At 29.9% G+C, this 57671-nt stretch carries 57 protein-coding genes (2 of these 57 only partly in view); 22 read left to right on the forward strand and 35 right to left on the reverse strand.

Features of this window, described 5'->3' with window-relative positions; all coding sequences use genetic code 11:
• The 4 genes in view from ACSIGC_RS09650 to ACSIGC_RS09665 are tightly spaced (at most 18 nt apart) and all read right to left on the reverse strand, a layout consistent with a single transcriptional unit that may run on beyond the window.
• Positions 1-490, reverse strand: the 5' portion of a protein-coding gene (locus tag ACSIGC_RS09650; RefSeq protein WP_442264617.1) for a hypothetical protein. It extends 20 nt beyond the left edge of the window; the window shows 490 of its 510 coding nt (coding positions 1-490); the start codon lies at positions 488-490; its stop codon lies beyond the left edge, outside the window.
• Between the two features lie 8 nt (positions 491-498).
• Positions 499-2280 carry an OmpA family protein gene (locus tag ACSIGC_RS09655; RefSeq protein ID WP_442264618.1) on the reverse strand — a complete coding sequence of 594 codons (1782 nt, stop codon included), beginning with the start codon at positions 2278-2280 and terminating at the stop codon, positions 499-501.
• Positions 2281-2298: 18 nt separating this feature from the next.
• Positions 2299-2841 carry a hypothetical protein gene (locus ACSIGC_RS09660; RefSeq protein WP_442264619.1) on the reverse strand — a complete coding sequence of 181 codons (543 nt, stop codon included), beginning with the start codon at positions 2839-2841 and terminating at the stop codon, positions 2299-2301.
• 2 nt (positions 2842-2843) lie between these two features.
• Positions 2844-3899 (reverse strand): hypothetical protein, encoded by a 1056-nt coding sequence (locus ACSIGC_RS09665; RefSeq protein ID WP_442264620.1) that lies wholly within the window; start codon positions 3897-3899, stop codon positions 2844-2846.
• Positions 3900-4059: 160 nt separating this feature from the next.
• Between ACSIGC_RS09665 and ACSIGC_RS09670 the strand changes: the two genes are divergently transcribed.
• The 6 genes from ACSIGC_RS09670 (at position 4060) to ACSIGC_RS09695 (ending at position 10547) form a co-directional block, all read left to right on the forward strand.
• A complete protein-coding gene (locus ACSIGC_RS09670) occupies positions 4060-5187 on the forward strand; it encodes an aminotransferase class I/II-fold pyridoxal phosphate-dependent enzyme (protein WP_442264621.1) in 1128 nt (375 codons plus the stop codon).
• A 9-nt stretch (positions 5188-5196) separates the two neighbouring features.
• On the forward strand, positions 5197-5577 hold the full coding sequence (locus ACSIGC_RS09675; RefSeq protein WP_095068966.1) for a DUF2007 domain-containing protein: 381 nt from the start codon (positions 5197-5199) through the stop codon (positions 5575-5577).
• A complete protein-coding gene (gene bioD, locus ACSIGC_RS09680; protein ID WP_442264622.1) occupies positions 5574-6182 on the forward strand; it encodes a dethiobiotin synthase in 609 nt (202 codons plus the stop codon). Before ACSIGC_RS09675 ends, bioD begins: the two co-directional genes overlap by 4 nt.
• Positions 6183-6339: 157 nt before the next feature.
• Positions 6340-6618 (forward strand): GIY-YIG nuclease family protein, encoded by a 279-nt coding sequence (locus ACSIGC_RS09685; protein WP_442264623.1) that lies wholly within the window; start codon positions 6340-6342, stop codon positions 6616-6618.
• A 161-nt stretch (positions 6619-6779) separates the two neighbouring features.
• Positions 6780-8048: an adenosylmethionine--8-amino-7-oxononanoate transaminase gene (gene bioA, locus ACSIGC_RS09690; RefSeq protein ID WP_442264624.1), complete on the forward strand. Its 1269-nt coding sequence runs from the start codon at positions 6780-6782 to the stop codon at positions 8046-8048.
• A 90-nt stretch (positions 8049-8138) separates the two neighbouring features.
• On the forward strand, positions 8139-10547 hold the full coding sequence (locus ACSIGC_RS09695; RefSeq protein WP_442264625.1) for a coiled-coil domain-containing protein: 2409 nt from the start codon (positions 8139-8141) through the stop codon (positions 10545-10547).
• Between the two features lie 14 nt (positions 10548-10561).
• On the opposite strand, the gene ACSIGC_RS09700 is transcribed toward ACSIGC_RS09695, so the two are convergent.
• Positions 10562-11008: a cytochrome c oxidase assembly factor Coa1 family protein gene (locus ACSIGC_RS09700; RefSeq protein WP_442264626.1), complete on the reverse strand. Its 447-nt coding sequence runs from the start codon at positions 11006-11008 to the stop codon at positions 10562-10564.
• A gap of 146 nt (positions 11009-11154) precedes the next feature.
• Between ACSIGC_RS09700 and ACSIGC_RS09705 the strand changes: the two genes are divergently transcribed.
• The 3 genes from ACSIGC_RS09705 (at position 11155) to ACSIGC_RS09715 (ending at position 14424) form a co-directional block, all read left to right on the forward strand.
• The gene (locus ACSIGC_RS09705; RefSeq protein ID WP_442264627.1) at positions 11155-12306 is read left to right on the forward strand and encodes a beta-ketoacyl synthase N-terminal-like domain-containing protein; all 1152 of its coding nucleotides are present in this window, start codon (positions 11155-11157) and stop codon (positions 12304-12306) included.
• Positions 12307-12360: 54 nt separating this feature from the next.
• Entirely contained in the window at positions 12361-13458 is a 1098-nt protein-coding gene (gene bioB / locus ACSIGC_RS09710; RefSeq protein ID WP_442264628.1) for a biotin synthase BioB, read from the forward strand.
• Between the two features lie 96 nt (positions 13459-13554).
• Complete coding sequence (locus ACSIGC_RS09715) at positions 13555-14424, forward strand: cupin-like domain-containing protein (RefSeq protein ID WP_442264629.1); 870 nt, start codon at positions 13555-13557, stop codon at positions 14422-14424.
• 288 nt (positions 14425-14712) lie between these two features.
• On the opposite strand, the gene rseP is transcribed toward ACSIGC_RS09715, so the two are convergent.
• On the reverse strand, positions 14713-16071 hold the full coding sequence (gene rseP / locus ACSIGC_RS09720) for an RIP metalloprotease RseP (RefSeq protein ID WP_442264630.1): 1359 nt from the start codon (positions 16069-16071) through the stop codon (positions 14713-14715).
• A gap of 157 nt (positions 16072-16228) precedes the next feature.
• Between rseP and ACSIGC_RS09725 the strand changes: the two genes are divergently transcribed.
• Positions 16229-16903: an SCO family protein gene (locus ACSIGC_RS09725; RefSeq protein WP_442264631.1), complete on the forward strand. Its 675-nt coding sequence runs from the start codon at positions 16229-16231 to the stop codon at positions 16901-16903.
• Between the two features lie 2 nt (positions 16904-16905).
• On the opposite strand, the gene ACSIGC_RS09730 is transcribed toward ACSIGC_RS09725, so the two are convergent.
• The 8 genes from ACSIGC_RS09730 to ACSIGC_RS09765 form a co-directional block, all read right to left on the reverse strand.
• On the reverse strand, positions 16906-17253 hold the full coding sequence (locus ACSIGC_RS09730; RefSeq protein ID WP_442264632.1) for an SdpI family protein: 348 nt from the start codon (positions 17251-17253) through the stop codon (positions 16906-16908).
• 4 nt (positions 17254-17257) lie between these two features.
• Positions 17258-18127 (reverse strand): acyl-CoA thioesterase, encoded by an 870-nt coding sequence (locus ACSIGC_RS09735; RefSeq protein WP_442264633.1) that lies wholly within the window; start codon positions 18125-18127, stop codon positions 17258-17260.
• A 31-nt stretch (positions 18128-18158) separates the two neighbouring features.
• A complete protein-coding gene (locus tag ACSIGC_RS09740) occupies positions 18159-19358 on the reverse strand; it encodes a GNAT family N-acetyltransferase (protein WP_442264634.1) in 1200 nt (399 codons plus the stop codon).
• 146 nt (positions 19359-19504) lie between these two features.
• The gene (locus ACSIGC_RS09745; RefSeq protein ID WP_442264635.1) at positions 19505-19759 is read right to left on the reverse strand and encodes a SemiSWEET family sugar transporter; all 255 of its coding nucleotides are present in this window, start codon (positions 19757-19759) and stop codon (positions 19505-19507) included.
• Positions 19760-19847: 88 nt separating this feature from the next.
• On the reverse strand, positions 19848-20381 hold the full coding sequence (locus ACSIGC_RS09750) for a YceI family protein (protein ID WP_442264636.1): 534 nt from the start codon (positions 20379-20381) through the stop codon (positions 19848-19850).
• Between the two features lie 171 nt (positions 20382-20552).
• Positions 20553-23375 carry a leucine--tRNA ligase gene (gene leuS / locus ACSIGC_RS09755; RefSeq protein WP_442264637.1) on the reverse strand — a complete coding sequence of 941 codons (2823 nt, stop codon included), beginning with the start codon at positions 23373-23375 and terminating at the stop codon, positions 20553-20555.
• Between the two features lie 174 nt (positions 23376-23549).
• Complete coding sequence (locus ACSIGC_RS09760; RefSeq protein WP_442264638.1) at positions 23550-23969, reverse strand: hypothetical protein; 420 nt, start codon at positions 23967-23969, stop codon at positions 23550-23552.
• A 119-nt stretch (positions 23970-24088) separates the two neighbouring features.
• The gene (locus ACSIGC_RS09765) at positions 24089-25249 is read right to left on the reverse strand and encodes a LytR/AlgR family response regulator transcription factor (protein WP_442264639.1); all 1161 of its coding nucleotides are present in this window, start codon (positions 25247-25249) and stop codon (positions 24089-24091) included.
• Between the two features lie 127 nt (positions 25250-25376).
• Between ACSIGC_RS09765 and ACSIGC_RS09770 the strand changes: the two genes are divergently transcribed.
• From ACSIGC_RS09770 to ACSIGC_RS09780, 3 genes are read left to right on the forward strand one after another with little or no spacing between them, the layout of a single operon-like run.
• Positions 25377-25802 (forward strand): OB-fold protein, encoded by a 426-nt coding sequence (locus ACSIGC_RS09770; RefSeq protein ID WP_442264640.1) that lies wholly within the window; start codon positions 25377-25379, stop codon positions 25800-25802.
• Entirely contained in the window at positions 25795-26340 is a 546-nt protein-coding gene (locus ACSIGC_RS09775) for a YceI family protein (RefSeq protein WP_442264641.1), read from the forward strand. Before ACSIGC_RS09770 ends, ACSIGC_RS09775 begins: the two co-directional genes overlap by 8 nt.
• Positions 26327-27244 (forward strand): DUF5777 family beta-barrel protein, encoded by a 918-nt coding sequence (locus tag ACSIGC_RS09780; protein WP_442264642.1) that lies wholly within the window; start codon positions 26327-26329, stop codon positions 27242-27244. The genes ACSIGC_RS09775 and ACSIGC_RS09780 overlap by 14 nt, the downstream gene beginning before the upstream one ends.
• Before the next feature lie 91 nt (positions 27245-27335).
• Here ACSIGC_RS09780 and ACSIGC_RS09785 read toward each other — a convergent pair whose 3' ends face one another.
• The 9 genes from ACSIGC_RS09785 to tyrS all read right to left on the reverse strand — a co-directional run bounded on the left by ACSIGC_RS09785 (position 27336) and on the right by tyrS (position 37303).
• A complete protein-coding gene (locus tag ACSIGC_RS09785; RefSeq protein ID WP_442264643.1) occupies positions 27336-27878 on the reverse strand; it encodes a porin family protein in 543 nt (180 codons plus the stop codon).
• A 113-nt stretch (positions 27879-27991) separates the two neighbouring features.
• Positions 27992-28534 carry a DUF2911 domain-containing protein gene (locus ACSIGC_RS09790; RefSeq protein ID WP_442264644.1) on the reverse strand — a complete coding sequence of 181 codons (543 nt, stop codon included), beginning with the start codon at positions 28532-28534 and terminating at the stop codon, positions 27992-27994.
• An 85-nt stretch (positions 28535-28619) separates the two neighbouring features.
• Positions 28620-29861, reverse strand: a complete 1242-nt coding sequence (locus ACSIGC_RS09795; RefSeq protein WP_442264645.1) for a PepSY-associated TM helix domain-containing protein — start codon at positions 29859-29861, stop codon at positions 28620-28622.
• A gap of 2 nt (positions 29862-29863) precedes the next feature.
• A complete protein-coding gene (locus tag ACSIGC_RS09800; RefSeq protein WP_442264646.1) occupies positions 29864-32221 on the reverse strand; it encodes a TonB-dependent receptor in 2358 nt (785 codons plus the stop codon).
• A gap of 30 nt (positions 32222-32251) precedes the next feature.
• Positions 32252-33283, reverse strand: a complete 1032-nt coding sequence (locus tag ACSIGC_RS09805) for a transporter (RefSeq protein WP_442264647.1) — start codon at positions 33281-33283, stop codon at positions 32252-32254.
• A gap of 193 nt (positions 33284-33476) precedes the next feature.
• Positions 33477-33845 (reverse strand): hypothetical protein, encoded by a 369-nt coding sequence (locus ACSIGC_RS09810; RefSeq protein ID WP_442264648.1) that lies wholly within the window; start codon positions 33843-33845, stop codon positions 33477-33479.
• Positions 33846-33915: 70 nt separating this feature from the next.
• Positions 33916-35148, reverse strand: a complete 1233-nt coding sequence (locus tag ACSIGC_RS09815; protein ID WP_442264649.1) for an aspartyl protease family protein — start codon at positions 35146-35148, stop codon at positions 33916-33918.
• A 21-nt stretch (positions 35149-35169) separates the two neighbouring features.
• Positions 35170-35688, reverse strand: coding sequence for a hypothetical protein (locus ACSIGC_RS09820; protein ID WP_442264650.1), 519 nt, complete (start codon positions 35686-35688; stop codon positions 35170-35172).
• Positions 35689-35998: 310 nt separating this feature from the next.
• Positions 35999-37303 (reverse strand): tyrosine--tRNA ligase, encoded by a 1305-nt coding sequence (tyrS, locus tag ACSIGC_RS09825; protein ID WP_442264651.1) that lies wholly within the window; start codon positions 37301-37303, stop codon positions 35999-36001.
• A 189-nt stretch (positions 37304-37492) separates the two neighbouring features.
• Between tyrS and ACSIGC_RS09830 the strand changes: the two genes are divergently transcribed.
• Positions 37493-38104, forward strand: a complete 612-nt coding sequence (locus ACSIGC_RS09830) for a hypothetical protein (protein ID WP_442264652.1) — start codon at positions 37493-37495, stop codon at positions 38102-38104.
• Positions 38105-38172: 68 nt separating this feature from the next.
• A complete protein-coding gene (locus ACSIGC_RS09835) occupies positions 38173-39177 on the forward strand; it encodes an NAD-dependent epimerase/dehydratase family protein (protein ID WP_442264653.1) in 1005 nt (334 codons plus the stop codon).
• A 20-nt stretch (positions 39178-39197) separates the two neighbouring features.
• Here the strand turns inward: ACSIGC_RS09835 and ACSIGC_RS09840 are convergent, their stop codons facing one another.
• From ACSIGC_RS09840 to ACSIGC_RS09850, 3 genes are read right to left on the reverse strand one after another with little or no spacing between them, the layout of a single operon-like run.
• Positions 39198-39650, reverse strand: a complete 453-nt coding sequence (locus ACSIGC_RS09840; protein WP_442264654.1) for a DUF4296 domain-containing protein — start codon at positions 39648-39650, stop codon at positions 39198-39200.
• Positions 39651-40991: a dihydroorotase gene (locus tag ACSIGC_RS09845; RefSeq protein ID WP_442264655.1), complete on the reverse strand. Its 1341-nt coding sequence runs from the start codon at positions 40989-40991 to the stop codon at positions 39651-39653.
• 1 nt (position 40992) lies between these two features.
• Complete coding sequence (locus tag ACSIGC_RS09850; RefSeq protein WP_442264656.1) at positions 40993-41712, reverse strand: polyprenol monophosphomannose synthase; 720 nt, start codon at positions 41710-41712, stop codon at positions 40993-40995.
• 82 nt (positions 41713-41794) lie between these two features.
• On the opposite strand from ACSIGC_RS09850, the gene ACSIGC_RS09855 reads away from it, so the two are divergent.
• From ACSIGC_RS09855 to ACSIGC_RS09870, 4 genes are all read left to right on the forward strand, one after another.
• On the forward strand, positions 41795-42430 hold the full coding sequence (locus ACSIGC_RS09855; protein WP_442264657.1) for a DUF4271 domain-containing protein: 636 nt from the start codon (positions 41795-41797) through the stop codon (positions 42428-42430).
• 10 nt (positions 42431-42440) lie between these two features.
• Positions 42441-43187 (forward strand): uroporphyrinogen-III synthase, encoded by a 747-nt coding sequence (locus ACSIGC_RS09860; RefSeq protein ID WP_442264658.1) that lies wholly within the window; start codon positions 42441-42443, stop codon positions 43185-43187.
• Between the two features lie 90 nt (positions 43188-43277).
• On the forward strand, positions 43278-44651 hold the full coding sequence (locus tag ACSIGC_RS09865) for a DUF1800 domain-containing protein (RefSeq protein WP_442264659.1): 1374 nt from the start codon (positions 43278-43280) through the stop codon (positions 44649-44651).
• A gap of 12 nt (positions 44652-44663) precedes the next feature.
• Positions 44664-45860, forward strand: coding sequence for a DUF1501 domain-containing protein (locus ACSIGC_RS09870; protein WP_442264660.1), 1197 nt, complete (start codon positions 44664-44666; stop codon positions 45858-45860).
• A 16-nt stretch (positions 45861-45876) separates the two neighbouring features.
• On the opposite strand, the gene ACSIGC_RS09875 is transcribed toward ACSIGC_RS09870, so the two are convergent.
• The 8 genes from ACSIGC_RS09875 to panC form a co-directional block, all read right to left on the reverse strand.
• Complete coding sequence (locus ACSIGC_RS09875; RefSeq protein ID WP_442264661.1) at positions 45877-46497, reverse strand: hypothetical protein; 621 nt, start codon at positions 46495-46497, stop codon at positions 45877-45879.
• Between the two features lie 2 nt (positions 46498-46499).
• On the reverse strand, positions 46500-47636 hold the full coding sequence (locus ACSIGC_RS09880) for a hypothetical protein (RefSeq protein WP_442264662.1): 1137 nt from the start codon (positions 47634-47636) through the stop codon (positions 46500-46502).
• Positions 47617-48135: a CHASE3 domain-containing protein gene (locus ACSIGC_RS09885; RefSeq protein WP_442264663.1), complete on the reverse strand. Its 519-nt coding sequence runs from the start codon at positions 48133-48135 to the stop codon at positions 47617-47619. Before ACSIGC_RS09885 ends, ACSIGC_RS09880 begins: the two co-directional genes overlap by 20 nt.
• A complete protein-coding gene (locus ACSIGC_RS09890) occupies positions 48119-48664 on the reverse strand; it encodes an RNA polymerase sigma factor (RefSeq protein ID WP_442264664.1) in 546 nt (181 codons plus the stop codon). Before ACSIGC_RS09890 ends, ACSIGC_RS09885 begins: the two co-directional genes overlap by 17 nt.
• Positions 48665-48733: 69 nt before the next feature.
• A complete protein-coding gene (radA, locus tag ACSIGC_RS09895) occupies positions 48734-50095 on the reverse strand; it encodes a DNA repair protein RadA (RefSeq protein ID WP_095068911.1) in 1362 nt (453 codons plus the stop codon).
• A gap of 93 nt (positions 50096-50188) precedes the next feature.
• Positions 50189-51139: a lysylphosphatidylglycerol synthase transmembrane domain-containing protein gene (locus ACSIGC_RS09900; RefSeq protein WP_442264665.1), complete on the reverse strand. Its 951-nt coding sequence runs from the start codon at positions 51137-51139 to the stop codon at positions 50189-50191.
• A gap of 1 nt (position 51140) precedes the next feature.
• Positions 51141-51491 (reverse strand): aspartate 1-decarboxylase, encoded by a 351-nt coding sequence (panD, locus tag ACSIGC_RS09905; protein WP_299626280.1) that lies wholly within the window; start codon positions 51489-51491, stop codon positions 51141-51143.
• 43 nt (positions 51492-51534) lie between these two features.
• Positions 51535-52386, reverse strand: coding sequence for a pantoate--beta-alanine ligase (gene panC, locus ACSIGC_RS09910; RefSeq protein WP_442264666.1), 852 nt, complete (start codon positions 52384-52386; stop codon positions 51535-51537).
• Positions 52387-52481: 95 nt separating this feature from the next.
• Between panC and ACSIGC_RS09915 the strand changes: the two genes are divergently transcribed.
• From ACSIGC_RS09915 to glmS, 3 genes are read left to right on the forward strand one after another with little or no spacing between them, the layout of a single operon-like run.
• Positions 52482-53303: a glycogen/starch synthase gene (locus tag ACSIGC_RS09915; RefSeq protein ID WP_442267757.1), complete on the forward strand. Its 822-nt coding sequence runs from the start codon at positions 52482-52484 to the stop codon at positions 53301-53303.
• Positions 53304-53320: 17 nt separating this feature from the next.
• Positions 53321-54937 carry a DUF4270 family protein gene (locus tag ACSIGC_RS09920; RefSeq protein WP_442264667.1) on the forward strand — a complete coding sequence of 539 codons (1617 nt, stop codon included), beginning with the start codon at positions 53321-53323 and terminating at the stop codon, positions 54935-54937.
• Positions 54938-54955: 18 nt separating this feature from the next.
• The gene (gene glmS, locus ACSIGC_RS09925; RefSeq protein WP_442264668.1) at positions 54956-56812 is read left to right on the forward strand and encodes a glutamine--fructose-6-phosphate transaminase (isomerizing); all 1857 of its coding nucleotides are present in this window, start codon (positions 54956-54958) and stop codon (positions 56810-56812) included.
• Between the two features lie 64 nt (positions 56813-56876).
• Here the strand turns inward: glmS and ACSIGC_RS09930 are convergent, their stop codons facing one another.
• Positions 56877-57671 carry the 3' portion of an endonuclease/exonuclease/phosphatase family protein gene (locus tag ACSIGC_RS09930; protein ID WP_442264669.1) on the reverse strand. It continues 156 nt past the right edge of the window, so only the last 795 of its 951 coding nucleotides appear in the window; the start codon falls outside the window, past its right edge; the stop codon is at positions 56877-56879.

The raw sequence follows: 57671 nt of genomic DNA on the forward strand, positions 1-57671 counted from the left end.
TTGATTTTAATATTTCAAAGTATATATCTGGTGCAGGTAACGATACAATTTTAGCAGCTATAGATGATGAACCTTCTGCTGAAGTAGAATACTTTCTTGCGTAATGTGCAGATACTGAAACTCCAAACATTTGCGTTGATGTATCACTACTATTTGTATTTGCATTATTGGAATTATTATTTGAGTTACTACTCTTTCCATAATTAAAACCTAATGCTCCTCCATAACTTTCAGATTCAGCTATAGAAAACTCCATTTTTATTTCTAATGAAGCTTCTGTAAAGGCATAAAATGTTGGTGCAAACCCCAGACTTAATAAATTATACTCCTCATCACCTACGTTAATTTTAACCGTTGCCATTTCATTAGCCAATCGAATAGAGTTAGCATCTAAGGCAGATTGCGCACTAGCAATAGATGTTCCTAACTTTTCTAACATCATTGGCAATGGAGCATTGGTAATTTGTTGTATTACTTTAGGTGTTTCCATACATCAAATTAATTAGATGACGTATTTCCAGTTAACGATTGCACGTAATTTTCAAACTCTGTAGGTGCTGGTATAGAAATCATACTTGCTGTTACAGATGCATTTCCTTCAACAGACATTCCAAATTGACGTGCATAACGAAAATCTAAAGAACCACTCCATGCAGAAACTTTAGGATCTTTAATTTTTGTAACATCTGATTTTGCGAAATACTTACTGTTAATTACTTTATGAATTTGTAGAGTATCGTTACTATTTTGTGTATTTTGAGTACTTGTAGATTTGTCTTCAATCACCAATTCTTCAGTATCGTTAGAATATAATGTATACTCTATTTTGGCATCTTTTCTTAACAAATACACTACATCACCAGATACCTGAGAATAAAATTTATTACTGTTTTCGAATTGTGTATTGATTGCCGATAATGTTTTTACATTCTGATCAATTGTAACGTCACTTCCTGATTCTACTTTTAATTTTTTATTAGTAGAAGCAGCTAACTTAGCTTGAGACATAATTAATCCTGAAGTAGTAGAAGCTGCCCAGGTTGTTATAACAGCATCTGCTTCAGATTGAATAAAATGAGAATTCACATTCGTTTTATCTCCTTCGATATAAATATATTCATTCCCACTCGTATTAACTTCAATTACAGCTTTTCTATAATCTGCATCTTTTTTATTATCTCCGACAGCTGTTTTGGCAGCAGCTTCTCCTTCAGAAACAATCTCAGTGATTTGAGCTTCATTTACACCTAACGCCTTTAAATAATTGGCTACTCCTGTAGCTCTTTTTAAACCAAGATCTTTATTGAAATTATCTCCGCTAACACTATCTGTATGCCCAACTATTCTAATTTTAACATCACTATCCTTCATCATAATGAAAGCCAAAGCCTTTAACTTCTCTTTTAATTGGTTTGTGTTATTTGGAGCAGTTCCTTGACTGTATGCAAAATCTATAGGATGATGTTTTGAAAAAGCGAAATATACATCGAACTTGTCGCCATCTTTAAGTCCCATTTTAAAAACACAATTAGTAATGCTTCCTAGATTAGAGTTTAAATCAGATCCGTTTATAGTTAGTGCATTACTTAATTTAATACTTAAACCTGAGTAATTATTAATCTTTACTATGCCCGTATCTTCGGTATAATAATCAAGCATAGATAACATTCCATAACCTTTATAATTATGCACATGAATTTTGTTCGTGTTGTCTGTAGAAACAACATCTGTTGTGTCAATAATTTCAGAATCTACTCGTTCTACTTTTGAATCTGATGATAATTTACTAGCCGTTTCATCTACACGTTCAATACTTCCTGTTTTTGTACTAGTGTTAACCGTAGTTTCATTAACTTTTAAAGTATGTTCATTAGATAAAGTAGTCCAATATTTTCTGCTACTTTTAAATTCTCTATACTTTTCTTCCTTATAATTGTTTTCAATTTTTTGGATATGTTCATCTGTATATCCCTTTTTTCTGGTAGAATCGTATTCTAGTTCGAAATCAATTTCAAGTTCCTCTTTTACTGCCATTTTTAAGCTTATCGATGCAGAAATCTCTGCACGTTCAAATGCATAAAAAGCAGGTCGGAATCCTAATTCTAATAACGATTTTCCTCCTACTTGCGTTTGAGCAAGTTTAGTTATCTGCTTCACAGAATTGTTGTCCAGTTGTTCTTGAGCATTTGCTATACCTAATGCTAACCCTGCAACCATACTGGTTACATCGACATTCTGTAAGATTTTAGCCCCCTGGTCAAATGTGTTAATGTTTGCCATATTTTACTGTTTAAATGATTAAAATGGAGAAATGCCCTCAGGTAAATCCATGGCAATTTTAGGATTCACCGATTCTTTTCTCACAATGAAATAGTTATGTTTCTTCTGTAATTGTCTTACCTGATCGGGGTTAATCTTGTAGCCTCTTAATAACCAATTCAAAAGTTCATCTGTAATAGGTTGTTTTCCTTTTCCTAATTTTTTCTGAATTGTTGTTAATAATCCTTTTGCTTCTTCTTGCTCTTCTCTTAATATATGTTGAATTGCTTGGCGTTCACAAACAAAAGCTTCGTGCTTTATTATTAAAAAATCTTCTTCTTTTTCTTTTAAAAATGCTCTGTAGTTTTCACAAAATGAAATCACTTGATCATGAGCTCCAGATAATTCTAAAGTTTCCATTACACATTGACTGTAATGTTGAAAAAATAACTCACTATCTTTTTGTTCCCTTGTTAACCTTAAAGCTTCTTTGTAATAACGTAATGCTTCTCCATAATTTTTATCTAAAGCATATATCTTTCCACGTTCAGCAATTCTGTAGTGTAACATATTTTGCTCCATACTTAAATTATTTCTGAATTACACCCGATTCGATCTAATTGTTCAAATAAATATCTTGCTATTAGACTAGGAATTGCATTTTTACTTTTCCATTCATTAGCGTTTTTTGTAGGTAAATCTTCTTTAGAGAAGAATTGTGCTAGTATTTTTCTTACACTTTCACTGTTATTTATATGAGTAATATGTAAATGCTTTTTGAAATTAAAATCTTTTTCAATTTCTACCTCTATACCAATTTCTTCAGCTTTCTGGATTAAAATCTCGGCTCTTTTTCTATTAATATTCTCAAATAAGTTAATTGGTAAAGCTTCTTGAATATTTTTTAATATTGATTCTGGCATTCCAACATTTTCTACTAAATATGATATATGCTTTTTATTTTCTACGCTAAAATTCAGAAGGTTTACTTTAACCAACTGATGTGTTTGACTTATTAGTTTTACAATGTTTTTTGTTTGATATTTTCTCCATAACCATTGTGAGTTAGTATACGAAACATCCTCAGCTACATAACTATCTCCTAATTTTTCAAACTTTGTTTTTAGTTGTTTTTCAACAGCTTTCAATTCTAAATTTTTAATATTAGAATCAATTAAAATTGTATATAAGTCTTTTTGTGGATTTGAATAATGTACATAAGCCTCAATTCTTTTTTTTAGAGCTAATGCTGTAGCTTCAGAAACATTTCCTAGAACTATACTTGGCTCATTTAAAAGTAGATTTAAAACTTCTGTACGTTTACAACCTAAAAATGTAGCCAATTGCTCTGTTACTTTAGGTAATGTTAAGACATCTTCAAAACTAATACTAACGTCTACTAGTTCGGTAGTTAAATTAATCGTTTCTTCTTCATCGTGTACCGATACATCTAAACCTAATTTTCTTAACGTATCTTCTGCTTTTAAAGCTGTATTTTCATCTACTTTTTGAAATAAAATAGAAGGTGCATTATATAGTAATTTCAATATATAATCTTGAGGCACCTTTAATGCATCTGATAAAATTTTTGAAGCTCCTGGAGTCGCTGTTCCAATAGAATTTATAATTACAGTATTCATCTTGTGTTTTTTTATTACGACAATTTTATTACGAATACTGACTAATAATACAAGGAAAAAAAACAAACCTTTTTAAGGAAAACCCCCCTAAAAAAACAGTTAAAAACAAAATAGTTATTCTTCAAGAAATACTATTCACGCGTTTAGTATTTTTGTTCTAATGAATTTTCCAAAAAAACTAGAACAAAAACTCACTCAAAGAAGAACTTCTAACACCTTAAGAAGTTTAAACTCGGATACCAATGGTATTGATTTTTATTCTAATGATTATTTAGGTTTAGCACAATCTGAATTTGTTTTCGATCAAGCACATCAGTTGTTATTAAATAAAAATATCAAAATCAATGGAGCTACAGGCTCTCGTTTAATTTCAGGAAATCATCAATTATATCAAGAAACTGAAAACTATATTGCTCAGTTTCATAATTCACAAAAAGCATTACTTTTTAATTCTGGTTACGATGCTAACGTCGGATTCTTTTCTTGTGTTCCACAACGTGGTGATGTGATTTTATATGATGAATATATCCATGCTTCTATTCGAGACGGAATTCAACTTTCGAATGCAAAAAGCTATAAATTCAAGCATAATGATTTAGAAAACCTAGATGAGATGCTGAAACGAGTTCAGTATGACACCATTTACATTGTTACAGAATCTGTATTTTCTATGGATGGTGATACACCAAATCTTAACGGATTAATTACTGTTGCAAAACAGCACAATGCGTATTTGGTTGTTGATGAAGCTCATGCTTTAGGTGTTTTCGGAGAAAAAGGTGAAGGTTTAGTTCAACAATTACAATTGGAAAATGAAGTTTTTGCTAGAATTATTACTTACGGAAAAGCTTTAGGTTGTCATGGAGCAACAATCTTAGGAAGTGAAAAACTATACAGTTATTTAATTAATTTTTCTAGAAGTTTTATCTATACCACAGGTTTGTCTCCTCATGCATTGGCCACAATTCAAGTTGCTTACCTACATTTAAATTCAGAAATCATTCAGCAACTAGAAGAGAATATCAATTTCTTTAAAAGTGAAGTAATACGATTACAGTTAGATAATTCTTTTATTGAAAGTAACTCTGCTATTCATTGCTCTGTAATTTCTGGAATAGAAAAAACAAAAGCTATTGCACTACAATTACAAGAAAACGGATTCAATATAAAACCTATTCTTTCTCCAACAGTTCCTGAAGGCCAAGAACGATTACGTTTCTGTTTGCACAGTTTTAATTCTAAAAAAGACATTACAACTATATTAGAACAACTTGCTACCTTTGTTTAAAATAGAAAGATGAGAGAAGATTATACAATTTTAGCTGTTTTTGAATATTCCACTGAAGCTCAATTGGTGAAATCTAAGTTAGATTCTGAAAACATTAGAACCATGTTAATGGATGAAACTACGATAGATTCAGATCCATTGATTAGTCAAGCTATTGGTGGTGTAAAACTTTTAGTTTTTAATCAAGATTTAAAAAAAGCTTCAGAAATTTATAACGATATCAGGACTTATGAGACCGACAATAAAGGTAATGCCATTCATTGTCCGAATTGTAATTCTACAAGGATTTTAGTAGCCGATGTACAGCGAAAGAATTTCTTTCACATGCTTTTCCCATTTTTTGAACCACGAAAATTAATTTGTAACGATTGTAAAACAATCTTTAAATGAAAAAATATTTTATCACCGGTATTTCTACAGAAGTAGGAAAAACTGTTGCTTCTGCAATTATTACAGAAGCTTTAGAGGCTGATTATTGGAAACCAATCCAATCTGGCGATTTAGACTATTCAGATACACATAAAGTAGAAAAATTAGTAACGAACAAAAAATCTGTTTTTCATCCAAATAGCTATGCGTTACAAACACCTATGAGTCCGCATGCTTCTGCTGAAATTGATGGAATCACGATTGACATCAATCAAATTAAAGCTCCAGAAACTCAAAATAATTTAGTTATCGAAGGTGCGGGTGGACTTTTAGTTCCGTTAAACGATGTCCATACTATTTTAGATTTAATTCAACCAGATTATAAAGTTATTGTAGTTTCTCGTCATTATCTAGGAAGTATTAATCACACCTTATTGACTTTAAATTTACTGAAAGAAAAAGGTTTTGATATTTCTTTAATTTTTAGTGGAGATGAGCATCCAACCACAGAAAGTATCATTAAAAAAATGAGTGAAGTTCCCGTAATTGGAAGAATTGAAGAAGAACCTTACATTGATCAGAATGTAATTAAAGAATACGCTGAACTGTTTAAAGATAAGTTGTAAAACATCTAATTTTATTAGAATATCTAAAGCTTACTTTTTTTGATGTGATGCTGAAACAAGTTCAGCATGACGGCAATTTCTAGGTTTTATTAAAACAATTATTTTTGTTTGAAACTTATAAACCGTCACCCTGAATTTATTTCAGGGTCTCATAATGATGAAACAAAGCTTTGTTTACATACTTACAAACACATATAGAACGACTTTTTATATTGGAGTTACTTCCAATTTAGAAAAACGAATTCTAGAACATAAACAAGGAGTTGGTTCTGCTTTTACTAAAAAATATAATTTATCAGATTTAATTTACTTTGAAAAGTTTTCAGACATTCGCCAAGCTATTTCAAGAGAAAAACAACTAAAGAATTGGCGTAAAGAATGGAAAATAAACTTGATTAAAAAGGTAAATCCAACTTTAAAAACACTAGAATATTAATTTTTATGCGATGCTGAAACAAGTTCAGCATGACGGCAATCTCTAGATCTTATTAAAACAACTATTTTTGCTAAAAATTAGTAAACGTCACCCTGAATTAATTTCTGTATCTCATAATGATGAATTAAGGTCAGCATAACGTTAATTAATAAAATGAAACCATGACACTACAAGAACGCGATAAAAAACACATTTGGCATCCTTTAAAACAACACCAAACACACCCGAATAGTTTAGGAATTGTAAAAGCCAAAGGATGTATACTTACAGATGAACATGGTAACGAATATATCGATGCTATTTCCTCTTGGTACACATGCATGTTTGGCCATTGTAACGATTTTATTACCAATCGTGTTTATCAGCAAATGCAGCAATTAGATCAAATCATGTTTAGTGATTTTACTCACCCTGCTGCTGTAGAACTTTCAGAAAAACTGATTCAAATTCTTCCTGAAAATCAAGCTAAAATTTTCTTTAACGATAATGGTTCAACAGCTGTAGAGTCTGCAATTAAAATGGCTTTACAGTATTATTTCAATATTGGAGATAAGCGTACTACTTTTATTGCTTTTGAAAATGGTTTTCACGGAGACACTTTCGGAGCCATGTCTACGTCTGGACTTTCAGTTTATAATGGCCCTTTTGAAGATTTTCTAATTAATATTCATAGAATTCCAGTACCAAATGGAGAGAATCATGTTGAAATCTTAGAACAATTATCTGAAATTATAGCCAATAATAAAATAGCTGCTTTTGTTTACGAACCTATTGTTCAAGGAGCTGCTGGAATGAAAATTCACAATATTGAAGGATTAAATCAAATTATTGAATATTGTAAAAACAATGATGTTTTAACTATTGCAGATGAAGTAATGACTGGTTTTGGTAAAACAGGAAAAAACTTTGCTTCAGATCATGTAGCTACAAAACCAGATATCATTTGTTTGAGTAAAGCATTAACTGGCGGATTAGTTCCAATGGCAATTACTTCTTGTACCCAGAAAATATACGATGCCTTCTTAAGTAACGATATTGCTAAAGGATATTTCCATTGTCATACCTATTCTGCAAATCCAATAGGTTGTGCGGCTGCTATTGCAAGTATAGATTTATTAACTTCAGAAGAAATTAAAGAAAATATTCAGCGAATTAGTAAATCACATATTGCGTTTAGTGAAAAAATTAAAACACACGCTAAAGTAAAATCAACCCGATCTATTGGTGTAATTTTCGCTTTAGATTTAGACACAAATATGGAACGTTATGGAACTTTAAGAGACTTATTATTATCCTCATTTATGAAAGAAGGTGTGTTTTTAAGACCTCTAGGAAATACAATTTACATTCAGGTTCCATATGTAATTACAGATAAACAATTAGAAAAAGTGTATTCTACAATTGAATATGTTTTAAATACCTATTTATAGGTGTTTTTTTAAAAAAAGGGTGTTTTTCCTGTACAACTACTTTCATATCAATGTAGATTAGATAACTGTTAACCAATTACTTAATCTACAGTGAGACTTAAACTAACTCTATTCTGTTTAGCTATAGGGTATATTGTTATTGCTCAAAAGCAAATTCAACCTTATACATTTACGCAAGAAGATAAAACCATATTGATTTATGCTTCTGCAAAATCTGCTAACAACATTACTTTTTCTTTAAAAAACGACAAGAATTTATCATTTAAAAATAAAGAAGGTGAAAATATTAGTTTTGATGTTTCTCCTTTTATAGAAACAATTTTTAAAAGTAAACTTAAAGAAGCTATAATTGCAATAAATAGTTATGAAGGAAAAGAAGATGATGAAGTAATTTCTGAAAATGAAATAGTAAATTTAGAAGATTATGAAAAAGAAACTCGTAACATATATCAGTTTTTCAACGCACTTATAATTACAGCATTTCAATACGATACGGAACCTGTAGCTGGAACATTGAAATATGCTTTAGATGTAAATATTACAAAAATTTCTGGTAGTACAGATTTTTATAAACTCGCAAGGTGCATTGATAATAAAAAGAAATCTGATTTAGACACTGCCAATTTTAAAAACCCTGATTTTGTTAATTATATCAAGAACAATAAATTCGAAGAGTTAAAAAAATTTGAAAGACACGAAATACGAAAAATTCTTAAAAAGGAATATAATGCTTATAAAATGGATCAACTATTAGAAGGAGATGATATTTTTAAAAATTATATCACATACAAAAAAGATTTAAAGGCAAAAAAAATTTTAATAGAGGATACTGAGATAATTAAAAATGACCTTCGCAAAAAAATTGATCTAGATAAAAACTCAATTCAAAATAAAATCTTAGAACTAGATTATCAAGTAATTAACTTAGAATCAGATTCAAATCAACTTGAAACCGAAATAGAAGAACAAAAAAAACTAAAACAAAGAGTTGAAAACATCAAAAACACATTCAAAGAACAATTAACAGATTCTACACTAGATAGCATACTAAGTTTAAATGACCTAACTAACAACTTAATTTCTAATGAATTACTAAAGAGCAAAGAGTTAACATTAAAGAAAAAAAAGAGAGAAGTAACAGAAAAAATAAACGAATCTAACAAACTAAAAACGAAGCTTAAAGATTTAGAAAAAGAATATTCGCTTAAAGTAAAAGAAACAACTAAAAAAATTGAAAAAGAAAAGAGGGATTTAGAAATAAAAATTGATCAATATATTGTAAATAAAAGGAAACAAATCTTAGACATTCCTTTATATGAATTTAAAATCGATGACATTCAACTGGATATTAATAATGGATTCATAGAACATATCACTATTACAGGTAAAGTAAAAAAAGCGCTTATTCCGGAAGATTTAGTATGGAAAAATTACGCTAAACCAGGAACTAATCCAGATTTGTCTTTTCAACAAGTAAAGGAATATATGAATAAGTTTTACAATGAACCTTTGGTAAAACAAATTTCAGATATCACAAATAAAGAATTGAAATTCGTTAATGCATTTCCTTTAGGCTTTAGTTCTCGAACAGATTTTGATGATTTACATAATTACGAATTAACGTATTATGAAGGTAGAGAAGCAATTTTTTCTATACCTGTAACAGATGTTATAAAAATGTATATACAAAAACATCAAAATGACCGTTTAGATTTTAGTCCAAAAAACCAAACTATTTCTCTTCCTCAAGATGATTTAAATAAAGAATTTAGTTTAGAGCTAAAAAAAGAAAAATCTTCAAAAATTTTAGGCGCTCGATTTTTTAGTGATTTTATAGGTTTCAATCAAGCAGACCCAAATGGTTTAATTCAAGTTGAAATTGAAAAATTAATTCCTCTTTGGACTAGACGTTATTTAATTAGAGGATCGAGAGGTAGAAATGTAGGTTGGGTAAATTATGTGAAACCTAGTTTTAATTGGGCTAGAATAGAAGATAGAGAGGAAGAGTTAACCTTATCTAATAACACCATTTCATATTTAGATTTAATACGTTACAAAAACACTTCTATTGGCTTTGATTTAAATGCTTTTACATTCGATGTACCTAATTCTAAATTACGTTTTGAATTAAACGGAGGTGTTCATTATGGTAGAACACGAGTTATTAATACTAGTACTCAATTTAATAAAAATGTTGGCTATTTTAACCTATACCCTGAAGCCAAAGTAAGAATTCGACCTGAAGAACGTTTTGGTGGTGCACTAATATATAGGCCAAACAAAATCTTAATTCCTAAAGGAACTGATTTTAACGGTTTTTCTACAGTACAAAATGATGGACAATGGTTACATGGAATAGAACTTTCAACATTTTACACTCCTAATATAAATAGTGATAATAAGTTCTTTTTTAGATATAGATACACAAACACGGCTAATCAAGAAACAAATGGTTTTAGTCAGTTTCAAGTTGGTTACCTAGCTTATTTAAAATTTTAAAATCAAAAAAGATTCTAGATACGCTCTAGAATCTTTTCCTTTTCTAATAAGTTAATTTGTTCTCCTGTTTCTTTAATCAACACATATAAATCTTCGTATACCCATTTTTTATCGACACGAATTCCTTTTACAACTAAAGTTCCTTCTCCTTTTTCTCCAACTATCTGAATAGAAAAATCTACTTCTCCTCCATCATTTTTTATAGAAATGTTTCCATTAGGAAACCCTTTCGATTCGATATCATTACCTAATAGTTCGGCAACTCTTCTATTTTGTTTTGCTATTTCAGTAACTTCATCTAATGGAGAAGAATCTACAAACTCATTAACTACACCAAATATTACAGCTCCAAATCCAAAAACAAATACTAGTATCATTATTAAACAACCAGAGCAACATCCTACAGGTAATACCCAAGGCCAATTTCTACCTAACCAACTTTTTTGAGATCTTTCATTCATATATTTTTTTCAATAAGACTAATTTAATTTTATATTGTTACAACATTTTATTTGAAATTGTTTAGTTTTTATTAATTAAAGCTAAAACAGATATAAATTAAAGTTTCTTTATTAGATAAAGCTTAATTTTGCTCAAATTTTTTGTTTTGAAACCAATATCAATCTCAGCTTTTGCTTCAATTTCTCCACTAGGAAAAACTTCTGAAGAAGTATGGACAAGTTATTTGGATGACAATCATCGAATGACCAAAAAAGAGTTTAAACATTTCTCTGAATGGGTCTCTAAAATTTCAGATGAAGATTTAAAAGCTATTGAAGAATTAAAAAAGTCTGATAATAAATATAAAAATCTAGACAATACTGTTCTCTTTGCTATCTATGCTTCACGAAAAGCTATAGAAAAAGCAGACTGGAAAACTGGTGACGACTTTGGTATTAATATCGGATCTTCTAGAGGTGCTACAGCTTTATTCGAAAAATATCACGAAGAATTTTTACAGAATGGAACTTCTTCCACCTTAAGTTCTCCAACAACAACATTAGGAAATATTTCTTCTTGGATTGCTCATGATTTAAAAAGTAGTGGACCAGAAATATCTCACTCTATTACTTGTTCTACAGCATTACATTCTCTTTTGAATGGAGTTGCCTGGTTACAAGCTGGTTTATGTGATAAATTTTTAGTTGGTGGAAGTGAAGCTCCATTAACTGAATTTACCGTAGCGCAAATGAAAGCACTTAAAGTGTATTCAAAAGAAACTGAAGGTTATCCTTGTAAGGCCTTTGATTTGAACAAAACCAAAAATACCATGATACTAGGTGAAGGCGCTGCTGTTGTATGTTTAGAAAATGAAATTTCTGATAAAACTGTAGCAAAAATTGAAGGTATCGGTTATGCTACTGAAGTTTTAAAACATAATACATCTGTTACTGCTGATGCTGAATGTTTTCAAAAATCGATGAAAATGGCGTGTAAAAACATCGACCTAAGCGAAGTAGATGCAATTGTAATGCACGCACCAGGAACTATAAAGGGAGATTCATCAGAAATAAATGCAGTTAAAAAAGTATTCGGAGATCACCAACCTTTTTTAACTACAAATAAGTGGAAATTAGGACACACTTTTGGAGCATCTGGACTTTTAAATTTTGAATTAGGCTTATTAATGTTAACACATCAAAAATTAATAGAAGTTCCTTTTGCTCAAGCTCAAAAGAAACCTAAAAAGATTCAAAAAATAATAATAAATGCCGTTGGTTTTGGAGGAAATGCTGTATCAGTTTTAATTTCAAAATAGTATAATAATACAATTAGTTTTCCTACTTTTGATAACGCAAACAATGACGACTATATGAGTGAGACTAGACATAACTGGACGAAAGAAGAAATTTTAGCAATTTATAATAAGCCTATGATGGAGCTGTTATATGACGCAGCAACTATTCATCGTAAACACCACGATCCAAATACAGTACAGGTATCTACATTACTTTCTATAAAGACAGGAGGATGCCCAGAAGATTGTGGATATTGCCCACAAGCAGCAAGATATCATACAGATGTTGAAGGAAATGATTTAATGAGTGTTAACCAAGTTAAAGCTCAAGCATTACGTGCTAAAGCTTCTGGAAGCTCTAGAGTTTGTATGGGTGCAGCTTGGAGAAATGTAAAAGACGGACCAGAATTCGATCAAGTGTTAGAAATGGTTCGTACAATTAATAAGCTAGATATGGAGGTTTGTTGTACTTTAGGTATGATTACAGAAAACCAAGCACACCGTTTAGCTGAAGCTGGTTTATATGCATATAACCACAATTTAGATTCATCTGAAGAATACTATAAAGAAGTAATTTCAACCAGAGGTTTTGAAGATCGTTTAGAAACTATTGACAATGTTCGTAAAACCAATGTAACGGTTTGTTCTGGTGGAATTATTGGAATGGGTGAAGCTATTGAAGATAGAGCAGGAATGTTAGTTGCATTATCTACTTTAAATCCACAACCAGAATCTGTGCCAATTAATGCATTAGTTGCTGTTGATGGAACTCCATTAGAAGATCAAAAACCTGTTTCTATTTGGGAAATGGTAAGAATGGTAGCAACAACTCGTATTGTAATGCCAGAAACTCAAGTACGTTTATCTGCTGGTAGAACGCAAATGAGCCAGGAAGGACAAACCATGTGTTTCTTTGCTGGAGCGAATTCTATTTTTGCTGGAGATAAGTTATTAACTACTCCAAACCCAGATGTAAACGAAGACATGAAGTTATTCGAATTACTTGGTTTAAATCCTCAAAAGCCATTTATCAAGAAAATGCAACCTAAAACAGTTGAGGCAGAAGATTCTCAATATAAAGATTTAGGTGAAAAACCAAAATGGACAAGACCAGGTCATACGATTGAAAGAAATGAGGTTAAAAAACAAGAAGCTAAACAAGTAAAAGCTTAAAATAGATAATATAAATAGGATAATTTATTTTAACAATTACTTTTAAAAAAGGTTTCGTAACGTTTTCTTAACTTTGCGGTTATCAAAATTTGACTAATGGGATTACAATTGGAACAAATAGATAGAGTTGAAACTATTACTAAAGAAGACTTTATCAAGAACTATTTCAAGCCTCAAAAACCTGTAGTTATTGAGCGTTTTATTGAAGATTGGCCTGCATATTCTAAATGGTCTTTAGAATATATGAAAGAGATTGCTGGTGATAAAACTGTTCCTTTATACGACGATAGACCTGTAGATTATAAAGATGGTTTTAACGAACCTCACGCTAAAATGAAAATGAGTGAATATGTAGATTTGTTAAAACGCGAACCTACTAAGTTTCGAATTTTCCTATGGAACATCTTAAAAGAAGTACCTGTGCTTCAAAAAGATTTTTCTTACCCTGATTTTGGATTACGATTAATGAAAGGTTTACCAATGTTATTCTTTGGAGGAAGAGACTCGTATACATTCATGCATTATGATATTGATTTAGCTAATATCTTTCATTTTCATTTTGAAGGAAAAAAGAAATGTATTTTGTTCGATCAAAAGCAAAATAAACATCTTTATAAAATACCACATTCGTTAATTACAAGAGAAGATATCGACTTTAATAATCCTGATTTTGACAAATGGCCAGCATTGAAACATGCCAAAGGTCATGTTGCAGAATTAGAACATGGAAATGTTTTATATATGCCAGAAGGTTATTGGCATTATATGCGCTACATAACACCAGGTTTTTCTATGAGTCTTCGTGCTATAGCTAGAAACCCTAAAAACCTTGGAAAAGCAGTTTACAATGTGTTTATTATGCGAACTATCGATAATATAATGCGACGAATAAAAGGTCAGAAATGGATTGATTGGAAAAACGAACAAGCCATTACAAGAACTAATAAAACTAACAATATTTCATAAAGAAAAAAGAAGGGGAAAAATCCCCTTCTTTTTTTTATTCAATATATTTTTTATGAATTAATTTTAACTGTTGGGGAATTATACTAACTACTAAATAAAATTCATGAAAACTTGTCCACATTGTGGTTCTAATAACCGCATAAGAAAAAGAAGAATAGGTATTGCAAAACATATCTTTTTCTTAAAATTTTACAATTGTTTAGATTGTAGAAAAGATTATTATTGGGTAAGCCTCTTTAATTTTTCATTAAAAGTAAAGACAGCTACATAATTAAGTTTGGACGAATTTTATTTCGTCCAACTACTTATTAAACGCACAACATCATTTCCATTAGCAAAGATTAAAAGAGCTAATAATATAACGAAACCTAATAATTGTGCATATTCTAAAAACTTATCACCAGGTTTTTTTCCTGTAATCATTTCCCACAAAGTAAATACTACATGTCCACCATCTAAAGCAGGAATAGGTAATAAATTCATAAAACCTAACATAATTGATAAAAAGGCTGTAATATTCCAGAAGGCTTGAGTACTCCATTCAGCTGGAAAAATACTTCCAATAGAGATAAATCCTCCTAAACCTTTATAAGCTCCTGTACTTGGATTAAATATTTTTTTAAGTTGTTTTATATACCCCGTTAAAGTACTCCATGATTTATTTAAACCTGCTGGTATTGCTTCTGTGAAGGAATAAGTCTTAGTTTCTAAACTATAATATCCTAATCTTTCTAAATCTTTTAATGGTAATTGAGCTAAACCTACACCTAATTTCCCTTCATCATTAACCTGAACTTCTATAGTTTTTTTCTCTTCACCACGTTTTACTTCTATTGTTGTTTTAGTACCTTTTAATTTGGCAAAAATATCTTTACCTTCATCAAAATACTTAATAGGAGTTCCTCCAATAGTTATTATAATATCTTTAGGCTGTAAACCAGAATTTTTATTTGCAGATTTATCACTAATTGAAGAAATAACAAAAGGATATCTAGGTAAAATAAAACTCCCTGCATCTCTATCTCTATCTACCAACATAGAAATAAAATTCACAGGAACTTCTTTTTCAATTTTTTCTCCGTTTCGTTCAATTACAAAACGTTCTCCATTGATTAACTCAATAGGTATTTGATTGAATTTATTTATTTTTACTCCATCAACAGAAATTACTTTATCTCCTGTTTTTAAAGCCAAACTTTCAGCCAATTGATCTTGAACCCAAAGTCCATCTACTACATTTTCATTTGGCAAATATTTTTCCCCATAAGCCCACATTAAACAGATATAAATTAAAATTCCTAAAATGAAATTCACAATTACACCTCCTAACATAATAATAAGTCTTTGCCAAGCTGGTTTTGAACGAAATTCCCATGGTTGTGGTTCTCCTTTCATTTGTTCAGTATCCATACTTTCATCAATCATTCCAGCAATTTTAACATAACCTCCTAAAGGAATCCACCCAATCCCATATACAGTTTCTCCTACTTTCTTTTTAAATAAGGAAAATTTATAATCGAAAAACAAATAAAACTTTTCTACTTTGGTTTTAAATAGTTTAGCAGGTATAAAATGTCCTAATTCATGAAGAACAATAAGTAATGATAAACTTAAAATAAACTGTGATGCTTTTATAAATATTTCCATAAATGGTTTGTAGTGTCTTTTCTATAAAATTTAACAAATGTACACTTTTAAGTAGAGTTCTAAAAATTCGGCTTTTCTTCTTTCATATGTTTTAACAAAGATTTTAGGATTCCCTTTTTTTAAGCTGTATTTTTGCATTATAATTACGCTACTTATAATGAATGTTGCTTTTTTTAAAAAATCGAAATACACTTTTATTTTTCTTATTTTCTTTTCTATAATTGTTTTACCTTGCTATTATTTCTTAGTTAAAGTTGATCAAAAGCTACCTATTTACAACCCTGCTGATATAAATCCGAAATTAGTTGATAAATCAATCCGTATGTTTACTAAAAATCATACAATATCAGATTTTGAGCTAATCAATCAAAACGGAGAAAAAATTACTCAAGAAAACTATAAAGGGAAAATTTATGTAGCAGATTTCTTTTTTGCCACTTGTAAAGGAATTTGTATTCCAATGGCAACTAATATGGTTGAATTACAAGAGTATTTTAAAAATGATGATGATATTCGTTTTTTATCACATTCTGTTACTCCTAAAAAAGATTCTGTTCCTGCTTTAAAAGCATATAGTAGACGTATGGGAATTATCGATAAAAAATGGAATGTAGTTACTGGCGACAAAAAACATATTTACGAATTAGCAAGAAAAAGTTATTGTGCTGTTTTAGATGAAGGTGACGGTGGTGAACAAGATTTTATACATACTGAAAATTTCGTCTTAATTGATAAAGAAAAAAGAATTCGAGGTATATACGACGGAACAAAGTTTGAAAACATCAAGAAAATTATTGATGATATTTTATTATTGAAAGAAGAGTATAAATAAAATTATTTTTTAAGTTTTTTACCTTCTTTATCAAAAAATTTATTTAATTCTTGTTCTGTTTTAACCACAGAGACAGCTAAACACAATACTAATAAAACCATAGGTTGCCAACTTAATTCAGGATTGATAAACACTAACGCTATGGCTCCTAAAAAGGAAATTCCTGAGTATAACAAAAACTGTTTATTAAAATAACCATTAGCAAAATCCCAAATCTTTTGATTCTGCATGGTTCGAAAAGTTCGATAACCATAAAAAGAATTAATTTTCTTTGGAGGAAAAAAATGAAAAATTAAACTAAATAGGAATAATAATCCATTTACTGACAATACATATAAAAAAGGACTCATAATTTTATTTCTTTCTTGCTGGTCTCATTAAACCTTCTTGTGCTACAGAAGCTACTAATTTTCCATCTCTTGTATAAATATTTCCACAAGCAAACCCTCTAGCTCCAAAAGAGTTCGGGCTTTCAACTGAAAACAACATCCAATCACTAAAATCGAAATCACGATAAAACCACATAGAGTGATCTAAACTCGCCATCTGTGTATTTCCGAAATGTGCTTTACTTGCATTTGGATATAAGCAAGCTGTTAAAATATTATAATCTGATATATAAGTTAATATTTGTTGTTTTTGTGCTAAACTTAAATTTTTAGAATCTCCTTTTAATTTAAACCATACATCAACAACTGGTGGTAAATCTTTTTGATCGAAAGGGTTTACTACTTGAACTGGTTTAAACTCTATTGGCCTTTCTATACTTAAAAAAGCTTTCATTTTTTTAGGAAGAAAATCACCAAACTGATCTAACATATCTGTCCAACTTAACAAATCTTCAGGTTGTTTCATCTCTTTCTTTATTGGCATTTGGTGTTCGTAACCTTCTTCTCTTTTATGAAAAGAACACGCCAAAATAAAAATGGTTTTATCACCTTGATGTGCAGTAACTCTTCTGGTTGAAAAACTTCCACCATCTCGAATAGTTTGCACATTATATATAATAGGTAGTTCTAAATTCCCTGGTTCTAAAAAATAAGAATGTAAAGAGTGTAAAATTCTTTTAGCATCTACTGTTCGAGTAGCTGCATTTAAAGATTGTGCTAAAACTTGTCCTCCAAATACATTTGGACTGCCAATATCTTTACTTATTCCACTAAAATTATTATCTCCTTGATCTTCAAGTGTAAGAATATTTACGAGTTCTGTAGTATTCTTCATAAGGTTGATTTATTAGTTAAAAGTACTCTTTTTAGTTTGGCTTAACAAGGTTTTTGGCTTTAAAAGGGTGCTTTTGTTGAAAAGGAGTAGGTTGAATTTTATCTATAAAATATTTTAAAATCTTATTTGGGATACTATTTTTATGTCTGAAATAAATCGTTAAATCCTGAGGTTCTGCTCCTACCGAACTTTTTATTTCACTTGCTGTTCTTCCGAAATTAATTTGAGATAATTTATGATAAATTGCTATAGAAATATAATCGTATAACATTCTTTGATATATAGCAAACTCTCTATTGTAAGTATAATCTATACCTACAAAATGTGCATCTAAATTTAGTTGATTAATAATACCAGATAAAAAACCTATTAATTTACCATTTAACAAATACCCTTTTATAATATAATTTTGCTGTAAATTTTCTTTTAAAGCCTTGTAAGAATACAAATTAAACACTCCTAAATTAAACCCAGCTTTAGATGATACGTTTTTATATAGCTTTGATAAATCTTCCAAATAAATATTGATATTATATTCGTTAATATCTATAGTTTTCAAAGTAAAACTGCGCTCCATAGCTTTTTTAGCTTTTACTCTAAATTTAGTTTTCATTGCTCCTAAATAATCATTAAAATCAGACCAATCTTTATCTATCTGCATTAACATATTTGGTTCTACATTGAAAGAATGATAATTATATTCTAGTAATTCATCACTAATAAATAAAGACTCTTTTACAAAATCCTTTAGCATAAAACCATGAATTCTATAATTAAAATGAGCTTTGTCATTTACTAACTGCAAAACAGATTTTGAAATTTGTTTAATTACTTTTTGTTTATTTTGTCCTTCCTTAATAAATATTCCATGTTCCCCACTGACAAAAGTATTTCCGCAGGTTAATATTTTTAAAGGTTTTCGATCGGAAATTAAATGAAGTTTTCTTCCTATTTTTTTAATTTTATCTACGATACTTTGTAATTCATTTTGAACATTCTCTAAATAAAAATTCACTACTTGAATTGTAGCAAAAGCAATAGGATTGTAATGATCATCAAATAAAACAACATACCAAAAATCAATTTTTTTGTGATGGTTAGCAATCGCTGATAAATAGCTAGGATTAAAATATAAATTACCTGTACAGTTAAGTTCTTTCCAGATATTATCTGGAATATCTTCTACCGTTCGATAATAATTTGCGTTATGTACTTTTTTGCAAAATTTCAATAAAGGTGTAGTTATGTATGGAAAATGAAAATACTAAAAAAGTTTAAAAATCTTTTATTTTACTCCTCTTAATACTATAATTCTCAAAATAAATAAGATCATTAAAAACCCTTTTCTCTTTTAAATATAATCTTAAATTATATTCATTACTTAAATTTTAATTTCATTACAATAAGTAAAAATGCAGAAACACCAGTAATAGTATTCGCTAAAATAATAGGTAAACTATTTAAATATATTCCATAAACTAACCAACAAACTATCCCTGTAAAGAATATTGTATACATACTAAGAGACAAACCTTCTGTAGATTTTGTCTTCCAAGTTTTATAAACTTGTGGTAAAAAAGATGCGGTTGTTAGAAAAGCTGCCAAATAACCTAATATCTCGTGAAAATCCATAAACTCAATCTCTAAAAAAAGAGCAAAAATAAGAATAACATTCTTGAAAAGTTATATAAAATATTCACAAAAGATGATAAAAAAGGAGTTATTTAACTGCTAAAAAGTTCACGTTAGTAACCACTTTTCTAGACAATAAAAAACTACTCTTACCAACTTTATAATCTAGCCTATCTATAGTAAAATCTGATTTAATACTAATCTTATTTCCATTTTCTGAGACTATTAAAGGTAACGTTACAGATTTAATAGTTCCTTTAATATTTAAATCTGCCTTGAGATTATATAAGTTAATAGCTACTTTCTCTATCTCTGTAGATTTTAAAGTAATAGTTGGATGATTTTTCACATCAAAATAATCTTTTGATAAAATTTTATCTCGATATGAATTATTGGTGTCAAATGAATTTACATCTATTGTTGCATTTAAAAAACTAGATTCTAAATCATTCTGATTAAAATTACCATCAATATCCACTTTTGTGAATAAAGCATCTACATAAGAACCAAAATACTTTATTTTAAATACAACTGTAGTTTTTGATACATCTTGAGTTAGCTTTTGTGAGTGAATCTGGAAGGCACTCAAGAAAACAAACATAATGGGGATTAATTTTTTCATCTTGTAAACCTTTTAAATTAAGCCTATTAACAAACATCAAAAAACTTAATAAATTAGTCAATAAGATAGTGATTTTTCAACAAAAAACCAATTTCCAAGAAAGAAAACTACAAAAACATATAGATAAATGGATATTTACTAAAGCTTAGCAAACATCCATTTATAGTAAAATTATCCTACAATATTGATAATCTTTCCAGGTACTATAATCACCTTTTTAGGTGTACGACCTTGTAATTGTTCTTGTGTTTTTTCGTGAGCCATTACTGTTTTTTCAATATCTTCTTTCGACATGTCTAATGGTAAATTAAGCTTGAAACGCATTTTCCCATTGAAAGAAATTGGATATTCTTTTTCAGACTCTACTAAGTGTTTTTCATCAAACTGAGGGAAAACTGCAAAAGCAATAGAATTTTCATGCCCTAATTTACTCCATAATTCTTCTGCGATATGTGGCGCATAAGGAGAAACTAAGATTAATAACTCTTCTAAAATTGCTTTGTTATTACATTTTTGAGCAGTGAACTCATTAACCGCAATCATGAATGTAGAAACCGAAGTATTAAAAGAGAAATTCTCAATATCTTCTTCTACTTTCTTAATTGTTTTATGTAATGTTTTTAAGTTGTCTTTAGTTGGTTCTCCTTCTGAAACTTCGAAGTTTTCTCCGTTATGGAATAACTTCCAAAGTTTCTTTAAGAAAGAATATACTCCAGAAATACCAGAAGTTTTCCAAGGTTTAAATTGCTCTAAAGGTCCTAAGAACATTTCAAATAAACGTAAGCTATCTGCTCCGTATTCCTCACAAATATCATCTGGATTTACAACGTTAAACCAACGTTTAGACATTTTTTCAACTTCACGACCTACAATATATTTTCCGTCCTCTAACTCAAATTCAGCATCTGCATATTGTGGTTGCCAATTCTTTAACCCTTCTAAATCTAACTCATCTGAAGAATTAATTAATTTCACATCTACACGTAATTCCTGTAATTCATCAACTTTATAATTGTCTTTAAGACCTAAAGACACGTATTTGTTTGTTCCAGCAACTCTGTATACGATAGCAGAAGTTCCTAAGATCATTCCTTGGTTGATTAACTTCTTCGCAAACTCATCCATAGGAACTAAACCTAAATCGAATAAGAACTTTTGCCAAAAACGTGCATATAATAAATGTCCTGTTGCATGCTCAGAACCACCGATATATAAATCTACTTCTTTCCAATACTCAACTGCTGCTGCGCTCACAAATTCACCATCGTTTGTAGCATCCATGTAACGGTTGAAATACCAAGAACTTCCTGCCCAACCTGGCATCGTATTTAGTTCTAATGGAAATACTGTTTCATTATTTATTTTATCATTTGAAACAACTGTATTTGTAGTTGTGTCCCAAGCCCAAACATCAGCATTTCCTAATGGTGGTTTACCGTCTTCTGTTGGCAAATACTTTTCAACTTCTGGTAAAACAATAGGTAAATGTTGCTTTTCAATCATTTGAGGCATTCCGTCTTTGTAATATACTGGGAATGGTTCTCCCCAATAACGTTGACGACTAAATACTGCATCACGTAAACGATAGTTTATTTTTCCGTAACCAAATCCACGTTGTTCCATTTCATAGATTACAGTTTTCATCGCTTTCTTATATGGTAAACCATTTAAGAAATCAGAATTCGCAATAACAGACTTTTCTTTATCTGCAAAAGCTTCTTCAGAAATATCTACACCTTCAAAAATATTTGGAATCTCTAAATCGAAATGTTTTGCAAAATCGTAATCACGTTGATCACCACAAGGAACTGCCATTACAGCACCAGTTCCGTAGCTTGCTAATACATAATCACCAATCCAAATTGGCACTTTTTTTCCAGAGAATGGATGAATTGCATATGCTCCTGTAAAAACTCCAGAAATTGTTTTTACATCAGCCATACGATCTCTCTCTGAACGCTTTGCTGTAGCTTCTACATAAGTTTCTACTGCTTCACGTTGTGTATCAGTAGTAATTTTTGCTACCAATTCATGTTCTGGAGCTAACGTCATAAAACTTACTCCGTAAATCGTATCAGGACGTGTAGTAAACACATCAATATTTGCATCGTGTCCATCAACTTTAAAAGAAACCATTGCTCCTTGCGAACGACCAATCCAGTTGGTTTGAATATCTTTTAATGGCTGTGGCCAATCAATTCCATTTAATCCGTCTAATAAACGTTGTGCATACGCAGAAATTCGCATCGACCATTGTGTCATTTTTTTACGAACAACAGGATGACCTCCACGTTCAGAAACTCCATTTACAATTTCATCATTTGCTAAAACTGTTCCTAAAGCTGGACACCAGTTTACTTCTGTATCAGATAAAAATGTTAAACGGTATTGTAATAAAATTTCTTGTTGTTTTGTTGAAGAAAAACCGTTCCACTCGTCAGCAGTGAACGTAATGATATCTTCATCACAAACTGCATTTACAGTTGCATTTCCTTCAGCTTCGAACTTTGCAATTAATGTACTTACGTCTTCTGCTTTATCTGAATCTTTATTATACCAAGAATTGAACAATTGGATAAAAATCCACTGTGTCCATTTATAATATTCTGGGTTTGATGTACGAACTTCACGAGACCAATCGAATGAAAATCCGATTTTATCTAACTGTCCGCGGTATGTTTTAATATTAGTTTCTGTAGTTATTGCAGGATGTTGACCTGTTTGAATTGCATACTGCTCTGCTGGTAATCCAAAAGAATCGTAACCTTGTGGGTGCAATACATTAAATCCTTTATGACGTTTGTAACGTGCATAAATATCACTTGCGATATATCCCAATGGATGTCCAACATGTAATCCTGCTCCAGATGGGTAAGGAAACATATCTAACACATAATATTTTGGCTTATCGGAAGTGTTACTCGCTTTAAAAGTTTGGTTTTTTGCCCAAAACTCTTGCCACTTTTTTTCGATCTCTTGGTGATTGTATTGCATTCTTTAATTTTATTCCTGTCATTAAAAAAACGACGTAATTTAAGCTGCAAATTTACGGTAATTTCAGGATTATAAAAGTTTTAGCTAAAGCAATTCAAAGATAAATTTAAGATATAAAAAAAGGACAGTGCTGGGTAGGCACTATCCTAGATAATAGAATATAAAAAACTTGGTTTAATTTAAACAATTCTCGTAATCTGAATTTTGTTTATACAGTGTACTATTTAACTCTCCGTTTTCATCGTATAGCTCCACAATATTATTGTTACAACTTAATTGAACATCATACGTTTTAACATTACCGAAGTTCAAATCAATAGTTAACTTAGTTCCTGTTGGAAAATAATCATTTGTAGCCGGTATGGGTTGAGAAAACTCTCCATTTTCTCCGTAAAAAGTTTCACGTTTCCCTTCTTTGAATGCATACATTACTCGGTCTTCAAAACCTTTAAGCAACCAATTTCCATCCTCTAAAATTTCAATCTTATTTTCTATAGTTAAGGTTTCTGGAGTTTGATCTTCAGCTTTACTACAACTAAATAAAAAGAACACTAATGCTAACGCACTTAAGGTTTGTTGAATTAATTTTTTCATGGTTTTTTCGATTTTCAATTATATCCCAAATAACTTTAAAACCTAATAAACAAGAAGTATTAAACTTTGTGAGCGGTTAAAAAAAGAGGTTAAAGCGGAAAAAAAAGCATTGAAACATTTTACATATTCAACCATTGTTTAAACTCTGCTGCTTTATTTTTACTAATAATAATTTCTTCGTTAGTATTAGAGTTTAAAACAATTTTTAATTGACTTTTACCATACTTTATAATCTTATCAATAGCAGATATACTTATTATATATTGTCTGTTAGCTCTAAAAAATAATGTTGGATCGAAGTTGGTATACATGTCATCTAAACTTGCATTAGATGTAGATTTCTTTCCATCAAAATTTACAACGTAAGTAATTGTATTTTCTGTATATACATATGCTATTTCGTTTATTAATACTGGTACTAATTCATTTCGCATATACGTTAAGATTCTTTTTCTGTTTGGTTCACTTATCTCAACTTCACTTGATTCTGAAACAGTTTCTTCTTTTTCTACTATTTGAGTAGCGAGTTCGGCAGCTATTTTAGCTTCTATTTCTAAATCTTTCTCTTTTTTCTCTTTATAATTTACCAAATCGGTATTCAATTTAGATAAATTAATAACTTCAGACTCTAAAGAAGTATACTTCTCTTCTAATTGTTTTTCATATTTACTTCCTATAATTCGAACAGCTACTGATGATAAAACAATAACTAATATTCCCATTAGTAAGAAAATCATATAAAAATTACGCTTTAATCTTTGTAATTGTTTATCGATACTACTTACGTTCACATTAGCTGCGATTAATAAATCGGTACTTTTTACTGGAACTGTATGAATAACCTCTACATTTTCCTCATTGCTTTTTGAAGTTCTATTAGCAACTAAAATATCATATAGATCTTCTGAGTTATTTTTCTCTTTAAGTGATTGTAGTAAATTTGAGTTCGATTTTTCTATCTCTCCTAGCTTCGTTTTATCGGGATAACACACTTTTTTTCCAGACCAATCTATAACAGAAACAAACCAAGCATTAGAATTTGTCCCTAAAATAGTCGCTTGTAAATTTTCTAGAACTGCTTCTTTATTCAAATTATTTACCAATTGAAAATCTACAATACTAGCAATTTCATTTGCCTCTCTTTTACTTGTTTCAACTTGTACTTCTATTAGTTGGTTAGCACTTGTTTTTATAAAGTACTTTGCTGCAATAACAGATATAATTAAGAAAACAACTGTAATTGATAAAACTGTAAATAGATATAATTTGTCTTTTTTCATTTGGTCTTATATAAAATGATCAATAATCATTTTTCCCTTTTCATGGTTCTATTTTCCTTTTCACCCAAAATTATTCTAAATTAATTAAAATTATTAGTTTACTTTGATAGAAATTAAATATAGCTCCATGGCTAAAAAATATAGCTTCTTTTTTAAAAGTATTTTTTTTGTAGTCTTAGGTTATTTTACCTATCAAGTTATATTATTTAGCAAAAGTGTTAAAAATACTGAATCGGAATTTACAATCTCAGCTACTAAGCTTTTAACTGAATTTGAGCAAAACGAAAAACAATCCGATAAAAAGTATACCAATAAAATTATTACAATTTATGGCACCGTAAAAAACATTTCTCATTTAAATAATAGACGAACAATTATTCTGAACAGTAATAACACTTCGAGTATTATTTGTGATTTAGATGATAAAGAAACAATCGACACAAACACTATAAAAATAAATCAACAATTGTACATAAAAGGAATTTGTAAAGGATATTTAAAAGATGTTATTCTTTTAAATTGCTTTTTAGACACAAACAAAAACCATGAATAAACTACGACTTTTAGTAATTCTTTCCTTTTTTAAGGTAGGAGATATTTTAGGACAACAATTTATTGCTCGGCAAGGTCAGGTTACCTTTTTTTCATATGCTTCTGTAGAAAATATTGAAGCTAAAAACAATCAGGTTTTAAGTATTCTTGACTTTGATAAAAAAGAAATAGCAGCGACCATGCTAATGCGAGCATTTGTTTTTAAAAAAGATTTAATGCACGAGCATTTTAATGAAAGTTATATTGAATCTGATATTTTTCCGAAAGCAACCTTTGAAGGTACTCTTTTAGAAGGCCTTGAGAATGCCGCCCCGAAAACACAATTAATTAAAGGAAAGGTTACCATTCATGGAATTACCAAAGAAATTGAAATAAAAACAACAATTCAAAAAACAACCGATAGTTATAACCTTACTGGTGAGTTTAACTTACCTGTAAAAGATTTCAATATAAAGATACCACCTATTTTATCAAATAACATTGCTAAAATCGTACTTGTAAAATTTAACTTCCAATATTTACCTTATGAGAATAATTAAATCATCATTCACATTTGTTACAGCATTACTTTTGGGTTACACTAGTTATGCTCAAGGACTTTTGGATAAGTTAGATAAAGAATATCCTAATGTACCTGTTTATGAAATCGCAACTTTTAAAACTACCCGAATCGGTTTATCACACTCTATAGAAACACGAAAACAAGGAGCTCTTGAAATTTCTATGTTTAATCGATTTTGGAATAGAAAACAAGGAGAAACTCAAGGGTTTTTAGCAGATGAAGTTAACATTCGTTTAGGATTAGATTACGCGATAACAGACAAATTAACTCTTGGTGCTGGTTATGGCACTTATGATAAAATTACTGATGGATTTATAAAATATCGTTTTTTAAGACAGCAAAAAAACTCTAAAAAAAGTCCATTTAGTATGGTTTTTTACCAAGAAATATCATCAAGACAAATGAAATCTGATGGTATAATGAACCCTTTTTATGGAAACAATAATACAGAAACTAATGAAAGAATGTTTGGTTTTACTAGCCAATTAATTATTGCTAGAAAGTTTAACCCTAAATTTTCAGCACAAATAAGCCCAACTTTCATTACTCGTAATAAAAACTTTATTCAAGATCAATCTAAAAATCAATTTGCTTTAGGTATGGGGGCTAGGTATAAAGTTGGTCAGCATGTTTCTATTGTTTCTGAATATTATACCGTATTTAACCCAGTAAAATCTGTAGATACTTATAGTCCTTTTATGATTGGAGTAAATTGGGAGTTAAGTCATTTATTATTACAATTTCATATGACCAACACAAGGAATTTTGCTAAAGATGCATTTATTCCTCAAACTACTAATAATTTTAATTTTCATGATGGAAATTTTCATTTTGGATTTAATGCAACATTCATTTTACATTTAAGTAAGAATAAACTTTAAAGAAAAAAAACATCATCTAAAAACGATATTTTTTAGATGATGTTTTTTTTTAAGCTAACAAGAATTAGAGCTTATAATCATTCTAATGATTTTAGAATTGATACCCTAAAGATAATTGAAATGCTCCATTTTTAACATCAGGATTCTCTTGAACAGTTGTAATTCCTAATGTATATCTTGTTTGAAAAAAGATACCGTTATTAAAATTATAACCAACTCCGAAATTTAATCCAAAATCAAAATCTTCAACATTTGTATCTACTATAGTACCATCACTTCTCTTTAATTCATCATCAATTAAAAAAGAAACTTGAGGACCTGCTTCTATAGCTAACCCCTGAAACACATAATACTTAGCCATTACAGGTAAAGAAATATAACTTGTTTTAAAATCACGTTGAGATCCACTTGTTCCTAATTGAGTAAATAGTAATTCTGGTTGAACCGAAAATTTATCTACTATCTTTAATTCTGCAATCCCTCCAATGTGGAAACCGGTTTTACTGTCTACATCTAAATTATCTCCTCTAAGTGTTGAGAAATTAACACCTCCTTTAACACCAAAATTTATAGACTGAGCATCAACACATAATAAACTAACAGTAAACAAAGCAATTGTAAAAATTTTTTTCATAATAAATAATAGTTAATGTTTTTATACTGAATCGATATTTTACAACTACTATGCCAAAAAAAGCCTTTTAAAAATTTAAAAGGCTTTTTAAAAGTGATTCTTTTAATAATATTTTATCCTTTGACAGGTACAGACACAATAGTAGTCCCCCATCCTAAGTGCATATTTGCATCACCATCTTTTCCATCGAAAACAATAGAAAAAGCTTCTACAGAAGAATTAGATTTAGAGACTTTTCCTGTAACTCTAACAACATCTTCGTTTTGCTTATAGAAATAAGCTCCCCAAACATTTTTCGCTGTACTTAAAATAAATGTCCATTCTTTTTCTCCTGGTATTGTAAAAAGAGAATATGTTCCTGCTTTAACTGACTTACCACCAAAAGTTACATCTTTATAAAATGTAATTTCAGCAGCTTCATTAGCTCCTGTTCTCCACACTTTACCTATAGGAGCTAATTTCGCTAAAGATCTACCTTTTAACTGTGGACGACTGTAAATTACTTTTACTAATTTATTAGCCACCTTATAACTATCAGGATAAGTAGCAGCATCCATCGGACTCTTATCTAACTTTGGAAATTTTTGTGCGAAAACTTCATTAGAAAACACTAAAGCTAAAGCAAACACAACAATTGATAAAATAGATTTTTTCATGATTGATTGTTTTAAATTATAATTTAAGGGTTCGTCCTATAATTTATAAAACCTTACACCCAACTTTATTAAAATTTTGTGAAAATCATGATTTTACAGAAATCAAACCACTTTTTAAAACTCCTAAAAACCAGATAATTAAAAAACTTATTCCAAATAAAGGAAAAATTACTCCTAAAAGTAGTATCATAATAACTAAACCATAACTTTGTTTAAAACTCTTTGGTGATTTAGGCATAATCAATTTTCCTTTTTGTTTTCTAAATACATAAGAGAAAATTGCCGCAGTACTCATTAAAGTTAGTAGCACAGCTATAGCAAACATTAAATACCAATTCCATCCTCCAAACTCTCCTTGATGAAAAGCCATTAACCACATTCTAGCTTTCATTAACACTCCAACATCACTCCAACTATGAGACTTAACTAGTTCACCAGAATATTGATCGAAGTGCATCATTTTTTGTTCAGCAAGCGGAAACGTTTTATTTGTAACTGAGAATGTACTTTTGGTTGATTTTGGCAAACCTATTGTAATTTCACCCGGTAAATTTTGTGCATTTGCAATGCTGATCATCTCATCTAAAGACAATCTTTTTTCTCTTATTTTTGATGTTAATCCACGACCACTCCACGTTTTTGGATATCCAGTATTTGTCCATTGTTGAACTTTCTTAAAATTCCCTCCAAAAACATCTGTCCAAGGAAAACCTCCAGCTAAAACAATCAATAATAAAATAGAAATCCAGAAACCAGTAACTGCATGTAAATCTCTAAAAAGAATTCTCTTTCCTTCTTTTAATCGCACTGTGAAAACACCTTTAATTCCTCTTACAAAAGGAAACCAAATGTATAAACCTGATAAAATTAAAACAACCATCCAACTTGCAATAAGCTCAACTACTTTCGTTCCTACTTTTCCTCCAAGAAGTTCACCATGTAACTTTCTTACGGAATACATCCAAGTATCTTTCGCTTGAAAAGTACCCGAAAGTTCTCCTGAATATGGATTAATATATACGGATTGTTTTCCTCCAAATCTTCCGGCTATAAATTCGGTACTTAAATCACCATCATCAAGAACTACTGAATTTAATTTTCTTTTAGAGTTTTTCTGAGCGATCTCCCATTGTTGATCATAACTTAATCGTTCACTTTTTTCTTCTGGAATTAATTTTTGTATTCCTTGAATAACTTCGTTTTCTACATCTGATTTGAACAGGTAGATTCCACCGGTAATTGATAAAACAATTACAAACGGCAAGGAAATGACACCTGCAATGAAGTGCCATTTCCATAACCATTGATTTAATTTTCTATTTTTCATTTTTAAAAGTTATACTTCACTCCAAAATGAAAAGCTCTAGGGTTGCCGATACTATAGCTATTTTCTCTTCTCCAGATATTATAGCTAGCTCGCACAGCATATAATTCATCAAAAATATTTAGTGCTTGTCCCCAGAATTCAAAATCATAAAACTTAAAACTTCCTCTGAAGTTAAACACATGATGTCCATCGTAAGTTGATGTTCCTAAAATATCATTTCCTACAGTATCAACCCCAACAACTACCTGATTCTCAAAGCTTGTATTATAACTTCCAACTTGCTCATGTTCTAATGTTAATGTTAAATTATTTAACGGCTTATAAGTAATATTAGACATCGATAAGTAATTTGGTGCCGTTTGCATATCTGTATTTGAATAATCTACATCATTATCGAAAAACGAAATGTATTTATGGGTTGCATAACTTCCGCTATAATTCATAGAAAGATTTTCTAAAAGTTGGTATTTAAAGCCAAATTCTACACCTTGCGATCTTGTTTTACCTGCATTTAACTGAACAAAATTACCTGATACATCTCTTAGAGAAATTAATCGATCTGTTCCATCTAATCTGTATACAGCTACATCTACTTTTAATTTCGATGGGATTGTAAAATAACCACCAACTTCGTAGTTATTGAACTTCGCTGGTTTTAAATCGAAAATTGTAGCGCCTGTACTGCTATTTTTACTATTTCTGAATAATGTTGATGTTTGTGGTGGTGTAAATCCTTTTGAGTAATTGCTATAAAAACCTAAGTTTTTATTCACGTTGTAGTTTAACCCAAATTTTGGTGCTACACTGCTATAATTTACTTTAGTATCTACAACTCCTGCTTGACTTTCAATTAAATTATTATAATCGTAACTAAACTCATCGAAACGAACAGCTGCTGTAACTTTTAAAGCTTCAACTGGTGAAATTTCGAACTGTGCATATCCTGCATAATTAAAAATATCAGCATTATAATTTAAAATGTAATCTCCAGAATTTATTGTAAAATCAATATTCTTTCCTGTTTGTGTATCTACAACTACATTTACAGTTTCTGCTACATAATCTTGCGGTGAAAAATCTGCTGTAGCTCCTACTACCAAAGAAGCATCTTTAAAATTGAAATCTAATTTATGTTGAACTAAACCTACATAACTTCTAAATTGATTTGAATTAATTTCACCTGAACCTGTTCCTGTTAATTGTCCCATGTTTCTATCTTGGCGAACTCGATACGATGGAAGTTGATTCATGATGTTGTTTCTGTAAATAAAGTTTACAGAAGTTTTATTACGATCGTTCCAAACTTTCTCTAAAGTAGATCTAAAACGTAATGCTTGTGCTTCACGTTCAGTAAATGTTTGATCACTTTCGTAATTCCCAGCTAAAAAGTTTTGTTCAGAAATAGAACCAGTCATGTCTGACCTGTAATCGATAAAACTTACCGAATTTATCCAACGTAAAGTTTCAGAGAAATTATTTTCGTTCTTAAATGTGATGGCAAATTTCTCATAATCTGAATGCCCAACAGGACCATTATTTCTTTGAATATAATGTCCACCAACATAAAATCCGTATTTCTCATTTGCTGTTGCAGAAGCTTCTGCCTCGTATCTCTTAATTCCAAGATCGTTTCCTTGGATACTTACAGAACCTCCAAAATCTTTTCTAGGTGATTTTGTAATAAAATTAAAACTTCCACCGATAGCTTCACTTCCGTAAATACTAGAAGCTGGACCTTTTAAAACTTCTACTTTTTCGAAAGTGGTATTGTTCATTTCCAATAATGCATTGTGATTAAACACAGCTACAGGACGAATTGGTAATCCGTCTTCAACATATAAGAATAAAGATCTTGTTGAAATAGGAGAACGAACTGCCATAAAATGTTGCTCGTTACTCGCTGCTTTTGAAGAACTCATAAAAACTCCAGGAACTTGATTTACTAATTGTTCAATTCCGAAAGCTTTTGTTTCTTCAATTTGCTTACTTGTTAATACTCCAATAGAAGCAGGAACTTCTTTTCTTTGCTGAATTTCTCTACTTGCCGAAACGATAATTTCATCTAGATTTTGAAGATTTTCTTGTAAAATAATTGTGTTAAATTCTGATGATAATTTTACAGTTTTAGTAACAAAACCAACCATCGAAATTTTCACTCGATTATCACTAAGTTTAATCATAAATCCACCTTCAAAATCTGTAGCTACACCTCTTTTTGAGTTTTTTACTGAGATTACTGAAGCTCCAAAAATTGGATTTTGATTTGCGTCTACTACTTTTCCTTTATATACTTTTTGTGCTGAAATATTTGCGCAAGCTAATATTAATCCTAAAACTAGGATTATTACTTTAGTATTCATTTTAATATTATTTCGTTAAGTTTTTGTGGCTTATAATGCGTATTGAAGTCCGAAACTTAATGTCTCTCTTCTCTCTAATTGAATTCCGTTTGGCTTTTGGAATAATGGCTGCGCATATTCGAATCCGAATCGTAAATTTTTAAATCTTCCTTCAGGAATATAAATGTTAAATCCAATTCCTCCATTAATATATTTTCCTCCAGAATTTGCAGTATCTGCAGTAGTTACCATCATTGGATTTAAATTTGGATTTGCTCCATTAATTCGTTCTTCTGCAACTACTTCTCCTCTAACAGAAAAGCTTAACCACTCTGTCGTTTTATATGCAAACCAAGAGTTTAAATTATAACGGTTTCCTAAAGAATAATCGAAATCGTTTCTTCCAAAACGATACAATCCTTTTAACTGTGTTCCCCAAGAGAAGTTATTGGTTTGACCTAAATATGTTAATCCTAAATCTACATCAAAAGTTCCACTACCGATTTGCATTGGATAAGGCAATTGAATTTCGTTTGGAGCAGACATTGGTGTAACATCTTTTGCTTCTAAAGTTCCTGTAGGAATTGATAAACCAACGTTTGCATGTAACGATTGACGATCTTTATTGATGAATTTATATAATGCTCCTATTTTAATATCTCCAAAACCAGAAGAAGCCGTAGAAAATTGATTTGTCATTCCTGTTGGCATACGCATTTGTAAATCCATTTCATTTTGCATGTACATTGCCATAGCCATCACTGTGATTTTATCAGTTACACCGTACATTACTCCGATCATATGCATATCCATTGGCATATTAAGAGGTGTTACCATATAACCACGATCATGAGCAGCTGCATTTGAAATATCTGAAGTTCCATCTAATAAACCTTCCATGCTCATTCTCATATATCTGTAAGAAAACATTACATCTCCTTTTCCGTGATAATGATCTCCCATAACAGAGATTGGCGCATGACCATCAGGTCTTCCTGCTGTCCATAAATTTTCTTTTTCTTGTGCATATGTATTTACCATTGCTATTAACGAAATAGCAACAATCATTAATTTGTTTTTCATCGATTATAATTTTTGACTTCTGAATTTTAAAATTGAATATGTTCAGAAATCTGCATGAATTTTAAGCTTTCACGATATCGGAAAGAATAATAATTCATATTAATGTTTGTTTATTGAGTATAAGTTTCTTGATTGATAGTAATATCAATCTTAAAAAGATGTAAGTTCGTTATCGAACTTCTTAAAAAATAAATTATGCAGTGGGTGGATGAAAAACTGAAGGATGAAATAAAAACTTATAGTTTTTATGATAACCGAAGTTAGCTTCTTGTTTTTTCTGGTAAACATCTCTTTTCTTTACTTCTAATACAGAAACAAAACCTATTGGATATTCTTCCATAGCTATTCGTAAAGAATTGAAATCATCTTCTTGTTGTTGCTTAAGCTTTTTCATTAATTGACATTTACCTTTACAACTAAGTTCTGGTTTGTCTTTGTTAATACATAAAACTTTAGCGATGTAATCGTAGTTAATTGCGTACTCTACAAAAGGAGCTATTGGTCGCAACATTGCAATTAAATACAATAGTACAAAGAAATATGTTGTTAATTTTAACTTCAAAAAAAAGCTTATTTATCGGCTTGCAAAGGTAAATCAGTTTTAAAACAACAGCAATTAAATTTCACTATTTTTACTGAAAAACAGACTCTTTTACTATCATTATTTCTTTAACAGAATTATTATGTTTTATCTTGACTTTTAAAGAATCTGATGTGTTTTTTTTATTTCTATATTCACAAAGTGCTTTTTCAGAATTCATTGATTCTTCGTTGTATGATAAAACCTCTGCATTTAAAGGAATTTTCATTTTATCAGCTGAAGAATTCTCTAGAATACTTTTTACGATCAGTTTATTACTTTCTTCATCGAATTTTGTTCCTAAACCAGTAGATTTCCATATAAAATTCGGAACACTATCATAAGGTTCTAAAATCATTTTCTTTGATTTCCAGCTTAGTGTTGTCTTGTACTTTTTGAAAAAACCTAATCCTAATAAATTAGCTGAAGTTGGAGACATAAGAGCAGGAATTTTTTGAATATTGAATGGCGTTTTTTTGAAATATAAAGAATCTAAAAGTACTAGTTTTTCTGTATCACTAGATTTAGATTCTCCTCCTAAACCTTCTGAACTTCGTCCGAGATATTTTCTGGTTTGTAATTTTAAAGAATCCTTTAACACTGATTTTTCTACTAAAGAAAGCACACCGTTGTTTCCTAAATCTACAATTACTGATTTCGATTTCTTTTCTTTTGATAACTGAATTGATGTTCTGATATGAAAACTATATTTATTCACATGTAATGGAATTTCTATTTTGTTTTCATTGAATTTTAAATTATTTAAAGATTGTGTTATTGTTATTTGCAGATTTTCAAAATCTATTTGCCAATCTACGTTTTTCATGGTTCCATTACCAATTAGACCGTAAATTTCATCAGTACAATTAAAATTAAAGTCGAGTTCTTTAAAATTCAAATTTTCAATACGCATTTGACCAATTTCAATTGCATCTACTTTTTTAACGCTCGCTAGAAAAAAATTGCCTGTTGCTCCTCTACCTATCATTTTTCCGTTTGATTCTAACTCAAACTCATTTGAATGATGTTTAAAAATAAAGTTAGAAGCTCCACTATCTAATATAAAAGGATATGCTTTTTTACTGTTATCAAACTTTACATCAATAAGTATATGCCCGGATGTTGAATAATAAAACGGAATTGTAATAGATTTTTTTTCTCCAAAATATAATTCTCCTTCACTTAACTTTTTCTGTTGTTGCAAAAAATAATATAAACTTATTCCTCCTAAGAGAATAATGATTCCTATTAATGACGATATAATAATTATAATTCTTTTTAGCATCGTGTTTGTTTAGTGGGAAGTTTAAGAGAAATCTGGGCTATAAACTTCATATTCGAATTGAAAATATTCTTCAAGAAAAGCAACTACTTGATTTGCTTTTTCTTCATCATCTAACGAAACCAAAACATCTTTAGTAGTATGTTTTTCATTCAACAACGTTACATCTGATCTTAAATAAGTTAAAGAAGCGTCTGGATTTGCTACTGAAAACCAAGCCATTTTTTGGCTTCGTTTGAATTTTAAAATAGAAACTTTAGATTTCTGATTTAAGTCGACTTTCGTTTTCTGTAATAATTTATCGAACAAGAAAGTTGCTTGATATAAGTTACTGTTTTCCTTCACTATACCCTTTTTTAGAAATACAGAACATATAATGCTTATAAAAACTAAAATAAAAAACATTAAAAGTGCATTAGTTTTAAAATATGACTCTAATGTTGTGATCTTATAAATAATTATCAATACTGGTCCTCCTAAAGAAAGAAGTACATGAAGTTTTTGATGAGTTGTAAACTTACTTTCTAAAATTAATCTTTTCATAGTTGTCTTTTAAATAGCTTTTGATTTCTGTAATAAGTAGATTAATTTCCTCATTTCGTTACAAATAAAATTTTATTTTAATTTATTCTAAATAAATAATTATATTTGCATCGAATTTACAGAAAGTATGATTGTTTTTTACACACCTAAAAAAGAAATAGTTAAGACACTACCTCAAATTAGTGCTTGTAGTACAGCTTGTGCTAGTAACTGTTTAAAACCTAAAAGCAAGTGTTGTAATAAGTATAAGAAAAAAGGCATCAACTGTAAGCGATGCCCTTTAAGTTTTGATATTAAGATAGCTTCTTAATTATTCTATTTTTAATAAGAAATAATTTCTTTTACCTCTCTGAAGAATTACATATTTGTTTGCGACTAAATCATTCGATGTAATCTTGTAATCTTCTTTTACTTTTACTTTATTTACCGCTATCGAGTTTTCTTTTAAAGCTCTTCTAGCATCTCCATTCGATTTTAGGAATTGTGTTTTTGCTGCTAATGCACCAATCATATCTAATCCAGCTTCAATTTCAGCTTTCTCGATAATCGCTTGAGGTACACCTTCAAAAATATCTAAAAACGTTTGTTCATCTAAACCTTTTAAATCTTCATCTGTAGATTTCCCAAATAAAATATTAGAAGCAGCAATTGCTTTATCTAATTCTTCTTTAGAGTGTACAAAAGTAGTAACCTCTTCTGCTAATTTCTTTTGTAAAGCTCTTTGGTGTGGAGCTTCTTTATGTTCTTCTATTAAATTATCAATCGTTTCTTTATCTAAAAACGTAAAAATTTTAATATACTTTTCAGCATCTACATCTGTAGTATTTAACCAAAATTGGTAAAACTTGTATACTGAAGTTTTACTTGCATCTAACCAAACATTTCCACCTTCAGTTTTACCGAATTTAGAACCATCTGCTTTTGTAATTAATGGACAAGTCATCGCAAATGCTTTTGCATCTTCTCCTGGATTCATTCTTCTTACTAGCTCAGTTCCTGTAGTAATGTTCCCCCATTGATCTGAACCTCCCATTTGTAAAGCACATTTATATGTTTTATGTAAATGGTAAAAATCATATCCTTGAATTAATTGATAAGTAAATTCAGTAAATGACATTCCACTACCAGCTTCACCAGAAATTCTCTTTTTTACAGAATCTTTAGCCATCATATAGTTTACAGTAATTCTCTTACCTACGTCTCTAGCAAATTCAATAAAAGAAAAATCTTTCATCCAATCGTAATTATTCACTAAAACTGGAGCATTTTCTTTTTCACTATTAAAATCTAAAAAACGTGCTAAAGTTGCTTTAATACCTGCAACATTCTTTGCTAACGTTTCTTCATTTAGTAAATTTCTTTCATCAGATTTACCAGAAGGATCACCAATCATTCCTGTAGCCCCACCAACTAAAGCAATAGGCTTATGTCCTGCTTTTTCTAAATGTACTAATAATATAATAGGTACTAAACTTCCTATATGAAGTGAATCTGAAGTAGGATCGAACCCAATATAGGCACTAGTCATCTCCTTTTGAAGTTGTTCTTCTGTTCCTGGCATAATATCGTGGATCATTCCACGCCACTCTAGTTCTTTTACTAAATTTTCAGTCATTGGTGTAAATTACTTTGAAAAGACAAATATACCATTTACAAAATTTTAATTTCATAAGAATCTTTAGAAACCATTGTATTAATTTATGTTTTTAAACCTTAAGAAAAAATTAATGTTTCTTTTATGTGACTTCTTCTATTTTTTATTGTCTAAAAATTAAATTTGATAACTTAAATAAAATTTAGAGAAATGAAAAACATACTTAAATTCCCGTTATTTTTAGCTTTAATTACGAATTTATTTATTTTGACAAGCTGTGGTAGTGAAGAAGTTATTGACCCAGAGCCAGTTGATCCACCAGCGGCAGTAACTACATATTCTGCTAGATTATTAGCAGCTCCATTAGGTGATGAAACTTCATCTACATTTATGACTTTTTACAACAATAGTATTCATAAAATTAGTGAGGCTTCTACAACAGGTAGTTCTTGGGATTTTGGTTATTTTTATGGAACTACAAGAAAAGCTTCTTTTGCTTCTGTAAAAAATTATCCAACTGATGTTTTTAATTTAACAGCTATTGCTGATGCAGATAAAAAAGAATGTTTCTTTGCAAAATCTACTGTTTTAACAACAGCTGATTTTGATGCAATCTCTTTAGAATCTGAATTAAATAGTATTGTAAAACCAACAACACAATCTGTTACTGAATTAAGCGTTGGTGATATCATTGAGTTCCAAGATTCTTACGAGAATAAAGGACTTATTAAAATTACTAGAATTGTAGAAGGCAATGGATCGAATGGACAAATAGAATTTGATGTTAAAATTCAAATAAATAATATTCCTGTTCAATCATAACAACAAATCATTATAAAATTTAAAGGTTGCTTTTAGGCAACCTTTTTTTTTATCCATATTTTTGAATTATGATTTTAGTTACTGGAGGAACAGGTTTGGTAGGATCTCATTTATTATATTTTCTTTCAACAGAAAATGATAATATCACTGCTATTTATAGATCAGAAGAAAAGATAGCTACTACTAAAAAAGTATTTTCTTATTACACTGAAAACCATAATGAATTATTTAAAAAAATTCATTGGATTGAGGCAGATATTACAGATATCCCTTCTCTAGAAAAAGTATTCTCAAAATCTTACACCTATGTTTATCATTGTGCTGCGTTAGTTTCTTTTGATCCAAAAGATTATCAGCAAATGAGAAAAGTAAACATTGAAGGAACTGCTAACTTGGTTAACTTTTCAATAGATAATAACATATATAAATTTTGCTTTGTTAGCTCTATAGCTGCTGTTGGAGATGCTATTAATAATGGAACTGTTGATGAAGAAAACGAATGGATTGATACAAAAGATAAACACGGATACGCTATTACAAAATATGGGGCAGAAATGGAAGTTTGGAGAGGAAGCCAAGAAGACATGGATGTTGTAATTGTAAATCCTGGTGTTATTTTAGGAAGCGGTTTTTATACAGAAGGATCTGGTAAAATGTTTAGCCAAGTACATAAAGGATTAAAATTTTACACTGAAGGCGTTACTGGCTTTGTTGGTGTAAAAGATGTTGCTAAAGCCTTAATAAAACTAGCTAATTCAGAGATAATAAACGAACGTTTTATTTTAGTTTCAGAAAATAAATCTTTTAAAGAAATTTTTCAAAGCATCGCTACCAATTTTAAGGTTAAAAAACCTAGTATTAGAATTAACCCATTTGTAACTTCTATTGCTTGGAGAATAGACTGGTTACTTACTTTACTCACAAGAAAACAACCTTTTTTAACAAAAAACTCTGCTCGTTCGGCTCATAACAAGGAATACTACAGTTCTAAAAAGATTATGAATAATTTAGATTTCAGATTTGAACCTATTGAAAAAGTAATTGAAGATGTTTGTAATGACTATTTGAAATAATGACAGTTTGAATTAAAGATTTACTCATCTTCATTTTGAACTTTCGTGCTATCTTTTTTAATCTTGACTCCTTTTTTAACTTCAATTGAATCATTAATCTTCAACTTACTTTTCTTGATTGAATCTCTTTTATTTTTCTCAAATTGATACACACTTGCCTTAGCTTCTAAACTTCTCCTTACATCTTTGAGTAGTTTGTCATACTCATCGATTTTAGAAGTATAAAATGTGTTACTTTGTTCAAAACGAAGACTATCTATTTTATATTTATCATACACTAACTGCATATAATTTAAATCTCTTTTTTGATCTAAATTTTTTATTGGCTTTGCAGCAGCAGCAATATGCATATCAGTTAGTAAAGAAACCATAGAATCTCTAGGAATTAAATTATCAGGTTCCTTATATATTGTGTTTCCTGTACACGCTAAACACAAACTAATATATAAAACAAATAGAATTAAGTTTTTCATTTACCTTTCAAACAATAAACGTTGACCTTTAATTTCTTCATTAAACACACCATTATCATACATTAAATTACCGTTTACAAACGTATGCGTTATTTTAGATGATAACGTAACTCCTTCAAAAGGAGACCAACCACATTTATACAATACATTATCTCTAGAAACTTCCCAAGGATCATTAGGATCTACAAGTACAATATCTGCGTAATAACCTTCTTTAATATAACCTCTTTTTTCAACTTGAAAAAGAATAGCAGGATTATGACACATTTTTTCTACAACTTTTTCTATTGAAATTACTCCCTCTTTTACTTTTTCAAAAAGAGCAACTACTGCATGCTGAGCTAATGGTCCACCACTTGGAGCTTTTGTGTATACATTTGCTTTTTCCTCTAGAGTATGAGGCGCGTGATCTGTGGCAATTACATCAATTCTATCATCTAATAAAGCTTTCCAAAGTCCGTCTTTATCTTGTTGCGTTTTTACCGCAGGATTCCATTTAATGTGTGTTCCCTTTCTATCATAGTCTGCATCTGTAAACCATAAATGATGTATACATACTTCAGCAGTAATTTTCTTATCTTTTAAAGGAATATCATTTCTAAAAAGCTCTGTTTCTTTAGCTGTTGATAAATGAAAAACATGTAATCTTGCACCTGTTTTCTTTGCTAATTCAATAGCTTTTGATGATGATAAATAACAGGCTTCTTCACTTCTAATAATTGGATGAAATTTTACTGGAATATCATCTCCATATTTTTCTTTAAACTCAGCAGTATTTTTTCTAATTGTACCCTCATCTTCACAGTGTACAGAAATTACCATATCTGTTGATGAAAATATTTTTTCTAAAACCTCTTCATTATCTACCAACATATTTCCTGTTGAAGAACCTAAGAATAATTTAATTCCAGCAACATTTCTAGGATTTGTTTTTAATAACTCTTCAAGGTTATCATTTGTTCCTCCAAACATAAACGAGTAATTTGCATATGAAGTTTTACTCGCTATCTCGAATTTATCTTCTAATAGTTCTTGCGTTGTAGCTTGAGGAGATGTATTTGGCATTTCTATAAAAGAAGTAATACCTCCAGCTACAGCTGCTTTACTTTCTGTGGCTATATTCGCTTTATGAGTTAATCCTGGCTCACGAAAATGAACTTGATCATCAATCATACCTGGAATTAAATATTTTCCTTTAGCATCAATTATAATTTCATCTCCCGATGGCGTTATACTTTCAGCAATCTTAGCAATAAGTTCATCTTTTACTAATACATCACCTATAAACACTTGGTTTTCGTTTACAATTTTTGCGTTTTGGATTAAGTATGATTTTTTCATTTTATTTTGGTAAGCCTTTTAATCTCATTTTTATTACTCCAAATAAAGCTTCAGAAACAATTCCTCCACTCATTTTAGATTCTCCTAAAGTTCTATCTGTAAAAATCACAGATACTTCGTTGATTTTAAATTTATGTTTCCATGCTTTGTATTTCATTTCTATTTGAAAAGCATATCCTACAAATTTAATTTTGTCAAGTTTTATCGTTTCTAACACATTTCTCGACCAGCAAACGAAACCAGCTGTAGTGTCGTGAACAGGAATTCCTGTTACAAATCTCACATATTTAGATGCAAAGTAAGAAAGTAACACTCTATTCATTGGCCAATTTACCACATTAACTCCTACAGAATAACGTGAACCTACTGCAACATCTCCACCATCTATAGCACAAGAATTATACAATCGAATTAAATCTTTTGGATCATGAGAAAAATCTGCATCCATTTCAATTAAATACTTGTAATCTTTTGCTAATCCCCATTTAAAACCATGAATATAAGCAGTTCCTAATCCATTTTTCCCTTCTCGTTTCTCTATAAATAATTGATTTGGGAACTCAGGCTTTAAACTTTCAACTATGGTGGCTGTTCCATCTGGAGAATTATCATCTACAACTAGAATATCGAAAACTTTTTCTTGATCGAAAGTAGCTCTTATGATCGCTTCGATATTTTCTTTCTCATTATAAGTCGGGATTATGACTAGTGTGTCAGACATCAAACTTTATTTCGTTAAAAACTTGGACAAAGATAAACTAATTTATTACTAATTTTGTGTTAATTGAACTTCTTAAACCTTTATGGAAATATTAGAACGAAATTTTGTATCAACAGACTGGATTACTTTAGTATTTTTAGCTAGTCTGGTGATGATCGCACTAATGAAGCTATATAAACCTCAATTACTCTTAGGCTATACTATTGCATTTTTCTCTCAAGGTTTTATAGAAAGCCGTTCAGATAAGAATCCATCCATTTTTTCTATTTTTCATGTATTAATATTCTTATTTAGTTTACTTATATTTTCACTTTCCATACATTTATTACTGGTCAATAATTTTACTTATTTTAAGTTTTCTTTTTTATATACTTTTTCCTTTGTTAGTGCATTTATTTTAATAAAATACACTTTAGTAAAGCTTATTGTTTTAACATTAAATATAGAAGACGATACTCGCTATTTTTTATTCTCAAAGACAGGATATTTGTACGCAATTAGTTTATGGTTATTTCCCGTTTTAATATTATACCAATATTGGTATTCAAATAGTAAAATTTTAATTATTTATATGCTTTTACTATTGGGATTTAGGATGTTTTTGATTGCAAAAAACAACAAAAAGCTGATTTTTAATCACTTCTTCTATTTTATTTTGTACTTTTGCACCCTCGAATTAGCTCCTTTGCTAATAATTTATAAAACAACAACTATATAAAGAAAGTTTTATGAAAGTGAAAACGATTTTAGTGTCTCAACCAGCACCAAAAACAGAGACATCACCTTATTTTGACTTAGCTGAAAAACAAAAAGTAAAAGTTGACTTTCGTTCATTTATTCATGTAGAAGGAATTCCTGTAAAAGAAGTAAGAGCTCAAAAAATTGACCTAAGTAACTTTACAGCTATTATTCTAACAAGTAGAAATGCAGTTGATAATTTCTTTAGAATTGCTGAAGAAATGCGTTTTACTGTACCAGATAGTATGAAATATTTTTGTCAATCTGAAGCTGTTGCTTATTACTTGCAAAAATACGTGGTTTACCGAAAACGTAAAATCTATGTTGGTACTAGAACTTTTCCTGAATTATGTAAATTAATTAAAAAACATAAGGATGAGAAATTTTTATTACCGTCTTCAGATAAATTGAAATCATTAATTCCAGATGAATTAGATAAGCTAGGTGTAAATTGGAAGAGAGCTGATTTATACAGAACTGTAGTAAGTGATTTATCTGACTTAGAAAATGTTTTCTATGATGTATTAGTTTTCTTTAGTCCTTCAGGTATTGATAGTTTATTTGAAAATTTCCCTGATTTTAAACAAAACAATACCAGAATTGCTGTATTTGGAAACTCAACAATTAAAGCTGTAGAAGCACGTGGTTTAAGAGTAGATATTTCTGCTCCAACTCCTGAAACACCTTCTATGACAATGGCTTTAGAAAAATATATTAAAGAAGTAAACAAGAAATAATTTTACTTTAAAACAATATTGAAAACCTCGCTAAATTTAGCGAGGTTTTTTTTGTATTAAACCTTCTTTCTACAATAAAGTCTTAATAATATGAAAACAAATCATATACTTCACCTTTATCATAGAATTGGTTTTGGTATACAACCTGAAGAAATTAAAACACTTCAAACTAAAGAAAAAGTTGAAGTGATTCATGATATTTTTCAAGCTTCAAAAAAAACTACTCCTTTATATATCGACACTAGTTTCTTAGATAACCTTGAATTAAAAGATCTTAAAAACAAAAAACAGAGACAAAAATTAATGAAGGTGAGTCGAAAAAAAATACGTGAATTAAATAGTATTTGGATCGATCGTTTAAATAAACCTTCAGAAGTTTTAAGAGAAAAAATGACCTTGTTTTGGGCAAATCATTTCGTTTGTGAAGACAAAAATATTTTACACGTTTTACAGTACAACAACACACTAAGAAAATATGCACTAGGCGACTTTAGAGCTTTTGTAAAAGCTATTTCTAAAGAAGCGGCCATGTTAAAATATTTAAACAACAAACAAAATAAAAAAGACAGTCCGAATGAAAACTTTGCTAGAGAGTTATTAGAACTCTTCACATTAGGTCAAGGAAATTATACAGAAACTGATATTAAAGAAGCCGCTAGAGCTTTCACAGGATATAATCATGATTTTAAAGGCAACTTTAAATTAAGAAAACGAAAACATGATTATAACGAAAAAACCTTTTTAGGTGAAACAGGAAACTTTTTTGGCGACGACATTATCGATATTGTTTTAAGCAAAAAACAATGTGCACGTTTTATCTGCAAGAAAATCTACAGTTATTTTGTAAATGATAAACTAGATAATGATAGAATAGAAGAACTAACAACTATTTTCTTTACAGACTACAATATTGAAAACTTGATGAAATATATTCTTTCATCGGATTGGTTTTATGACGAAACAAATATTGGAACGAAAATTAAATCTCCAATAGAATTAATTGTAGGCACTCATCACATTGTTCCGTTTACATTTCAAAAAGAAAAACAGAAAATCCTTATTCAGAAATTATTAGGTCAGATTTTATTATTACCTCCAAATGTTTCTGGTTGGAAAGGCGGACAAAGTTGGATAGATAGCAATACTATTGTGACTCGACTTCGTTTGGCTTCAGTGCTATTAAATAATGCTGAAATCACATATTCTGACAAAGATGATTTTAAAGCTGTAATTACTGATTTCAAAAAAAGGAAACAAAAACATAAAACTTTTATAAAAACAACTACCGATTGGGAGAACTTTGAAAAAAAATACAGTAACATTTCTAATGAAGAACTTGTTGATGTATTAATTACAGCTCCAATAAGTAACGGAACCAAAGAATTATTGAAGCAATACTACAAGCTACCTAAAAAGGAGTTTTGTATTCAATTACTATCACTTCCAGAGTTTCAATTATGTTAAAATAGTAAGATCATGAAAAGAAGAAATTTTATTAAAAGAACATCGCTAGTTACAGGTGGAGCTTTTTTAGTACCTCAGTTTTTAAAAGCTTTTGAAACGACACTTTCTAAAGTGAATTCTTACAAAAAAGTAGTTATTATTCAATTGAAAGGCGGAAATGATGGATTAAACACTATTGTTCCGTTTAGAAATGATCTTTACTATCAAAACAGAGGAAACATTGCACTTCAGAAAAATCAATTATTACAATTGAATGGTGAAGTAGGTTTTCATCCGAGTTTAGCTCCTTTACAAAGTTTATTTGATGATGGACATATATCGATTATTAATAATGTAGGCTATCCAAATCCGAATCGATCACATTTTAGGTCAACAGATATTTGGCAAACGGCTAGTGATAGTAATGAATATTTACAGTCGGGTTGGGTTGGTCGTTTTTTAGATGTTACAAACTCAAAACCATATCGTGCTATAGAAGTAGATGAAAGTCTTTCTTTACTGTTGAAAGGAAATCATCAAAACGGACTGGCAATTACAAATCCGAAGTTATTTCATCGTTTGTTAAACCAGCCTTTTTTTGATAATGTTTTCAATAATTATACAAATGACAAACATTTAAGTGAGCACAATTTAGGCTATTTGTATAATACTATGATTGACGCTAAATCTTCGGCTTCATATATTTATGAAAAAACAAAAACACAATCGTCTTCTGTAGATTATCCTAAAAATGCATTCGGAAAGCAGTTAAAAACAATTTCTGAGTTTATTTCTTCTGGAATAGATACACAAATTTACTACGCTGGTTTAACTGGATTTGACACGCATGCGAATCAAAAAAATAGACAAGCGCGATTATTAAAAGTGTATGCTGAAAGTATTGATACTTTTGTAAAAGATTTAAAACGTAACAATACATTTGATGATACATTAATTCTTACGTTCTCTGAATTTGGTAGACGTGTAAAACAAAATGGCTCTAACGGAACCGATCATGGAACTGCAAATAATGTATTTGTGATTGGAAAAAACTTAAAGAAAAACGGGATGTACAATAATCTTCCTAATTTGGGTGATTTGGACGATAATGGAGATTTAAAATACACTGTAGACTTTAGAGAAGTGTATGCCACAATTTTAGATAAATGGTTAGCGATTGACAATGCTAAAGTTTTAAATAAAAACTTTTCTAACCTTGATTTTATTTAAAGTCAAGGTTAGAAATTTATTCGAATTTCATTTCAAAAATGAGATAATGTTTTATTCCAAACTTCTTCCCCCAGTTCTCAATATCTTTCCCGTTTGTTCCAACTTCACACCAAGATTTAGATCCGTCTGATCTTTCATAAGGCAGAATATAAGCTAGTAAATAAAACTTTTTATTATAGCTGATTTCCATTTTACTTTCATCAACCATGTTTCTTAAACTATATAAATCAGAATCTATAGCTTTATACTCTTTGGTTATTCCAAATCTTGGAAACTTAAAATTTAGTTTTAATTTCTTTTTAGAAGTTAACTTTGAAATCACTTTAAGTTTTAAAACAGAATCATTTACTTTTTGTAATCTTTTTACCCCTATTTTCTCACTGTTAAACACTACAGCATCATTAACAATTTTCCCATCCCAGATTTCTTTTACATACAATTTATAGCTTTTATTTGTAAGCTCTTTACCTACAAATTTTAGTTTTAAATAATTAATTCCTTCGAATCTTAAAATATCGTTTAATTCTTTATTTTCTGAACCATATTCAGAAATTAATTTTAAATCATTTTTTGATTTTTGGGCTTGAATTTGACACGTAAAACCCAACAATAATAATAACTTTAACAGCTTCTTCATATTTATTTATTTTTCACATTTAATGATGTTGGATAATGAAATTTCGTATGCACAATATCAAATTGAATATCTCCAGTAGATTCTTTTATATTTTTTATTCTTTTTTCCATCATTTTACTCTTTTTACCTGCTTTAGAAGGCTGACTTACAATTGTATCTGTATCAAAAAAATAAGTAGCATCGTGACCATAACAAAGCATTGTATACTCTAATTTTGGTTCAAAAAAATAAACTTCAGAATATTCTCCTTTAAAATTGAACTTTTTAAAACGATCTGCGAAATTGTACAAGTACACTCTACTATTAAAATCTTTAATATCATTATACTCTCCAACTTCTCCTATTTCAACTTTTGTATACTCAGCAATTAAATTCGAATTAGCAATTCCCCCAATTAAAATATTTGTTGTACTCCTTCCTATAATAATACTACTATCAACTTCTCCTAAAAACACACTTCCATTCCAACAGGTAATCTTAGATTTAGTTAATTTCGATATGTTTAAATATCCACCATCAGTAAACAAATTCAAGTTTTTCAACTCTAATTCACCAAAATTAAACCTGCATTCTTTTGCTGTTATATTTAAATTACCCAACAAATTTTCAGGAATATATATGGTAAAAAAACTTTTTAAATACTTTACTTTTTTTGATTTCGCTAGTTTCTCTCTTAATTTATAGTATTCTGAATACTGTTTAAAAAAACCATTGTGCCCTTTAATAATTTCAATTTTAGTTTTTCTTTTTGCATTAAACTTGACGTATTTTTTCATTGTTGAGTGCAAGAGTTTTGACAAATCTCCCCCAGTAATTCTTTCATCTGAAAACATTTGTCTTTTAGCAATTTCTTCCTTACTCTTAATTGAAAATGATAATTTATCATTGAAAATATTTTGTTCGAATTTTATTTGATTAATAAATGCTTCTTTCTCCTTTTCTGAAAAATTATCTAATTCTAATTTAAAATCTAAATGCACTTTTTCATCCTTAGATTTTCTGATATCTAAAGCTATATTCTCAAAATGTAAATCCAAACTTTTAAAATTCTCTACATTAATACTTTTATCGAAAACTATTTCCTTTTGAGCATACACAAAACTGCTCAGAAAAATCAAACTAAATAACAATCGTTTCATAGGTAACTTTTTTTTGTTTTAAACTTTTTATATGCTCTTGAATATCTTTTAATGTTTGTAATCTTTTTTGAAGATTTGATATTAAAGCTTCTAACACATTAATATCATTGGGGTTTTCATTCAACTTAGATGACAACACTTTATAATCTGCTGATAATTCCTTTAATTTCTCATCGTATTTCTCTATCAACTTTTCGTCATTTGTTAGCTCTAAGAAATTATTCCATTCTGTATTAATATTCTTTAAATATTCTGTTTCTATTTGCTGAACATGTAATAATAATTGCTGATTTTTCTCATCAATTTTATTCTTTGGAAGAAACAGATACACAGAAATTAAAACAACTAGCGAAGCCACGAAGCCAATGATTTTTTTGAAAGGAAATTTTCTCTTTTCGTTAGTTACTTTAAGTTTTTCTAAAAATTCAATTCTATGATTTTCAGGCAACTCTTTTTCGAGTTCATCTTCTTTAAAAAGTTCTCTAATATCTCGTTTCATTGAAATGCTTTTTTAATAATTCTCTTAACTGTAATTTACCTCTTCTCAATTGTGTTCGAGAAGTTTTCACTTCGATTCCTAAAATTTGAGAAATTTCAGAATGATCGTAACCTTCTAACAGATATAATTTCACTACCAATTGATATTTTTCACTCAATTGATCTATTGCTTGTAAAATTTCTTGTTTTGTAATTTGCGTATCAAACAACCAATCTTCATCATCAACAATTTCTAATTGAACCTGTTCAATAGAACTTGTTTCTATTTTTTTCTTTTTTAATTGATCAATACATTGATTGATAATTATTCGCTTTAACCAAGCTCCAAAAGTTTTGTCTTTTTTAAATGTTTGAATATTTAAAAACGCTTTTAGAAATCCTTCTTGCACAGCTTCTTTAGCTTCTTCATCTGACAAGTATCTGCATGCAACAGTAAACATGGCATTACAATACTTATCATAAATATGCATTTGGGCTTTTCTATTGCCTCTTTTACATTGATATATTAATATGTCGATTTGTTTAGACACGTATTCGATTAGGTTGATTTACCCTTAATAACGAAGAAAAAAATAAAGGGTTTCAACAAAGTAAAAAAATTATGCAAACAATGTAGCAAAAGCGTCTTCTATCTTACCCACTAAAATGAGTTTAATCGAATGATTTTTAGATGTAATCTTATTGTATTTTGAAGTTACAAATGTTTTATACCCTAGCTTTTCTGCTTCAACTATACGTTGATCGATTTTAGAAACAGGACGAATTTCTCCTGCTAAACCTACTTCTGCAGCGAAACATACATCTGGATTAATTGCAATATCTTGATTTGAAGAAAGAATTGCCGCCACAACAGCTAAATCTATTGCAGGATCGTCGATATAAATACCTCCAGTTACGTTTAAAAACACATCTTTTGCACCAAGTTTAAATCCAGCTCTTTTTTCTAAAACAGCCAGAATCATGTGTAAACGTTTTAAATTATAACCCGTAGTAGATCTTTGTGGAGTTCCATAAACTGCAGTACTTACTAAAGCTTGAATTTCTATCATTAACGGACGAACACCTTCTAAAGTTGAAGCAATTGCTGTTCCACTTAAATCAGTGTCTTTTTCTGAAATTAAAATCTCTGACGGATTTTTAACTTCACGTAAACCGTCTGATAACATTTCATAAATTCCTAATTCTGCTGTAGAACCAAATCTATTTTTTTGAGAACGTAAAATTCTATAGGTATGATTTCTGTCTCCTTCAAACTGAAGTACAACATCTACCATATGTTCTAAGATTTTTGGTCCCGCTATATTTCCGTCTTTATTAATGTGTCCGATTAATAGAACTGGTGTATTTGTTTCTTTTGCAAATTTGATCAACTCAGCTGAAGTTTCTTTAATTTGAGAAATACTTCCCGGTGAAGCTTCAATATTATTCGTGTATAATGTTTGGATAGAATCTATGACTAAAACATCAGGTTGAACTTCTTCAACATTTCTGAAGATTTGTTGTGTATTTGTTTCTGTTAAAATCAAGCAATTTGAATCTTCATTTTGCAAACGCTCAGCTCGCATTTTAATTTGCGATTGACTTTCTTCTCCAGAAACATACAATACCTTCTGCGGAATTTGTAAAGCAACTTGTAGTAGTAATGTTGATTTACCAATTCCTGGTTCACCTCCTAATAACGTGATAGAACCTTTTACTAATCCGCCACCTAAAACTACATCTAACTCATTGTTTCGAGTAATAATTCGCTCTTCTGTATTCAATTCAATTTCTTGAATTCTTCTAGGTTTAGAAACAACTTTTTGTGTATTTGAAGGAGTTTTCCAGTTTCTTTTTTCTTCCTTTTGGATTACTTCTTCTACAACTGTATTCCATTGTTTACAATTCGGACATTGTCCTACCCATTGCGCGTGTTGCGCTCCACAATTCTGACAGAAAAAAGTTGTTTTTGTTTTTGGCATGAAATCGATTATACTTGAACAATATCAAAACTAATACATTTATTATTCCTTAACAAGGACTCATGTAATTAGTAATAAACTTCTTATAAAAAACTATTTTGCTTTGTTATAAATAGGTAATAATAAAAAAGCTAGTCCGCCAAATACTACAATCATTAAAGTCTGTGCAGTCCACATTATCCAACCGAAAGCTTCACTAGGATCTTTTTCAACACCAAATAACATAAATGCACCAGCTACAGCTATAGGATATAATCCTATTCCTCCATTGGTAGCTGCAATGCTAAATCCACCTGCAATAAAACCGATTAAAACTGCTCCAAAAGGAACTTGTAAGCCCTCTATTGAAGGAATGGTTATCCAAAACATTGCAACATACATTACCCAGATAAATACAGTATGAAAAATAAATGCCCATTTATTTTTCATCTTGAAAATACTAGTAGCGCCTTCTATTAATCCGTTGACAAAGTTTTTGATTTTTAATCCAATTCCTGAGTTTGCTTTCTTTACATATCTAGTAAAAATTAAAAAACCAACAATTAGTCCGGCTAAAAGAATAATAATTTTAATTGGATTAAAGTTCTTCGTTAATAAATTGTAAATGAAATCAAATTGAACAAATAAAGTGATTGCAATAACTATGAGCATCATTAATAAATCTGCCATTCGTTCTGCAACGATAGTTCCAAATCCTTTTTCAAAAGGTATATCTTCGTAATTTGTCATGACTAAAGCACGAGAAACTTCACCAGCTCTTGGTACGGCTAAATTTACCAAATAAGCAATAATAACTGCCATGGTACTGTTTCCGAAATCTGGTTTATACCCCATTGGCTGTAACAAAAACTTCCAACGATAGGCTCTAGACAAATGACTTAAAACTCCAAAAAACAACCCTAATACAATCCAACCATAATTAGCTGATTTTATATAACCTATCATTTTTTCTTTATCCATTCCCGACAAAGAATACCATACTAAAATACCTCCCAAAATGAGAGGTAAAATTATTTTTAAAATTTTCTTTTGTGAAGTACTCAAACTACTCTAATAAATTTGTTTCCTCATTGGGAAATACTAATTGAGGTTTAAACTTTTTTGCTTCTTCTAACTCTAAGAATCCATAAACTATTAGAATTAGAATATCTCCTTTTTGAACTCTTCTAGCAGCTGCTCCATTTAATGTGATTTCACCACTTTTTCTTGGTCCTGGAATAGCGTAAGTTTCTAAACGCTCTCCGTTATTATTGTTTACGATTTGAACTCTTTCTCCTTCTATAATTCCAGCGGCATCCATTAAATCTTCATCTATAGTGATGCTCCCGATATAATTTAAATCTGCACCTGTTACTTTAACTCGGTGAATTTTAGATTTTACAACTTGTACTAACATGCGACAAAAATACTGTTTTTAAGGAATTTATTCTTTAATTATTTTAATTGTTTTTGAATCGGACATTGTCTATCAATCTAATTTCTCCAGCAAATACGGCAATAAATGCACGGTATCTTTTTGTAGCATCAAAATTTTCAGCAGTTTGTAAAGTTTTTTCTTCAGCTATAATAAAATACTCTAATTCTAGAAGTGGATGTTTTTTAAATTGATTCTCTACCCATTTCGTTATTTCCGTTACATTTTTTGTGCCAATTTTTTTTCTAGCTTTTTTTAACGTTTTATGAATAAAAGGTGCAGCCTCTCTGTGTTCAGGAGTTAACCTTGTATTTCTAGAACTCATTGCTAAACCATCTTTTTCTCTAAAAATTGGCATTCCTTTTATTTTGATCGGAAGATTTAACTTCTCCACCATTTTTTTAATGATTTGAAGTTGTTGAAAATCTTTCTTTCCAAAGTACGCAACATTTGGTTCTATGATTTCAAACAAAGCTTTAACGATAGTTCCTACACCATCAAAATGTCCATCTCTAAATTTCCCTTCCATTTGATGTTCTAATCCATCAAAATCAAAAGGCTCAGAATTCACATTATCCCCATAAATTTCACTAACAGCAGGCACAAATACAGCATCACAATTTACACTTTCTAATAGTTCAGCATCTTTCTCAAACGTTTTCGGGTAATTATCTAAATCTTCTTTTTTGTCAAATTGTGTAGGGTTTACAAAAATACTCACAATTGTAATATCATTTTTCTGTATCGCTCTCTTTACCAAAGATAAATGTCCTTTGTGGAGCGCTCCCATTGTAGGCACAAATCCGATTGAATTTCCTTCTTGTTTTTTTTGTGAAATATAGCTTTTTAAATCTGATTTAGACTTGAATATTTTCATGTGTAAAATTATTAGAACAAGAGCAAAATTAGCAATTTAACAGGATTTTAGCATAAAATTTCGTAGTTTTGCCGCTTTATAAAGAGTTCGATTTAATGAAGGATAAGAGAATTTTATACGTTTCTTCGGAAGTAATTCCGTATTTGCCAGAAACAGAATTATCATCTACGGCGTTTAATGTTGCTAAATATGCACATTCTAAGGGGGTTCAAACGCGAATTTTCATGCCTCGTTTTGGGGTAATCAATGAAAGAAGACACCAACTACACGAAGTAATTCGTTTATCAGGTATGAATCTTATTATCGATGATATGGACATGCCATTAATCATAAAAGTAGCTTCTATTCCTAAAGAAAGAATGCAAGTATACTTCATTGACAATGATGAATATTTCAAACGTAAAGCTATTTATACTGATGAAGATGATAAATTGTTCGATGATAATGACGAAAGAATGATTTTCTTTGCTAAAGGTGTTGTTGAAACTGTAAAAAAATTAAATTGGGCTCCAGATATTATCCATGTTCATGGATGGATGGCCTCTTTATTACCTCTTTATTTAAAAGAATTTTATAGAGAAGAACCTTTATTTAATGAAAGTAAAATTGTTACTTCTTTATACAGTAATGAATTCCCTGGAGAATTAAACAATAAACTTATTGATAAAGTAAAGTTTGATAAAATTGATAACGATACAGTATCTCATCTTCAAATTCCTAATCAAGAAAACATTTTAAGAAATGCTATTTTAAATTCAGACGCTATTATTAAAGGTAGCTCTGATTTTTCTGAAGATTTAGAGCAATTCATATCTGAAAGTGGCGTTACTGTTCTTGATCATCAACCTGAAGAGTATTTAACCGAGGCTTATTTAGATTTTTACAAAGAAAATGTATTAGAGCTTCAAGATTCTTAATTTATCAAATTTAAATAATGAAAAAGATTTCATATATATCTCTAGCTTTAATAAGCTTTTTATTAGTAATGTCTTGTGAAAAAGATTTTAGAGAAATCGGAGGAAGTGTTATTAGTAATAACGAATTCAGCACAGATAAAATTACTCTTGAAGTAGAAATTACACCAGTAGATATTAATTCTGTAAGAGCTGATAATATCTCAATAGGATCTTTAGGAGAGTATTGGCTTGGTGTTTATAACAATAGTGATTATAAATCTATTAATTCATCTTTCGTAAGTCAATTAAGTGTTTCTACACCTAACCCTAAAACAGTAGATGTTCAAAGTGCTGTTGATGTAGATGATGAATTCCCTTTAAGGAAAGTAGACTCTTTCTTTCAATTGGATAAAGTTGTTTTAAAGCTTCCATACACTGCAACAAACATCAGAACAAACTCTGATAATCTTCCTAAATTCAGATTAGATTCTGTCTTAGGTGATCCAACAAAAAAAATGCCTTTATCTGTAATCGTAAATGAGACATTTTTAAACACATTAAATCCAAGTAATCCTACAGAGACAAATAGTTTTCAATCAGATTACAACTATATAGGAACTGAAGTTTTAAATGAAGACTTAGGCTTTGAATTTACGCCTAATCCTAACGACACAATGTATGTTTTAACAAGGAATGTTAGTGATGTTATGGGTAATATTACTGGAACTTTTAATGACACAATAAAGTTAAATAACGGTAACCCTAGCAGTGCTCCTAACCCATTTTTAGTAGTTCCTTTAGATATAAACAAAATGAAAACAATGTTTTGGGATCGTTTTAGTGGCCCTGAATTTGAAAACTCTGTTGCTTTCAACAATTATTTCAAAGGCATTAAAGTTGAAACTAATGCTACAGAAGGAGCAATGGTTCCTTTCCAATTAACAGGAAACACAAACTCTGGTTCAGTTGAGTTTTATTACACTATAACTCGTTATGAGATTAAAGAAGGAGAAACAACCCTTAGTTTAAAAGATACTTTAACTAGGAACTATTCTTTCCCTTTAGATCGTGTAAGAAACAGTAAATACACAATGTCTCCAGTTCAAAACACGCCTCCAGCTAATAGTTTTAATATACAAGGTACAGCAGGAAGCATGGCTAGAATAAATATTCTAAATGGTAATGAACTTCAAAATTTAAAAGATCGAAACATTTTAGTTAATGACGCAACATTAACTTTTAACATAGACGCAACTCGAGATACTACTTCAGTTCCTTTACGCATGTTGTTATATAGAGAAACCTCAGAAGGTGATGAGCAAATTAAAGATGCAATAACTGAAGGACCTGTATTATTTGGAGGTACTTTACAAAAGGAAGATTCTAAACCTAGTCATTATTCGTTTGGAATAACTGATTATGTTTCTGATTTAATTTCTGGAGAGCTTCAAGAAAACTCACCTTTAGTATTACGAGTTTTCAATACACCTACTGATTTAGCTGTTGATCCTAACACAGGTATTCTTAGAAGTCTTAATATAGAAACTTACAACTGGAACCCTAGAGGAGTTACAATTTTAAATAACTCGACTAGTAACGGTGAGAAAAGAGCCAGATTAACGATTTCTTTTACTGAAGAAAAAGACAACAATTAATTAAAAAATTAAAAAATTATGTGTGGAATTACTGGTTACATAGGGGAACGAGATGCTTATCCTATAGTAATTAACGGACTTAAGAGACTTGAGTATAGAGGTTATGATAGTGCAGGAATAATGATGTACAATGGTTCGGAAATGAACCTATCTAAAACCAAAGGCAAGGTTTCTGACCTAGAAGTCATTACTAACAATGATGAATCTAGAAAAAAAGGTAAAATCGGTATTGGACACACAAGATGGGCAACTCATGGTGTTCCTAACGATATAAATTCACACCCTCATTTTTCTCAATCTGGAAACCTAGTAATTGTACACAACGGTATTATCGAAAATTATGATACCATAAAAAAAGAATTAACATCAAGAGGTTATGAATTTCAGAGTGATACAGATACTGAAGTTTTAGTTAACTTAATCGAGGAAGTAAAAAGAAAAGAAGGTTGTAAACTAGGTAAAGCTGTTCAATTAGCATTAACTAATGTTATTGGAGCATATGCCATTGCTGTTTTCGACAAAACCAAACCAAACGAATTAGTTGTAGCTCGTTTAGGTAGTCCAATAGCTATTGGTGTTGGAGAAAATAATGAAGAATTTTTTGTTGCTTCTGACGCCTCTCCTTTTATTGAATTTACTAAAGATGCTGTTTATCTAGAAGACGGAGAACTTGCAATTATAAAAAAAGGTAGAGGAATACGTGTTCGTAAAATCGACAATGACAAACCAGTTGATCCAAAGATTCAAGAATTGAAATTGAATTTAGATCAAATTGAAAAAGGAGGCTACGATCACTTCATGTTAAAAGAAATTTACGAACAGCCTAAAGCTATAACAGATACATTTAGAGGTAGAATGTTGGCGAATGAAGGCATCATAAAAATGGCTGGCGTAGATGATAATATTTCTAAATTCTTAAATGCGGATAGAATTATTATAATAGCATGTGGTACTTCTTGGCATGCAGGTTTAGTAGGTGAATATCTTCTTGAAGATATGGCAAGAATTCCAGTTGAAGTAGAATATGCTTCTGAATTCAGATATAGGAATCCGATTATCACTCCAAAAGATGTTGTTATTGCTATTTCTCAGTCTGGAGAAACAGCTGATACATTAGCAGCAATTAAACTTGCCAAATCTAAAGGAGCTTTCGTATTTGGAATTTGTAATGTTGTTGGTTCTTCAATAGCTAGAGAGACTCATGCTGGAGCTTATACTCATGCTGGGCCTGAAATAGGAGTTGCATCTACAAAAGCATTTACAACTCAGATTACACTTCTTTCTTTAATTTCATTAAAGTTAGCTCAAGCGAAAGGAACTTTATCAAAAACTGCTGTAAACACATATTTACAAACAATGCAGCAGATTCCAAATCAAGTTGAAAAACTATTAAAAATAGATAAAGAGGTTCAAGAAATAGCATACCATTATAAAGATGCTACTAACTGTTTATACTTAGGAAGAGGATTTAATTTTCCCGTTGCTTTAGAAGGTGCGTTAAAACTTAAAGAAATTTCTTACATCCACGCAGAAGGTTATCCGGCAGCTGAAATGAAACATGGACCTATTGCTTTAATAGATGAAAACATGCCTGTTTTTGTAATTGCAACAAGAAAAGGTCACTACGAAAAAGTAGTTAGCAATATTCAGGAAATTAAATCGAGAAGCGGAAAAATTATAGCTATTGTTACCGAAGGAGATGAAACAGTTAAAGAAATAGCCGATCATGTAATTGAAATTCCAGAAACTGAGGAAGCTTTCACTCCATTATTAACGACAATTCCTTTTCAATTATTATCATATCATATTGCGGTAATGTTAGGAAAAAATGTCGATCAACCTAGAAACTTAGCAAAATCTGTTACAGTGGAGTAATAGAATAAAGAAATAAAACAAAAACCAGCTTTATCAGCTGGTTTTTTTATTCCTATTTTTTAGGTTACTTTTTTAAAAAACTTACATAAATTGGAAAATGATCTGAAAACCCTCCTTTATACCAAGGTCCTATATAAGTTCTAAAAGGACTTCCTTTATGTTTACCTTTATGAGTTTTTAACCATCTTTTATTAAATATTTTAGCTGCTATAAACTTGTGCTCTACTTCATCTTCTAACAAGTTATTAGAAACGATAATTTGATCGAATAAAAACCATTCTTTTTTATACGTCAGAGAACCTAATCCTTTAATGTGAAGATTAAACATTGGATTATAAAAATCTTCAGAAACTAAATAATCTTTAATACTTTCTGAAGATGGATTATCATTAAAATCACCCATAATAATAATTTTGGCTTGTTGATCTTCTTCTCTAATTTCACTTATAAGGTTTTGAACAACTTTTGCTGCTTTTATTCTTTTATGTCTAGTAATTTCTTCTCCTTCTCTTCTCGATGGCCAATGATTTACGATTATATGAATTAACTCACCATTCAAGAAACCAGAAACTAATAATACATCTCTTGTATGATCTCTCTCTCCATTCTCATCAATAAAATCAAATTGAATTTTCCTGCTATTTACAGGATCAAAAAATTGATCTCTGTAAAGCAAAGCTGTATCTATTCCACGTTCATCTTTTGATTCATAATGAACATATCTGTAGCCATATTCTAACAATTTTTTTTGATGGATTAAATCATTTAATACTTTAGTGTTTTCCACCTCAACTAAACCAACTATCGCTGGAGCTTCATTAGAAGAGTCTTTTCCAATTTGGGAAATTACATAGCTAAT

This window comes from Tenacibaculum aquaeponti, from assembly GCF_052084715.1.
Lineage (GTDB): Bacteria > Bacteroidota > Bacteroidia > Flavobacteriales > Flavobacteriaceae > Polaribacter.

Bases quoted from the DNA above. Each gene is read 5' to 3' on its own strand.
- radA (WP_095068911.1), bottom strand. From the start codon at position 50,095: ATGCCAAAAACAAAAACAACTTTTTTCTGTCAGAATTGTGGAGCGCAA.
- ACSIGC_RS09760 (WP_442264638.1), bottom strand. From the start codon at position 23,969: ATGAAAAAATTAATTCAACAAACCTTAAGTGCGTTAGCATTAGTGTTC.
- ACSIGC_RS09800 (WP_442264646.1), bottom strand. From the start codon at position 32,221: ATGAATACTAAAGTAATAATCCTAGTTTTAGGATTAATATTAGCTTGC.
- glmS (WP_442264668.1), top strand. From the start codon at position 54,956: ATGTGTGGAATTACTGGTTACATAGGGGAACGAGATGCTTATCCTATA.
- ACSIGC_RS09785 (WP_442264643.1), bottom strand. From the start codon at position 27,878: ATGAAAAAAATTTTTACAATTGCTTTGTTTACTGTTAGTTTATTATGT.
- ACSIGC_RS09840 (WP_442264654.1), bottom strand. From the start codon at position 39,650: ATGAAAAACTTAATTCTATTTGTTTTATATATTAGTTTGTGTTTAGCG.
- ACSIGC_RS09815 (WP_442264649.1), bottom strand. From the start codon at position 35,148: ATGCTAAAAAGAATTATAATTATTATATCGTCATTAATAGGAATCATT.
- ACSIGC_RS09795 (WP_442264645.1), bottom strand. From the start codon at position 29,861: ATGAAAAATAGAAAATTAAATCAATGGTTATGGAAATGGCACTTCATT.
- leuS (WP_442264637.1), bottom strand. From the start codon at position 23,375: ATGCAATACAATCACCAAGAGATCGAAAAAAAGTGGCAAGAGTTTTGG.
- ACSIGC_RS09685 (WP_442264623.1), top strand. From the start codon at position 6,340: ATGAAACAAAGCTTTGTTTACATACTTACAAACACATATAGAACGACT.
- ACSIGC_RS09750 (WP_442264636.1), bottom strand. From the start codon at position 20,381: ATGAAAAAATTAATCCCCATTATGTTTGTTTTCTTGAGTGCCTTCCAG.
- ACSIGC_RS09665 (WP_442264620.1), bottom strand. From the start codon at position 3,899: ATGAATACTGTAATTATAAATTCTATTGGAACAGCGACTCCAGGAGCT.
- ACSIGC_RS09920 (WP_442264667.1), top strand. From the start codon at position 53,321: ATGAAAAAGATTTCATATATATCTCTAGCTTTAATAAGCTTTTTATTA.
- ACSIGC_RS09865 (WP_442264659.1), top strand. From the start codon at position 43,278: ATGAAAACAAATCATATACTTCACCTTTATCATAGAATTGGTTTTGGT.
- panC (WP_442264666.1), bottom strand. From the start codon at position 52,386: ATGAAAATATTCAAGTCTAAATCAGATTTAAAAAGCTATATTTCACAA.
- ACSIGC_RS09790 (WP_442264644.1), bottom strand. From the start codon at position 28,534: ATGAAAAAATCTATTTTATCAATTGTTGTGTTTGCTTTAGCTTTAGTG.
- ACSIGC_RS09775 (WP_442264641.1), top strand. From the start codon at position 25,795: ATGAATAAACTACGACTTTTAGTAATTCTTTCCTTTTTTAAGGTAGGA.
- ACSIGC_RS09845 (WP_442264655.1), bottom strand. From the start codon at position 40,991: ATGAAAAAATCATACTTAATCCAAAACGCAAAAATTGTAAACGAAAAC.
- ACSIGC_RS09805 (WP_442264647.1), bottom strand. From the start codon at position 33,283: ATGAAAAACAAATTAATGATTGTTGCTATTTCGTTAATAGCAATGGTA.
- ACSIGC_RS09715 (WP_442264629.1), top strand. From the start codon at position 13,555: ATGGGATTACAATTGGAACAAATAGATAGAGTTGAAACTATTACTAAA.
- ACSIGC_RS09820 (WP_442264650.1), bottom strand. From the start codon at position 35,688: ATGAAAAGATTAATTTTAGAAAGTAAGTTTACAACTCATCAAAAACTT.
- ACSIGC_RS09855 (WP_442264657.1), top strand. From the start codon at position 41,795: ATGGAAATATTAGAACGAAATTTTGTATCAACAGACTGGATTACTTTA.
- ACSIGC_RS09850 (WP_442264656.1), bottom strand. From the start codon at position 41,712: ATGTCTGACACACTAGTCATAATCCCGACTTATAATGAGAAAGAAAAT.
- panD (WP_299626280.1), bottom strand. From the start codon at position 51,491: ATGTTAGTACAAGTTGTAAAATCTAAAATTCACCGAGTTAAAGTAACA.
- ACSIGC_RS09835 (WP_442264653.1), top strand. From the start codon at position 38,173: ATGATTTTAGTTACTGGAGGAACAGGTTTGGTAGGATCTCATTTATTA.
- ACSIGC_RS09730 (WP_442264632.1), bottom strand. From the start codon at position 17,253: ATGAGTCCTTTTTTATATGTATTGTCAGTAAATGGATTATTATTCCTA.
- bioB (WP_442264628.1), top strand. From the start codon at position 12,361: ATGAGTGAGACTAGACATAACTGGACGAAAGAAGAAATTTTAGCAATT.
- ACSIGC_RS09655 (WP_442264618.1), bottom strand. From the start codon at position 2,280: ATGGCAAACATTAACACATTTGACCAGGGGGCTAAAATCTTACAGAAT.
- bioA (WP_442264624.1), top strand. From the start codon at position 6,780: ATGACACTACAAGAACGCGATAAAAAACACATTTGGCATCCTTTAAAA.
- ACSIGC_RS09735 (WP_442264633.1), bottom strand. From the start codon at position 18,127: ATGAAGAATACTACAGAACTCGTAAATATTCTTACACTTGAAGATCAA.
- ACSIGC_RS09860 (WP_442264658.1), top strand. From the start codon at position 42,441: ATGAAAGTGAAAACGATTTTAGTGTCTCAACCAGCACCAAAAACAGAG.
- ACSIGC_RS09870 (WP_442264660.1), top strand. From the start codon at position 44,664: ATGAAAAGAAGAAATTTTATTAAAAGAACATCGCTAGTTACAGGTGGA.
- ACSIGC_RS09830 (WP_442264652.1), top strand. From the start codon at position 37,493: ATGAAAAACATACTTAAATTCCCGTTATTTTTAGCTTTAATTACGAAT.
- rseP (WP_442264630.1), bottom strand. From the start codon at position 16,071: ATGGAAATATTTATAAAAGCATCACAGTTTATTTTAAGTTTATCATTA.
- ACSIGC_RS09700 (WP_442264626.1), bottom strand. From the start codon at position 11,008: ATGAATGAAAGATCTCAAAAAAGTTGGTTAGGTAGAAATTGGCCTTGG.
- bioD (WP_442264622.1), top strand. From the start codon at position 5,574: ATGAAAAAATATTTTATCACCGGTATTTCTACAGAAGTAGGAAAAACT.
- ACSIGC_RS09780 (WP_442264642.1), top strand. From the start codon at position 26,327: ATGAGAATAATTAAATCATCATTCACATTTGTTACAGCATTACTTTTG.
- ACSIGC_RS09915 (WP_442267757.1), top strand. From the start codon at position 52,482: ATGAAGGATAAGAGAATTTTATACGTTTCTTCGGAAGTAATTCCGTAT.
- ACSIGC_RS09765 (WP_442264639.1), bottom strand. From the start codon at position 25,249: ATGAAAAAAGACAAATTATATCTATTTACAGTTTTATCAATTACAGTT.
- tyrS (WP_442264651.1), bottom strand. From the start codon at position 37,303: ATGACTGAAAATTTAGTAAAAGAACTAGAGTGGCGTGGAATGATCCAC.
- ACSIGC_RS09660 (WP_442264619.1), bottom strand. From the start codon at position 2,841: ATGGAGCAAAATATGTTACACTACAGAATTGCTGAACGTGGAAAGATA.
- ACSIGC_RS09875 (WP_442264661.1), bottom strand. From the start codon at position 46,497: ATGAAGAAGCTGTTAAAGTTATTATTATTGTTGGGTTTTACGTGTCAA.
- ACSIGC_RS09725 (WP_442264631.1), top strand. From the start codon at position 16,229: ATGAATGTTGCTTTTTTTAAAAAATCGAAATACACTTTTATTTTTCTT.
- ACSIGC_RS09880 (WP_442264662.1), bottom strand. From the start codon at position 47,636: ATGAAACGATTGTTATTTAGTTTGATTTTTCTGAGCAGTTTTGTGTAT.
- ACSIGC_RS09670 (WP_442264621.1), top strand. From the start codon at position 4,060: ATGAATTTTCCAAAAAAACTAGAACAAAAACTCACTCAAAGAAGAACT.
- ACSIGC_RS09745 (WP_442264635.1), bottom strand. From the start codon at position 19,759: ATGGATTTTCACGAGATATTAGGTTATTTGGCAGCTTTTCTAACAACC.
- ACSIGC_RS09885 (WP_442264663.1), bottom strand. From the start codon at position 48,135: ATGAAACGAGATATTAGAGAACTTTTTAAAGAAGATGAACTCGAAAAA.
- ACSIGC_RS09675 (WP_095068966.1), top strand. From the start codon at position 5,197: ATGAGAGAAGATTATACAATTTTAGCTGTTTTTGAATATTCCACTGAA.
- ACSIGC_RS09770 (WP_442264640.1), top strand. From the start codon at position 25,377: ATGGCTAAAAAATATAGCTTCTTTTTTAAAAGTATTTTTTTTGTAGTC.